The organism is Mycobacterium sp. M26 (assembly GCF_001494595.1).
Classification (GTDB): domain Bacteria; phylum Actinomycetota; class Actinomycetes; order Mycobacteriales; family Mycobacteriaceae; genus Mycobacterium.
This window is the reverse complement of record NZ_LN929907.1, coordinates 1,235,005-1,290,733: the sequence shown is the minus strand read 5'-3', so window position 1 is coordinate 1,290,733 and position 55,729 is coordinate 1,235,005. Positions and strand designations below refer to the sequence as shown.

Annotated in this window: 62 protein-coding genes (2 of these 62 running past the window's edge); 16 read left to right on the top strand and 46 right to left on the bottom strand. The window is 67.9% G+C overall.

Annotated elements, in window-relative coordinates:
- The 3 genes from feoB to BN3385_RS06110 form a co-directional block, all read left to right on the top strand.
- Positions 1–1,293 carry the 3' portion of a ferrous iron transporter B gene (feoB, locus tag BN3385_RS06120; protein ID WP_059015696.1) on the top strand. 660 nt of this gene lie to the left of the window's left edge, so the window shows 1,293 of its 1,953 coding nt (coding positions 661–1,953); its start codon lies beyond the left edge, outside the window; its stop codon occupies positions 1,291–1,293.
- A complete protein-coding gene (locus tag BN3385_RS06115; RefSeq protein ID WP_197415130.1) occupies positions 1,290–1,832 on the top strand; it encodes a NifU family protein in 543 nt (180 codons plus the stop codon). The genes feoB and BN3385_RS06115 overlap by 4 nt, the downstream gene beginning before the upstream one ends.
- Positions 1,833–1,910: 78 nt before the next feature.
- Positions 1,911–2,294: a nitroreductase family deazaflavin-dependent oxidoreductase gene (locus BN3385_RS06110; RefSeq protein ID WP_059016451.1), complete on the top strand. Its 384-nt coding sequence runs from the start codon at positions 1,911–1,913 to the stop codon at positions 2,292–2,294.
- Here the strand turns inward: BN3385_RS06110 and BN3385_RS06105 are convergent.
- From BN3385_RS06105 to BN3385_RS06055, 11 genes are all read right to left on the bottom strand, one after another.
- A complete protein-coding gene (locus BN3385_RS06105) occupies positions 2,278–2,760 on the bottom strand; it encodes a pyridoxamine 5'-phosphate oxidase family protein (RefSeq protein WP_059015694.1) in 483 nt (160 codons plus the stop codon). The genes BN3385_RS06110 and BN3385_RS06105 overlap by 17 nt on opposite strands.
- Positions 2,761–2,783: 23 nt before the next feature.
- A complete protein-coding gene (locus BN3385_RS06100; protein WP_059015693.1) occupies positions 2,784–3,251 on the bottom strand; it encodes a hypothetical protein in 468 nt (155 codons plus the stop codon).
- Positions 3,251–6,163 (bottom strand): MMPL/RND family transporter, encoded by a 2,913-nt coding sequence (locus BN3385_RS06095; RefSeq protein WP_059015692.1) that lies wholly within the window; start codon positions 6,161–6,163, stop codon positions 3,251–3,253. Before BN3385_RS06095 ends, BN3385_RS06100 begins: the two co-directional genes overlap by 1 nt.
- Positions 6,160–6,612, bottom strand: coding sequence for an MmpS family transport accessory protein (locus BN3385_RS06090; protein WP_231748642.1), 453 nt, complete (start codon positions 6,610–6,612; stop codon positions 6,160–6,162). Before BN3385_RS06090 ends, BN3385_RS06095 begins: the two co-directional genes overlap by 4 nt.
- Positions 6,609–7,211: a TetR/AcrR family transcriptional regulator gene (locus BN3385_RS06085; RefSeq protein ID WP_231748641.1), complete on the bottom strand. Its 603-nt coding sequence runs from the start codon at positions 7,209–7,211 to the stop codon at positions 6,609–6,611. Before BN3385_RS06085 ends, BN3385_RS06090 begins: the two co-directional genes overlap by 4 nt.
- A 93-nt stretch (positions 7,212–7,304) precedes the next feature.
- Positions 7,305–8,615, bottom strand: coding sequence for an aspartate aminotransferase family protein (locus BN3385_RS06080; protein WP_156432590.1), 1,311 nt, complete (start codon positions 8,613–8,615; stop codon positions 7,305–7,307).
- Positions 8,612–9,658, bottom strand: a complete 1,047-nt coding sequence (locus tag BN3385_RS06075) for a phosphotransferase (protein ID WP_059015690.1) — start codon at positions 9,656–9,658, stop codon at positions 8,612–8,614. The genes BN3385_RS06080 and BN3385_RS06075 overlap by 4 nt, the downstream gene beginning before the upstream one ends.
- Positions 9,659–9,711: 53 nt before the next feature.
- The gene (locus BN3385_RS06070; protein WP_059015689.1) at positions 9,712–10,299 is read right to left on the bottom strand and encodes a TetR/AcrR family transcriptional regulator; all 588 of its coding nucleotides are present in this window, start codon (positions 10,297–10,299) and stop codon (positions 9,712–9,714) included.
- A complete protein-coding gene (locus BN3385_RS06065; RefSeq protein ID WP_059015688.1) occupies positions 10,292–11,155 on the bottom strand; it encodes an oxygenase MpaB family protein in 864 nt (287 codons plus the stop codon). Before BN3385_RS06065 ends, BN3385_RS06070 begins: the two co-directional genes overlap by 8 nt.
- Before the next feature lie 188 nt (positions 11,156–11,343).
- Positions 11,344–13,455 carry a heavy metal translocating P-type ATPase gene (locus tag BN3385_RS06060; RefSeq protein WP_059016448.1) on the bottom strand — a complete coding sequence of 704 codons (2,112 nt, stop codon included), beginning with the start codon at positions 13,453–13,455 and terminating at the stop codon, positions 11,344–11,346.
- Positions 13,456–13,493: 38 nt separating this feature from the next.
- Positions 13,494–14,174, bottom strand: coding sequence for a GPP34 family phosphoprotein (locus tag BN3385_RS06055; RefSeq protein ID WP_059015687.1), 681 nt, complete (start codon positions 14,172–14,174; stop codon positions 13,494–13,496).
- A 121-nt stretch (positions 14,175–14,295) separates the two neighbouring features.
- Here BN3385_RS06055 and BN3385_RS06050 point away from each other — a divergent pair, with 121 nt between their 5' ends.
- Positions 14,296–15,438: an amidohydrolase family protein gene (locus tag BN3385_RS06050; protein WP_059016447.1), complete on the top strand. Its 1,143-nt coding sequence runs from the start codon at positions 14,296–14,298 to the stop codon at positions 15,436–15,438.
- Here the strand turns inward: BN3385_RS06050 and BN3385_RS06045 are convergent.
- From BN3385_RS06045 to BN3385_RS06005, 9 genes are all read right to left on the bottom strand, one after another.
- A complete protein-coding gene (locus tag BN3385_RS06045) occupies positions 15,435–15,674 on the bottom strand; it encodes a hypothetical protein (protein ID WP_059015686.1) in 240 nt (79 codons plus the stop codon). The two genes, BN3385_RS06050 and BN3385_RS06045, sit on opposite strands and share 4 nt — an antisense overlap.
- Positions 15,671–16,174 carry a transport-regulating membrane protein Mce1N gene (gene mce1N / locus BN3385_RS06040; protein WP_059015685.1) on the bottom strand — a complete coding sequence of 168 codons (504 nt, stop codon included), beginning with the start codon at positions 16,172–16,174 and terminating at the stop codon, positions 15,671–15,673. Before mce1N ends, BN3385_RS06045 begins: the two co-directional genes overlap by 4 nt.
- Positions 16,167–16,616 (bottom strand): hypothetical protein, encoded by a 450-nt coding sequence (locus BN3385_RS06035; protein WP_059015684.1) that lies wholly within the window; start codon positions 16,614–16,616, stop codon positions 16,167–16,169. Before BN3385_RS06035 ends, mce1N begins: the two co-directional genes overlap by 8 nt.
- 18 nt (positions 16,617–16,634) lie before the next feature.
- A complete protein-coding gene (locus BN3385_RS06030) occupies positions 16,635–17,051 on the bottom strand; it encodes a hypothetical protein (RefSeq protein ID WP_059015683.1) in 417 nt (138 codons plus the stop codon).
- The gene (gene hemB, locus BN3385_RS06025) at positions 17,048–18,028 is read right to left on the bottom strand and encodes a porphobilinogen synthase (RefSeq protein ID WP_059015682.1); all 981 of its coding nucleotides are present in this window, start codon (positions 18,026–18,028) and stop codon (positions 17,048–17,050) included. Before hemB ends, BN3385_RS06030 begins: the two co-directional genes overlap by 4 nt.
- Positions 18,029–18,051: 23 nt before the next feature.
- Positions 18,052–19,743 carry a bifunctional uroporphyrinogen-III C-methyltransferase/uroporphyrinogen-III synthase gene (locus BN3385_RS06020; protein WP_059015681.1) on the bottom strand — a complete coding sequence of 564 codons (1,692 nt, stop codon included), beginning with the start codon at positions 19,741–19,743 and terminating at the stop codon, positions 18,052–18,054.
- Positions 19,744–19,770: 27 nt separating this feature from the next.
- On the bottom strand, positions 19,771–20,724 hold the full coding sequence (gene hemC, locus BN3385_RS06015) for a hydroxymethylbilane synthase (protein ID WP_059015680.1): 954 nt from the start codon (positions 20,722–20,724) through the stop codon (positions 19,771–19,773).
- Positions 20,725–20,729: 5 nt separating this feature from the next.
- A complete protein-coding gene (locus BN3385_RS06010) occupies positions 20,730–22,097 on the bottom strand; it encodes a glutamyl-tRNA reductase (protein WP_059015679.1) in 1,368 nt (455 codons plus the stop codon).
- A gap of 106 nt (positions 22,098–22,203) precedes the next feature.
- Positions 22,204–22,464: a glutaredoxin family protein gene (locus BN3385_RS06005; RefSeq protein WP_231748640.1), complete on the bottom strand. Its 261-nt coding sequence runs from the start codon at positions 22,462–22,464 to the stop codon at positions 22,204–22,206.
- A 31-nt stretch (positions 22,465–22,495) separates the two neighbouring features.
- Between BN3385_RS06005 and BN3385_RS06000 the strand changes: the two genes are divergently transcribed.
- Together BN3385_RS06000 and BN3385_RS05995 are read left to right on the top strand one after the other, a co-directional pair.
- Entirely contained in the window at positions 22,496–23,446 is a 951-nt protein-coding gene (locus tag BN3385_RS06000; protein ID WP_156432589.1) for an HAD family hydrolase, read from the top strand.
- A 92-nt stretch (positions 23,447–23,538) separates the two neighbouring features.
- Positions 23,539–24,039 carry an FAS1-like dehydratase domain-containing protein gene (locus tag BN3385_RS05995; RefSeq protein WP_059015677.1) on the top strand — a complete coding sequence of 167 codons (501 nt, stop codon included), beginning with the start codon at positions 23,539–23,541 and terminating at the stop codon, positions 24,037–24,039.
- Positions 24,040–24,045: 6 nt separating this feature from the next.
- Here the strand turns inward: BN3385_RS05995 and BN3385_RS05990 are convergent, their stop codons facing one another.
- The 9 genes from BN3385_RS05990 to BN3385_RS05955 all read right to left on the bottom strand — a co-directional run bounded on the left by BN3385_RS05990 (position 24,046) and on the right by BN3385_RS05955 (position 31,479).
- Positions 24,046–25,107: a lysophospholipid acyltransferase family protein gene (locus BN3385_RS05990; protein WP_059015676.1), complete on the bottom strand. Its 1,062-nt coding sequence runs from the start codon at positions 25,105–25,107 to the stop codon at positions 24,046–24,048.
- A gap of 29 nt (positions 25,108–25,136) precedes the next feature.
- Positions 25,137–26,210: an SDR family oxidoreductase gene (locus BN3385_RS05985; protein WP_059016445.1), complete on the bottom strand. Its 1,074-nt coding sequence runs from the start codon at positions 26,208–26,210 to the stop codon at positions 25,137–25,139.
- A 70-nt stretch (positions 26,211–26,280) separates the two neighbouring features.
- The gene (locus BN3385_RS27480; RefSeq protein ID WP_003402602.1) at positions 26,281–26,382 is read right to left on the bottom strand and encodes a 30S ribosomal protein bS22; all 102 of its coding nucleotides are present in this window, start codon (positions 26,380–26,382) and stop codon (positions 26,281–26,283) included.
- Positions 26,383–26,496: 114 nt separating this feature from the next.
- On the bottom strand, positions 26,497–26,763 hold the full coding sequence (locus tag BN3385_RS27475) for a helix-turn-helix domain-containing protein (protein ID WP_082690301.1): 267 nt from the start codon (positions 26,761–26,763) through the stop codon (positions 26,497–26,499).
- 139 nt (positions 26,764–26,902) lie between these two features.
- Positions 26,903–27,766 (bottom strand): pyrroline-5-carboxylate reductase, encoded by an 864-nt coding sequence (proC, locus tag BN3385_RS05975; protein ID WP_059015675.1) that lies wholly within the window; start codon positions 27,764–27,766, stop codon positions 26,903–26,905.
- Positions 27,767–27,794: 28 nt separating this feature from the next.
- Positions 27,795–28,628: a thioesterase family protein gene (locus tag BN3385_RS05970; protein ID WP_059015674.1), complete on the bottom strand. Its 834-nt coding sequence runs from the start codon at positions 28,626–28,628 to the stop codon at positions 27,795–27,797.
- A gap of 13 nt (positions 28,629–28,641) precedes the next feature.
- On the bottom strand, positions 28,642–29,487 hold the full coding sequence (locus BN3385_RS05965; protein WP_059015673.1) for a sugar phosphate isomerase/epimerase family protein: 846 nt from the start codon (positions 29,485–29,487) through the stop codon (positions 28,642–28,644).
- A 7-nt stretch (positions 29,488–29,494) separates the two neighbouring features.
- Positions 29,495–30,466 carry an Rv0497 family membrane protein gene (locus tag BN3385_RS05960; protein ID WP_059015672.1) on the bottom strand — a complete coding sequence of 324 codons (972 nt, stop codon included), beginning with the start codon at positions 30,464–30,466 and terminating at the stop codon, positions 29,495–29,497.
- A complete protein-coding gene (locus BN3385_RS05955) occupies positions 30,463–31,479 on the bottom strand; it encodes a Ppx/GppA family phosphatase (protein ID WP_059016444.1) in 1,017 nt (338 codons plus the stop codon). Before BN3385_RS05955 ends, BN3385_RS05960 begins: the two co-directional genes overlap by 4 nt.
- A gap of 69 nt (positions 31,480–31,548) precedes the next feature.
- On the opposite strand from BN3385_RS05955, the gene BN3385_RS05950 reads away from it, so the two are divergent.
- Together BN3385_RS05950 and BN3385_RS05945 are read left to right on the top strand one after the other, a co-directional pair.
- Positions 31,549–32,325 carry a DUF3109 family protein gene (locus BN3385_RS05950; protein ID WP_059015671.1) on the top strand — a complete coding sequence of 259 codons (777 nt, stop codon included), beginning with the start codon at positions 31,549–31,551 and terminating at the stop codon, positions 32,323–32,325.
- A 390-nt stretch (positions 32,326–32,715) separates the two neighbouring features.
- Complete coding sequence (locus BN3385_RS05945; protein ID WP_231748639.1) at positions 32,716–34,101, top strand: sugar transferase; 1,386 nt, start codon at positions 32,716–32,718, stop codon at positions 34,099–34,101.
- 22 nt (positions 34,102–34,123) lie between these two features.
- Here BN3385_RS05945 and regX read toward each other — a convergent pair whose 3' ends face one another.
- The 6 genes from regX to BN3385_RS05915 form a co-directional block, all read right to left on the bottom strand.
- A complete protein-coding gene (regX, locus tag BN3385_RS05940) occupies positions 34,124–34,810 on the bottom strand; it encodes a two-component sensory transduction protein RegX (protein WP_059015670.1) in 687 nt (228 codons plus the stop codon).
- Positions 34,807–36,009, bottom strand: a complete 1,203-nt coding sequence (locus BN3385_RS05935) for a sensor histidine kinase (protein WP_059015669.1) — start codon at positions 36,007–36,009, stop codon at positions 34,807–34,809. The genes regX and BN3385_RS05935 overlap by 4 nt, the downstream gene beginning before the upstream one ends.
- 130 nt (positions 36,010–36,139) lie before the next feature.
- Positions 36,140–36,895: a phosphoglyceromutase gene (locus BN3385_RS05930; RefSeq protein ID WP_059015668.1), complete on the bottom strand. Its 756-nt coding sequence runs from the start codon at positions 36,893–36,895 to the stop codon at positions 36,140–36,142.
- Positions 36,896–36,992: 97 nt separating this feature from the next.
- Entirely contained in the window at positions 36,993–37,508 is a 516-nt protein-coding gene (locus BN3385_RS05925) for a type III secretion system chaperone family protein (RefSeq protein ID WP_059015667.1), read from the bottom strand.
- Positions 37,505–38,842, bottom strand: a complete 1,338-nt coding sequence (gene mshA / locus BN3385_RS05920; RefSeq protein ID WP_059015666.1) for a D-inositol-3-phosphate glycosyltransferase — start codon at positions 38,840–38,842, stop codon at positions 37,505–37,507. Before mshA ends, BN3385_RS05925 begins: the two co-directional genes overlap by 4 nt.
- A gap of 22 nt (positions 38,843–38,864) precedes the next feature.
- Positions 38,865–40,154: an ROK family protein gene (locus BN3385_RS05915; protein WP_059015665.1), complete on the bottom strand. Its 1,290-nt coding sequence runs from the start codon at positions 40,152–40,154 to the stop codon at positions 38,865–38,867.
- Between the two features lie 196 nt (positions 40,155–40,350).
- On the opposite strand from BN3385_RS05915, the gene BN3385_RS05910 reads away from it, so the two are divergent.
- Positions 40,351–41,100, top strand: a complete 750-nt coding sequence (locus BN3385_RS05910; RefSeq protein ID WP_059015664.1) for an SDR family NAD(P)-dependent oxidoreductase — start codon at positions 40,351–40,353, stop codon at positions 41,098–41,100.
- On the opposite strand, the gene BN3385_RS05905 is transcribed toward BN3385_RS05910, so the two are convergent.
- Together BN3385_RS05905 and BN3385_RS05900 are read right to left on the bottom strand one after the other, a co-directional pair.
- Positions 41,084–42,403, bottom strand: a complete 1,320-nt coding sequence (locus BN3385_RS05905) for a L,D-transpeptidase (RefSeq protein ID WP_059015663.1) — start codon at positions 42,401–42,403, stop codon at positions 41,084–41,086. The genes BN3385_RS05910 and BN3385_RS05905 overlap by 17 nt on opposite strands.
- A gap of 66 nt (positions 42,404–42,469) precedes the next feature.
- Positions 42,470–43,552, bottom strand: coding sequence for a UDP-N-acetylmuramate dehydrogenase (locus tag BN3385_RS05900; protein WP_059015662.1), 1,083 nt, complete (start codon positions 43,550–43,552; stop codon positions 42,470–42,472).
- A gap of 5 nt (positions 43,553–43,557) precedes the next feature.
- Between BN3385_RS05900 and BN3385_RS05895 the strand changes: the two genes are divergently transcribed.
- The 5 genes from BN3385_RS05895 (at position 43,558) to BN3385_RS05875 (ending at position 47,131) form a co-directional block, all read left to right on the top strand.
- Entirely contained in the window at positions 43,558–44,064 is a 507-nt protein-coding gene (locus BN3385_RS05895; protein ID WP_059015661.1) for a DUF2505 domain-containing protein, read from the top strand.
- A gap of 21 nt (positions 44,065–44,085) precedes the next feature.
- Positions 44,086–44,604: a DUF2505 domain-containing protein gene (locus BN3385_RS05890; RefSeq protein ID WP_082690300.1), complete on the top strand. Its 519-nt coding sequence runs from the start codon at positions 44,086–44,088 to the stop codon at positions 44,602–44,604.
- Between the two features lie 67 nt (positions 44,605–44,671).
- Positions 44,672–45,370 (top strand): class I SAM-dependent methyltransferase, encoded by a 699-nt coding sequence (locus tag BN3385_RS05885; protein WP_231748638.1) that lies wholly within the window; start codon positions 44,672–44,674, stop codon positions 45,368–45,370.
- A gap of 10 nt (positions 45,371–45,380) precedes the next feature.
- A complete protein-coding gene (locus BN3385_RS05880; RefSeq protein ID WP_059015658.1) occupies positions 45,381–46,202 on the top strand; it encodes a carbon-nitrogen hydrolase family protein in 822 nt (273 codons plus the stop codon).
- Positions 46,199–47,131, top strand: a complete 933-nt coding sequence (locus BN3385_RS05875) for an LmeA family phospholipid-binding protein (RefSeq protein WP_231748637.1) — start codon at positions 46,199–46,201, stop codon at positions 47,129–47,131. Before BN3385_RS05880 ends, BN3385_RS05875 begins: the two co-directional genes overlap by 4 nt.
- 92 nt (positions 47,132–47,223) lie before the next feature.
- Here the strand turns inward: BN3385_RS05875 and deoC are convergent, their stop codons facing one another.
- The 6 genes from deoC to BN3385_RS05845 form a co-directional block, all read right to left on the bottom strand.
- Positions 47,224–47,943, bottom strand: a complete 720-nt coding sequence (deoC, locus tag BN3385_RS05870) for a deoxyribose-phosphate aldolase (protein WP_059015657.1) — start codon at positions 47,941–47,943, stop codon at positions 47,224–47,226.
- Positions 47,943–48,371, bottom strand: coding sequence for a DUF2599 domain-containing protein (locus BN3385_RS05865; protein ID WP_231748636.1), 429 nt, complete (start codon positions 48,369–48,371; stop codon positions 47,943–47,945). The genes deoC and BN3385_RS05865 overlap by 1 nt, the downstream gene beginning before the upstream one ends.
- 47 nt (positions 48,372–48,418) lie before the next feature.
- On the bottom strand, positions 48,419–48,697 hold the full coding sequence (locus BN3385_RS05860) for a DUF2516 family protein (RefSeq protein ID WP_197415172.1): 279 nt from the start codon (positions 48,695–48,697) through the stop codon (positions 48,419–48,421).
- Positions 48,698–48,747: 50 nt separating this feature from the next.
- Positions 48,748–49,350: a hypothetical protein gene (locus BN3385_RS29405; protein ID WP_059015655.1), complete on the bottom strand. Its 603-nt coding sequence runs from the start codon at positions 49,348–49,350 to the stop codon at positions 48,748–48,750.
- Between the two features lie 71 nt (positions 49,351–49,421).
- Positions 49,422–49,814 (bottom strand): helix-turn-helix domain-containing protein, encoded by a 393-nt coding sequence (locus tag BN3385_RS05850; protein ID WP_059015654.1) that lies wholly within the window; start codon positions 49,812–49,814, stop codon positions 49,422–49,424.
- A gap of 89 nt (positions 49,815–49,903) precedes the next feature.
- Entirely contained in the window at positions 49,904–51,238 is a 1,335-nt protein-coding gene (locus BN3385_RS05845; RefSeq protein ID WP_082690299.1) for a DUF445 domain-containing protein, read from the bottom strand.
- A gap of 98 nt (positions 51,239–51,336) precedes the next feature.
- Here BN3385_RS05845 and BN3385_RS05840 point away from each other — a divergent pair, with 98 nt between their 5' ends.
- Both BN3385_RS05840 and BN3385_RS05835 read left to right on the top strand, forming a co-directional pair.
- Positions 51,337–52,047, top strand: a complete 711-nt coding sequence (locus BN3385_RS05840) for a TetR/AcrR family transcriptional regulator (protein ID WP_059015652.1) — start codon at positions 51,337–51,339, stop codon at positions 52,045–52,047.
- Between the two features lie 15 nt (positions 52,048–52,062).
- The gene (locus BN3385_RS05835; RefSeq protein WP_059015651.1) at positions 52,063–52,920 is read left to right on the top strand and encodes a polyphosphate kinase 2 family protein; all 858 of its coding nucleotides are present in this window, start codon (positions 52,063–52,065) and stop codon (positions 52,918–52,920) included.
- A 9-nt stretch (positions 52,921–52,929) separates the two neighbouring features.
- Here BN3385_RS05835 and BN3385_RS05830 read toward each other — a convergent pair whose 3' ends face one another.
- The 3 genes from BN3385_RS05830 to aceA form a co-directional block, all read right to left on the bottom strand.
- Complete coding sequence (locus BN3385_RS05830) at positions 52,930–53,805, bottom strand: cyclopropane mycolic acid synthase family methyltransferase (RefSeq protein ID WP_059016440.1); 876 nt, start codon at positions 53,803–53,805, stop codon at positions 52,930–52,932.
- 143 nt (positions 53,806–53,948) lie between these two features.
- Positions 53,949–54,845 (bottom strand): 3-hydroxybutyryl-CoA dehydrogenase, encoded by an 897-nt coding sequence (locus tag BN3385_RS05825; protein ID WP_059015650.1) that lies wholly within the window; start codon positions 54,843–54,845, stop codon positions 53,949–53,951.
- A gap of 139 nt (positions 54,846–54,984) precedes the next feature.
- A protein-coding gene (gene aceA, locus BN3385_RS05820) for an isocitrate lyase (RefSeq protein ID WP_059015649.1) crosses the window boundary here: on the bottom strand, positions 54,985–55,729 show its 3' portion. 542 nt of this gene lie beyond the right edge of the window; 745 of the gene's 1,287 nt are visible here — the last part of the coding sequence; the start codon falls outside the window, past its right edge — the gene reads right to left on this strand; the stop codon is at positions 54,985–54,987.

The following is a 55,729-nucleotide window of genomic DNA, read 5'->3' as shown; positions in this document are numbered from 1 at the left end:
CACCGGACGCGGCGCATCGACGCGGTGCTGCTGCACCCGGTGGCCGGCACAGTGATCTTCCTGCTGACGATGTTCGTGTTCTTCCAGACCATCTTCACCGTCGCCGCACCGCTGCAGGACTACGTCGGGCAGTTCTTCGGCTGGCTCGGCGACCTGGTGGCCGCCCACGTCCACGTGTCATGGCTGTCGGCGTTCCTGTCGCAGGCCATCATCGGCGGCGTCGGCAGCGTGCTGGTGTTCGTGCCGCAGATCGTGCTGCTGTTCGTCCTCATCGCGCTGCTGGAAGGCACCGGCTACCTGGCCCGCGCAGCTTTCCTGATGGACCGGGTGATGGCGCGCGCCGGTCTGGAGGGCCGCGCGTTCGTCGCTCTGCTGTCCTCGGTGGCGTGCGCCATCCCGGGGATCATGGCGACCCGCTCGCTACCGTCGGCCAAGGACCGGTTGGCGACGATGATGGGCGCGCCGCTGATGACCTGCTCGGCCCGGTTGCCGGTGTACATCCTGCTGATCAGCATGCTGCTGAGCGCCGACGCCCGGATCGGACCGTTCAGCGCCCGCGGTGTGGTGATGTTCGCGCTGTATCTGCTGGGCGCCCTGTCGGCGATGACGGTGGCCGCGGTATTCAAGCGGTTCACCTCGCGCAGCGGCGCGGCGCTGCCCTTCTACATGGAGATGCCGCCGTATCAGGTGCCGCGACTGAAGACAGTGGCCGCCGAGGTATGGACCGCGGCATCGGCGTTCCTGCGCAAGGTGTCCTCGATCATCCTGGCCACCACGGTCCTGCTGTGGGTGCTGCTGAACCTGCCGCTGCGGCATGACGCCGAGATCGCCGCGGCGGGCGTCGACACCGCGGACTCGGCGGCGGTGTCGGCCTACGTGCTCGACCACTCCTACGGCGCCGCCGTGGGCCGGGCGCTGGAGCCGGTGTTCGCGCCGCTGGGCTTCGACTGGCGGATCAACATCGGGGTGCTGTCCTCGCTGGCGGCGCGGGAGACCTTCGTCGCCACCCTCGGCCAGGTGGCCGCCGCCCAGGATCCCGAGAACCCGGCGGAGTCGCTGCGGCAGATGCGGGTGCAGAGCGGGCCGTCGGAAGGCCGGCTGCTGTTCGACGCGCCGACCATCGCCGCGCTGCTGGTGTTCTTCATGTTCGCGCTGCAGTGCATGTCGACGGTGGGTGTGCTGCGCCGCGAGACCGGCTCGTGGAAGTGGCCGGCGATCGCGTGGGCCTACATGTTCGTGCTGGCGTGGGTGCTGGCGTTCGCGGCGCGGACTGTGGTGGCCGCGCTGTGGTGATCGCGCTGCACGCCGAGCGGGTGACCGGTGAACCGCAGGCGGTGCGTTGGGTGGTCGACACCGACGGGGTGGCTATCGGCCGGGTGCTGTCGGCGCCGGGCGACCTGGGGCAGCTCTTCTCGGAGGGCACGCTGAGCGCGGGCCTGGTGGAGCCCACCGCGGTGTGGCTGTGGCTGCGCGACGGGCTGTCCTGGCGGTCGCAGGGCGCAGCGGTGTCGGCGGCGCTTCGCGAGGCGCTGGTTGAGCCGGATGCGTGGGTGGTCGAGCCCGCGCCCGGCGAGGTTCTCGAGCGGGTGGTCGCCGACCTGCTGGACGGGTCGGTGGGTGACTTCGTGCGCTCGCACGGCGGCTCGGTATCGGCTGAGCGCGACGGCGACGTGGTGAGCATTCACCTCGGCGGGGCGTGTGAGAACTGCCCGGCCGCCGACCACACCCTGCGGGCCCGGCTGATCGGCGAGTTGCAGCGCCGCTGTCCCGAGGTGGTCGAGCTGGATTCCCGCGGTGGCCGGCTGACGCTGAGCCTGGCCCCGACGCATTGAGACCGCAACCAGATCGACTTCGCGGCCGAACTGGTGATCTGAGTGCGGTCTCAACGCGGGTGAGAGTTTGATGGGGTGATGCAACTACCGCAATGGTTGGCTCGGTTCAACCGATATGTGACCAATCCGGTGCAGCGGCTATGGGCAGGGTTCGTCCCGACCATGGGCATTCTCGAACATGTCGGCCGTAAGTCCGGCCGGCAGTTCCGGACACCGCTAACCGTGTTCACCACCGACGAGGGGGTCGCGATCCTGCTGACGTATGGCCCGGACCGCGACTGGCTGAAGAACATCACCACAGCCGGGGGCGGCCGGCTGAAGCGCTATGGCCGCACGTTCGCCGTCGCCGACCCTCGGGTGACGACGAAAGCCGAAGCAGCCCAGCATGTTTCCGGGCTGTGGCGGCCGATCTTCGCTGCCCTGCCGTTCGAGAACGCGGTGCTGCTCAGGCGCGCCAGCTGAGCAGTTCGCCCGACCCTGCGGTCATCACGGTGCCGGGCATGACCCGCAGCAGCCACGGCCGCAGGCGCAAGACCGCGAACTCCTGGGAGGTCGGACCGCCGGACCACTGCGGGATGATCGCCGGGTCGTAGCCCACCGGTGCAGGTGCGTTCGTGAACTTCTCCCAGATCTCCGTGCAGGTGTCGTCATCGAACGCCCACTGCACGTCGCACTCCGCCGTGCAGGTGTCCTGGCTGGGTGCCCAGTAGCTGATCGACGCGTACGGATTGGCTTGGACGTGAGACCTTTTCAGCGGCGTGGGAATGGTGGCGATCCAACCCTGCAGCTGCTCGCCGTCCCACTCCCAGATCGGGTGCAGCACCCGGCTTCGCGGGCGACCAGTGGAATCCACCGTGGCCACCGAGGCCCACACGATGCGGTGGGCCATATCGACAAAAGCCGGCGCGGTGGTGTCGAGAGAGGTCATTCCCGCACCCTACGTCGTCACACTCAGCCCGGGGCGCTGCTTGTCGCCGGTTCCTGCGCACTGGCGGTCGGGCCGGCGGGCAGCCGCCGCTTGAGGGCCGCGACCCGCAGCAGCTGCATGGTGAGGTTGGTTCCGGCAAGCATCGGGATCACCCCGATGAACGTCCGGATCGACGGCTCGCGGCCGTGCAACTGCTCGAGGCTGCCGAACACGTAGATGCAGCCGACCGCGATGATCGCGGCCGGAATGCAGAACGCCAGCGGTGAGCGGCGATCGGCGATGATCTGCTCGGCATAGGCCAGCTCGTCGGCCGTCATCGGCTCTTTCTTCCGGACCTTGCGCAACACCGCGGTGGCGCTGCCCACCTCTTCACTCAATGGGGTGGCCGGTCGCTCAACAAGGCGCTGCACCAACACGAAAGCTCCTGCGGCGAAGACGAAGATGGCGACGTAGGAGATCAGCGTCAGCAGGCCCCACAGGCTGGTCGTCATCAGGCCTCCTTGGCTTTCCCGGCGCCGATGTGCTCGTCGTCGTCATCCCAGAGCAGCAGTTGGCGAACCGATGACCGCGTACCGTAGGGCCGCAGCATCTGGCTGGCCGGCCGGGGGCGCACGCGTTGCGGCCACCAGAACCAGCGGCCGAGCAGTGCCGCGATGGACGGCGTCATGAACGACCGGACGATGAGGGTGTCGAACAGCAGGCCCAGCGCGATGGTGGTGCCGACCTGACCGATGGCGCGCAGATCGCTGAACACGAACGCGGCCATCGTGGCGGCGAAAACGAGTCCGGCCGACGTGACCACGGATCCCGACCCCACCATCGCCCGGATGACACCGGTGTTCAACCCCGCGTGGATCTCCTCCCGGAACCGGGAGATGAGCAGCAGGTTGTAGTCCGAACCGACCGCCAGCAGCAGAATCACCGACAGCGCCAACACAATCCAATACAGCGGGATGCCCAGGATGTCCTGCCACAGCAGCACCGATAGGCCGAACGACGCACCCAGCGACAGCGCCACGGTACCGACGATGACGATGGCGGCCACCAGGCTGCGAGTCACGAACACCATGATGAGCAGGATGAGGCTCAGCGCCGAGATGGCGGCGATCATCAGGTCGTACTTGGCACCCTCGCTGATGTCCTTGTAGGTCGAGGCGGTGCCGCCCAGGTAGATGTCGGAGTTGCCCAGCGGGGTGCCTTTGACGGCTTCCTTTGCGGCCAACCGGATCGCGTCGATGTGGGCGATCCCCTCCGGCGTGGCCGGATCACCGTCGTGGGTGATGATCATCCGGGCGGCCTTGCCGTCCGGCGAGAGAAACAGCCGAAGTCCGCGCTGGAACTCAGGATTGGAGAACACCTCAGGCGGGAGGTAGAACGAGTCGTCGGATTTCGCGGCGTCGAACGCCTGCCCCATCGCGGTGGCGTTCGCCAGGTTCGCCGAGCTGTTGGCGGCGATCCCGGAGTTGGTGGCGTAGTTGGTCATCGCGAGGTCGCGGTTGGCTTCCTGGCTGGCGATCTGGGTGGGAATCAGCGCCAGCAACTTCGGCTGCAGCGCGGTCAGCTTGTCCAGGCTGGCGGTCACATCGCCGAGCTGGTCGGTCAGCGCGTCGAGCCCGTCGAGGGCATCGAAGACCGACCGCAGCGCCGCACACGCCGGAATATCGAAACAGTGCGGCTCCCAATAGAAGTAGTTGCGCAGCGGCCGGAAGAAGTCGTCGAAGTTGGCGATCTTGTTGCGCAGGTCCTCGGCGATCTCGACGGTCTGGTGGAAGGCCTTGGCTTGCTCGTCGGTGGCGGCGTTGGCCTGCTGCTGCAGCGCGAGTTGCTGTTTGAGCGTGTCGATGGACGTGTCGATCTCGGCGACCTGCTTGAGGATGTCGTCGGCGCGGGCCTGCTGGAACGGCAGGTTCTCGATCTGCCCGACGCTCTGCGCGCTGAGCTGGAAGCCCAGCGAGGTGTGGTCCAGCGGAGTGCCCAGCGGCCGGGTGATCGACTGCACCTCGGCGATACCCGGGGTGTGGAAGACGGCCCTGGCCACCCGCTCCAGCAGGATCATGTCGGCCGGGTTGCGCATGTCGTGGTCGGTTTCGATCATCAACAGCTCCGGATTGAGCCGGGCCTGGGAGAAATGCCGTTCGGCAGCGGCGTATCCGGACACGGCCGGAGCACTGCCCGGCAGATAGCGCCGCTGGTCGTAGCTGGTCTTGTAGCCGGGTAGCGCGAGCAGACCGATCAGGGCTACCCCGATACTGACCACCAGGATGGGTCCCGGCCAGCGGACCACCGCGGTGCCGATGCGTCGCCAGGTCCGGGTGCGCATCACCCGCCTGGGCTCGAGCAGTCCGAACAGGGACGCCACCGACAGCACGGCGGGCGCCAGCGTCAGCGCGGCCACCAGCGCGACGGACACCCCGATCGCGGCCGGCGGACCCATACTCCTGAAGTACGGAAGGCGGGTGAAAGTCAGGCACAGCACCGCGCCGACCACCGTCAGGCCTGACCCCAGGATCACGTGGGCGGTCCCGCGATACATGGTGTAGAAGGCGGTTTCGCGATCCTCGCCGTGCTGGCGGGCCTCGTGGTAGCGCCCGACGAGGAAGATGGCGTAATCGGTGCCGGCCGCGATCACCAACAGCGTCAACAGGTTCGTGGCGAACGTCGACAGCCCGATCACCCCGGAACTGGCCAGCAGGCTCACGATCCCGCGTGCCGCCGACAGTTCGACGAGCACCGTCAGCAGGGTCACCACGGCGGCGGAGATGGACCGGTAGATGAACAGCAGCATCGCCATGATCACGACGATGGTGATGACGGTGACCTTGCCGATCCCGGCACTGCCCACTGAGAGCTGGTCGGCGAACAACGGTGCCGCACCGGTGAGGTAGGTCTTGACGCCCGGCGGCCGTGGGGTGTGGTCGATGACGGCTCGGACTGCCTCCACCGATTCCAGTGAGAGCGAATCACCCTGATTACCAGCCAGATTCACCTGCACATAGGCGGCCTTGCCGTCATTGCTCTGCGCCGCCCCCGCGGTCAGCGGGTCACCCCAGAAGTCCTGGATGTGTTGGACGTGCCGGGTGTCGGCGGTCAGCTTACGGACCAGGGCGTCGTAGTAGGCGTGAGCGTCCGCTCCGAGGGGCTGATCACCTTCGAGCACGATCATCGCCACGCTGTCCGAGTCGTACTCGTCGAAGACCTTGCCCATGCGCTTCATCGCCTGCAGGGACGGCGAGTCCGGGGAGATCAACGAGACGTTGTGGGCCTTGCCGACGTCTTCGAGCAGCGGGACAAAGACATTCGTGGTGGCCGCGATCAGCAGCCAGAGCAATACGATGGGCACCGAGAACCGACGAATGAGTCGGGCGATCCTCAGTGCCGTGTCGTCACCTCGCTGGTCGGTCATCCGGACTTCTCCAGGCAGTAGGTATAGGCATTCAGGGTGTTGACGGTCCGCTCGTCCTTGACCTGGCCGTCGATCGTGATGCGGCATCCAAGTGAGCTGCTATTGCCTTGGGCCACAACGTTGGTGAACACCGCAGGCTGAGTGGTGGTCACGTCGTAGGACCAGGGCAGCGCGGCGTCGACGACATGCTGGGGCTGTGCGTTGATGTCGAGGTAGCTGATCGAGGCCACCGCGCCCGGGTCGCCGAAGACCTCGATCACCAGATGTTTGGGCGTGGAGGCGGTGTTGTCGTTGGGCAGCGCGCCACCGGCCGAGACGACGTGGTGGGACCCGAAGATCCCGTGTAGCCGGTAGACACAGAAGCCGGCCACCGCAATCACGACCACCGCGACCAGAATCGTCCACCGGCGCGCGAGCAGGCCGCCCAGGGACTTGCCGCCCGCCGTCACGACGCGAGCTCCCCGCGCAGGTACCGCTGAAACGTCGCCCCGAGATCGGCGACGACCCGCTCCCGTGAGCGGGCGGCCAGCGGCTTCAAGGCGACCACATACCGCGCCATGGTGAACCCGACGACCTGGGACATCACCAGTGCGGCGCGATACTCGGCGTCGGCGACACCGAGGCGTTCTGCAATGGGGTGCAAGACGTTCTGGGTCAGAAACTCGCGCACCAGCTCCGCTGCTGCGGGTTCGGACGTGGCGGCGCGCATCATGCTGAGCATTCGCCGTCGGCGGGTTTCATCGTCGAGCACGCCGACCAGCGCTTCGGCGAGGCGGTGACCGACCTGGGATTGGTCGCCGGTGACGACCGACTCGATGAGCGTGGGCGGGTGGAGTGGCAGTTCGACGACGGCCAGGAACAGTTCCCATTTCTTGCCGAAGAAGTGGGTGACCAGGGCGGGGTCCACGCCGGCTTGCCGGGCCACCGAGCGGATCGAGGTGCGGTCATAGCCGAATTCGGCGAACTGCTTACGGGCGACGTCCTCGATCGCGGCACGGGTGGTGGTTTCTCCGGGTCGTCGCCCGGAGTGCATCCGCCCAGCCGCCACCGCAGTCTCCCGAAAAATCCATGAATTCCACACATAAGGAATTCGACGCGTGTGGAACTTTAACCCCGGTCCACCTCGCGAGCAAGAGCCCGTCTACTGCCCCGCGCTAGTCACAGCGGCGGTGAACTCAGCGAGGAACCGGTCGGCGTCCGCGTCGCCGAAGGCCAGCGGCGGCCGGACCTTCAGAACGTTGCCCCGCGGACCCGACGCCGAGATGAGAACTCGTCGGCGGCGCAGGTCGTTGACGATGACGCTCGCCCGCGCCGGGTCGGGCGCCCCGTCGGCCGGATCGACGACGTCGATGCCCACGAACAGGCCGCACCCCCGCACCTCCCCCACGACGCCGGCATCCGCGGCCACCCGCAGCACCTCGGCTTTCAGGCGTTCCCCGACACGTGCGGCCCGCTCGATGAGACCCTCGGCACGGATCGTGTCGATCACCGCCTGAGCGGCGGCGATACAGACGGTGTTGCCACCGAAGGTGTTGAAATACCGGATGTTTCGCCCGAACTCGACCAGCAACTCGGGCCGGAAGATCGCGGCCGCGATCGGCATCCCGTTACCCATCGGCTTGCCGATCGTGGCGATGTCCGGTTCGATCCCGTGGCGCTGGAAACCCCACCACGCCTGTCCGGTCCGGCCGAACCCCGGTTGCACCTCGTCAGCGATGTAGAGCCCGCCCGCGCGGTGCACCTCCTCGATCGCCGGCGCCAGAAAGCCTGCCGGATCGCTGATCACGCCGTCCGAGGAGAAGATACTGTCGGCGATGAAGGCGGCCAGGCCGATCCCGTGCCGGTTGAGATCGGCTGTTGCCGAACGTATTTGGTCCTTCAAATCCAATGGGTCGACGACACGCACGTGGATATCCAATGGCGAATGTGCCCCCAGCGAAGGTGAGATCGCCGCCACCGTCTCGGTGACGCCGTGATAGGCGTTGGCGGTCACGATGATGCCGCGGTTGCCGGTGACGTACTTGGCGACCCGCAGAGCCAGATCGTTGGCCTCTGAACCCGAACAGGTGAAGACGATGTTCGACAGCGCGGCCGGGAAGGTGGACAGCAGGTCCTCGGCGTACGCGGTGACGCTCGGCTGCAGATAGCGGGTGTTGGTGTTGACCGTCTGCAGTTGGCTGGCCACGGCCGCCGCGACGGCCGGGTGCGAGTGGCCGATGCAGGGGACGTTGTTGTAGGCGTCGAGATACTCGTTGCCGTCCGAGTCGTACAGGTAGGTGCCGCTGCCGCGGACCACCTCGACCGGGTCGTCGTAGAACAGGCGGTACACCGGGCCGAGGACCTGGTTGCGGCGTTCGACCGCATGCCGGGTCTTGTCGGACAGCTCCGAGATCCGGGCCGGATCGAACCCGTTGACCATGGTCGGCGCAGCGGGGCGTGGCCGGATGCTCATGGGCGGATCCCTTTCGCGGTGTCGGTGCCGACGGCGGCGCGGATCTGCGCCAGTGCCGAGTCCAGTGGGACCCCGCTGAGCTGCTGCAGTGCCCGCCAGGTGTGTTGGGAGCGCGCCTGCCCATAGGCCCGGGCGGGCCCGTCCCGCCGGGCCGTCCAGGTGGCGGCGTTGACCGCCAACCGGATGCGGGCGAGCGGAAAGAGCACCGACATCTCGGCGTCGGTCAGTGGCAGTATCCGGGTGAATCCGGCGACGACCTCCGCCAGCGCGGCGACGGGATCATCCTTGCGCAGCATCGCGTACGCGCCGGCGATGGCCGGTTCACACACCCGGGCGGTGTAGAGCGCGTCGGCGAAGTCGATGACGCCGGCGATCCGCTCCCCCGCCGGATCGGCAAGCACGTTGAAGTCGTTGAGATCCTGGTGCACAACACCTTTGGGGAGATCATCCGCCACCGGGGCGACGACGTCGGTAAACAGTGCCCGCGCCTGCTCGACGATCTCACGGTGCAGAGCGTCCTGGATGCTGGGAAGCGCGATAGTCAGCGCGTGCGGGGCCGCCAGCAGATCCCAGGTGTGAGTGGACGGCACCGCACCGATGGTGTGTGCCCCGTCCAGACCCGTCACGATCCTCGCGGCGGTAGCTCCCCAGTCGGCAAGAAGGTCGGGCGAGTGCGACGGCAGTTCAGCGAGCAAGGTGCCGTCGATCCAGGAGTACAGGCCAAGGTGGCGACCATCAGCCAGCGGGGCCACATCGTCACCGGTACGGGTGCGGCAGACGGCGGCGACGGGGACGCTGCCGGCGAGCCGGTCCAGCAGTCGATGCTGCCAGCGGACGCCATCGAGGTCCTCAGCGCGGTAGACCTTGACCACATACCGGCTGCCACTCGCGGTCGCCGCGGCGAAGGTCTGATCGAACTCCCCGCCGAGGGCGTGGACATCGGCGGCGTGCACGGCGAAGTCGGTCTCGATCGTCGCCGCGATGGCGCGGAGCAGGGCAGGTCGCTCCTGCGTCCAGTCCCCCTGCTCCGTCGTCGATGCCACGGTTACCCATCGTCGGTCCGGCCGGCGTGGAAGTCCACCCCGAGCGGCGGTGACTAGACGGGCACCTTCCGCAGTGCCTCAGGCAGGCTGGGCAGGAAATGCTTGGTGGCGAAGGCCCGGATGTCGTCGGCGGTGTCCACCGGCTCGGCGCTGGGCAGCAGCTGGATCATCAGCGCGTAGCGCCAGATGCAGTCGGCCAGATCGTGGACGGCCTGCGGCCCGATCCGCTCGGCGAAACCCGCGGGGAAGATCACCTGCAGGGCCTGCTCGATCCGCATGACCGCCGCCGCGTAGTGCGTGCGGGCCAAGTCCAACGTCAGCGCGGGCTCGTCGAGCACCATCCGGTGCAGCACCCGGTGCTCCCGGCTGCGCAGAATCGCCTGGGTAAATGCCTCGACATAGTAATTGCTCTGCGGCCGAGCATTTTTCAGCTCCGCGGCGATATCGGCGAACAGCCGGATGTTCTCCCGATCCATCACCGCCGCCACCAGGTCGTCCTTGTTGGCGAACCGGCGGTAGATCGTGGTGCGGCTCACCCCGGCGCGGCGGGCGACGTCGTCGAGAGCGACACGGCGAATGCCATGCCGATCGAACTCGACGAGCGCGGCGTCGAGGATCGCTTCGGTGGACGGGTCAGGCATGCCCCGCCTGTGCGAAACCTTTTCTGGCGTAACCGTTGTAGCGCACCGTCATCGGCAGATGGTCCCACAGCCAGTTCACCGGCCGGGAGCGCCACAGCGCCGCGAACCGCTGATAGTTGCGCTCCTTGCGATCACTCCACGGCAGGCCGAGAACCTCCCGGGTCCGCGGCGGCATCCCGCCGGTGGTGAGGAACGCCGCAATCGGGTTGAAGACCGGGGCCACCAGCCGCCACACCAGCGGGTGGACGGCCTTGGGCTTGGGGAAGCCCTTGGTGACGTAGCCGACGCCGTACTTGGCGGTGGGATGCGCGACGAGCACCTCGTTGATCATGTGATCCCAGTACCGCTCGAACTCGGCGTAATCGGCGGGCATCGGGCGGTCGCTGACCCCGTAGCGGCGGTACCAGGTCTTGGACTCCAGGTACATCTGCTCCTTCTCGGCGCGAGTCAGGCGCTTGACGAAGGTGTCGGCGAAGTAGAGCGCCTGGTCGAAGAAGGTGGCATGAGCCCAGTAATACGTCTCGGGATCCAGGGCGTGGTAGCGGCCACCATCCGGCATATCGCCCTTGATGTTGACGTGGAAGTCGCGGACGCGCTGGCCGGCGTTGTCGTCATCGCTGCCGTAGACGGTCATGTAGATCGGCGGCAGGGATCGCTTGATTCGCGCGGCGGTATCGGCGAACCACACCGAGTGGTCGAACACCCCCTGGCCGAGTTCGGCCAGCATGTTCTGCAGCACGGCGGGCCGCGGCCCGATCAGGGGCATCCGGTTGTCCCCGAAGTAGCGCCACACCAACGATTGCGGGCCCAGCGGCAGCGCGTCGGTGGCGGACGTCGGTTCAGCGAGCTCCGTCATGTGCAACAGTGTTACAGATTTCGCACTTTGTACCAACAGGTCGTGACGCGGGTCACGGCGCCTGCCGCCGCGATCCGGCGGCACTATCCGTGCCCACCTCCGAGCGACTCGCCACGTCGATGTCGGCAGAAAGTCGCTCAGAGGCGGGCACTCATGCCATGCCTGCGCTCGCGGTGACAGAAGTGGCGTCAGTGAAAGCGCTTGAGCCGCAGGCTGTTCGTCACGACCAGCACGGACGAGAACGCCATCGCCGCGCCGGCAATCATCGGGTTCAGCAGCCCCAGCGCCGCCAGCGGGATGGCTGCGACGTTGTAGCCGAACGCCCAGAACAGGTTCTGCTTGATGATCCGCAGCGTGCGCGCCGAGAGCCGCAAGGCCGTGGGTACCGTGCGCAGGTCACCGCGGACCAGCGTGATGTCACCGGCCTCGATGGCCGCATCGGTTCCAGTACCCATCGCCATGCCGACATCGGCGGTGGCCAGCGCCACCGAGTCGTTGACGCCGTCGCCCACCATGGCCACCCGGCGCCCCTGGTGCTGGAGTCGCTTGATGGCGTCAGCCTTCTCCGACGGCAGCACGCCGGCGATCACGTCACCCTCGGCGATGCCCACCTCGGCAGCCACTCGCGCTGCCACCGCCGCGTTGTCACCGGTGAGCAGCACGGGGGTGATCCCCATCGCCTTCAACTCGGCGATCGCCTCGGCACTCGTCGACTTGACCGCGTCGACCAACCGGATCACACCCTGCTGCCTGCCATCCCAACTGACTGCGACACTGGTGCGCCCGTCATCGTCCGAGGCGCGCGCCACCCGCACCGACACCCCGTCGACCACACCGCGCACTCCGGTGCCCGGTTCGTTGACGAAGTCACTGACCGCAGCGACGACCAGCCCCCGGTCCCGGGCGGCCGCCACGATGGCAGCGGCGACCGGATGCTCGGAGGCCGATTCGACGGCGGCCGCGCGGGCCAGCGCGGTGTCGGGGTCGTCGGCCTCGACAGCGTCAACGGCCATGGTTCCGGTAGTGACGGTGCCGGTCTTGTCCAGCACGACGGTGTCGATGCCGGTGACGGTTTCGAGCACCTGCGGTTCCTTGATCAGCACACCGAGCTGAGCGCCGCGGCCGGTACCGACCAGGATCGCGGTCGGCGTGGCCAGGCCCAGCGCGCACGGGCAGGCGATGATCAGCACCGCCACCGCAGCGGTGAAAGCCGCAGCCACCGGCTGGCCCGCGATCAACCACGCCGCCAGCGTCAGCGCAGCGATGCCCAGGACCACCGGCACGAAGACCGCCGACACCCGGTCGGCCAGTCGCTGGATCGACGCCTTGCCGCCCTGGGCGTCGGCCACCATCCGGGCCATCCGGGCCAGCTGCGTCTCAGCACCAACGCGCTTGGCCTGCAACAGGATTCGCCCGTAGGTGTTGACGGCCCCGCCGAGCACCTCGTCGCCGGCGCCGACGTCCACCGGTACCGACTCGCCGGTCATCGCCGAGGTGTCCAGCGCCGAGGCGCCATCGATGACGACGCCGTCGGTGGCCACCCGCTCGCCGGGGCGCACCACGATCACGTCACCGACCTGCAACTGCTCGGCCGGGATCCGCACCTCCGCGTCGTCGCGCAGGACGACCGCCTCCTTGGCCCCCAGCGACAACAGCGCGCGCAACGCCGCGCCTGCCGATCGCTTGGCCTTCGCCTCGGCATAGCGGCCAGCCAGCAGGAACACGGTGACGGCCGCGGCGACTTCGAAGTACACATGGCCTTGACCGTGGCCGTGGGCTGCTGCCCCGGTGATCACCGTGAAGGCCGACCAGAGGTAGGCGGCCAGGGTGCCGATCGACACCAGCGTGTCCATGGTCGATGAGCCGTGCCGGGCACTGTTGATCGCCGCCTTGTGGAACGGGTAGCCGCCCCAGAAGACGATCGGGGTGGCCAATGCCAGCATCACCCATTGCCAGCCGGGGAACTGCCACGGCATCACCATCGAGATCGCGACCACCGGCACTGCCAGCACCGCCGAACCGATCAGCCTCGGCCGCAGCTGGTCGGCCGGGATGTCGTGGTTCATATGGTCGTGGCCCGGGTGGCCGGAGTGGTCGACCACCGCGGCGTGATAGCCGGTGGATTCCACGGCGTGGAGGAGATCGTGTTCGCTGACCTGCGGCCCGTGCTCGACATGTGCCTGCTCGACGGCGAAGTTCACCGTCGCGTGCACGCCGTCCAGGTCGTTGAGGCTGCGTTCGATCTTGGCCGCGCAGGAGGCGCAGCTCATGCCGCTCAACTGAAGGTCGGTCGTCGTCATACGATCGACCATACCCCTGGGGGGTATCTTGTCAAGGGCTACCAGAGGATGGCGAAACCGCCGTCGTCGCCGCCGCAGGTATCGGTGTCCTCGACGGGCCGCGGTTGGGCGAAGTACGCATCGAGTACCCGGTTCAGCGCCTGAATCGGAGGTCCGGCGTCATCGAGCACAGCCGGAAACCGGGGGTGACGGAGAGCCACCCGACTCACTGCCTTCACACACGACAGGTCCGCCACGGCCGCGATCAACCCCAGCGTCAGCATCCGCCGGTTGACGACCTCGCCCTCCAGCGCCTGCTGCAGAGCACCGCCCGCTTGCTCGACGAGTGCCACGACCATGTCCTCATCGCGGGGCTCCAGACACGTGCCGGTGTGATGGGCGCGTGGCCGCAGCCACCCACCGGCCTGAAGCTGTTCGCGGACGACGCGGATGGTGCGGTCATGGGACCGGGCGATCGCCTCGTCCCAGCTGACCCGGGTGCTGAACCCGAACTGGGCGACCTCGCGGTTGAGCACCGGGTCCCCGGGCCCCTCCGCTCTGCCCGGGTACGGCCGGCCACCGCGGTCCACCAGATATCCACTGAGGTGGAGGTCGGCCACCATCGCAGCACGCAGAGCCAGGGCGAGGACCGCGGGCGGGCACCCGCCGAAGCGGTGCCGATCCCGATCGAACGCCAGCAGATACAACCGACCGTGCACGCTCGCCGGTGGTTTCGTCATGGCTTCACCGTGCTCGGCGGCTGCACCGGATGCACGAGTAGCCCACTACTCAATTTCGGGGATGCTTCCCACCGCCGAGCCGCTGAGCGACAATGAAGCGATCCGAGCGGAGGTGGTCACGATGACCCTGACCCACGATCGCGCGGTCCCGACCGCCGAGCACACCGCGGTCCGCTGTGTGGATTCCGACGTCCATCCGGTGCCGCGCCGCGGCGTGATCGTCGACTACATCCCCGAGCCGTGGCGAACCAAGTACTTCCTGTCGCATCCGATCGGCGAGAAGATCTACTACGACGCGCCGGACTACGCGCACGCCTACGCGATGCGCGTCGACACCTTTCCCGACGACGGCGAGTTCGCCGGCAGCGACCCGGACCTCATGTTCCGGCAGCTGATCATGGAAGCCGGCGCCGATATCGCCATCCTGGAGCCGCTGGCCTTCGGCGCCCGGCTGCCCGAAGCCGCCCAAGCCTCAGCGATCGCCACCAACCTGTGGATCGACGAGCACTGGTTGAGCAGCACCACCAACTGGCATCAGCGCTGGCGCGGGTCGATCTCGGTGGCCATCGAAGACCCCGAGGGTGCCGCCCGCGAGATCGAGAAGTGGGCCGGCCACCCCTACATGGCGCAGATTCTGATCAAGGCCGAACCCCGCCCGTCGTGGGGTGATCCCCGGTACGACCCGATCTGGCAGGCCGCCACCAAGCACGACATCACCGTGAGCTGTCATCTGGCCCGCGGCTCCTTCGAAACCCTGCCGATCCCGCCGGTCGGCTTCCCGAGCTACAACCACGACTTCATGGTCAGCTACTCGCTGCTGGCGGCCAACCAGGTGATGAGCCTGATCTTCGACGGTGTCTTCGACCGCTACCCCACCTTGCGAATTGTGTTGGTAGAGCACGCCTTCAACTGGATCCTGCCGCTGATGTGGCGGATGGACGCCATCTACGAAGCCCGCAAATCCTGGCTGGACATCAAGCGCAAGCCCAGCGAGTACGTCAAGGACCACATCAAGTTCACCACCCAGCCGCTGGACTACCCCGAGGACAAGACCGAACTGCTGCGCGCCTTCGAATGGATGGAATGCGAGAAGATCCTGCTGTTCTCCTCGGATTACCCGCACTGGACGTTCGACGACCCGCGCTGGCTGGTCAAGCACCTGCCCGAACACGCCAGGGAAGCCGTCATGTTCCGCAACGGCATCGAGGTCTACAAGCTGCCCGAGACCGTGCCTGTGCTGGAGGGCCAGACGCGGGTGTTCTAGGTGCGCTGCCGTCTGGCCCGCACCACACCGGCGACACCCACCACCAGCAGGACCCCGGCGGCGGTCGCCAGCACCATCGTCAGGACCATCATCGGCGGGTCGTACACCACCGAGGTGGTCGCCGGCTGCCCGTCGGCGATCGGCGCGACGTCGACGATGCTGCGCACCTGCAACCAGCTCCAGACCGCGCCCGCCGCGGCAGCAACGGCAAGCACCAGCTGAACGGCATGCCTCATGAGGAACTCGCCGTCCGGTCTTCGACCAGCTTGGTCAGCTGCGCCCGCAGTTCGCGGTGGTTGCGCGCCCACGCCTGGGCGGTGCGCTCGCCGCTGAGCCGCAGCCCGATACCGGTGCGCCCGCGCGGCACCCCGCTCAGCTCCCCCAGCGCCCTGGCGGACTGCCACTTCTCCAGCGGTTCACGGGATTTCGGGCCGTGGGTGGCCTCGGGGTACACCCCGACGATGGTGCGCAGCGGGACCACCTCGGTGCCCTGCCGCAGCGACTCCGCGGTAAGCTCGACGCTGGTATGGATGCGCGCGGCCTTCACCTGCAGATACAGAAAGCCGCTGACCAGGACCAGGAACACCGACGGCACGAACCACTGCAAGCCGCCACCACCCTTGAGCTGGATGAGCAGCATCGTCAGGCCGGAGACCGGCCCGGCCAGCAGCCAGTACCAGCTGGCGCCGCGCTCGTAGAACAGCGGCTCGGAGCCGACGAGCGCGTCCTCAGACATCGGACCTCGCGGTGTCACCGGGATCGAACCAGCTCGCCACCACGGGCCGGGTCAACAGCAGGGTGCCGATGATGATCGGCGGCAGGCTCAGCAGCGCCACCAGGCCGATGTTGACGAAGACCTGAAGGATGCCGACCAGGACGATCAGCGTCAGCCCCAGGCCGATGGTCGCCCGGCGGAAGCGAACGTCCCCGCCGCGGGTCTTGCCGGCCAGAAACGCCAGGCCCAGGCCGGCGGCCACGCAGACCGCGCCCGCGCCGCGGCGGAACGCCAGCAACTGGCGCACCTGCTCGTCGGTCACCTTCGCGGGTACGACCTGACGCAACGCGTCGAAGCCGAAGGTCAGCGCGAGTAGCCCGCCGGCCATCAGCAGCACGGCTCCGGCGATGAGGAGCCAGATCGAGATGGTGAGGGCGCGGGGCCGGGATTCGGATGCGGTCATCGTCGGGCAGCCTATCGCCTACCTGACGAAGAACCCGTGGGCGTCCGGCCGGTGCAGCAGATAGATCCCGCCGACGATGAGCACCGAGCCGACGATTCCGGTCACCGCGAAGGTCACCGCCGCGACCGGCTCGCGGGGCACCGAGAACAGGCTCACGGTGGTGTAGATGACGGTGGCCACCCCGCCGCCGGTGAGCAGGGTGCGGGTCCAGCGGTAGCCCGAGCGCATCAGCAACAGGAAGGTCAGCACCACCGCACCCATCGTCAGTGCGAACAGCAGGGTGAGTGCGATGACCACGCTGGAGATGTGTTTGACGGCCAGCGCATCGACGATGTAGCCGATCAGCATCAGCACCAGGGCGACCAGCCACAGCCAGAACCCGGTGTCGACGTCGGCGGGGCGCGCCGGTGCCCCGGCGGGCGGTTGAGGTGTCACGCGAGCCAGCCCGCGGCCTCGGTGGCCCAGTAGGTCAGCACGATGTCCGCGCCCGCGCGCCGGATACTGATCAACGATTCCAGCGCCGCGGCGCGGCGGTCGATCCAGCCGTTGGCGGCCGCGGCGCTGATCATCGCGTACTCGCCGGACACCTGGTAGGCGGCCACCGGGACCGGGGACATCTCGGCGGCGGCACGGACCACATCGAGGTAGGCCATCGCGGGTTTGACCATCACGATGTCGGCACCCTCGTCGAGGTCGAGTTCGATCTCACGCAACGCTTCCCGCGCGTTCCCGCTGTCCTGCTGGTAGGTCCGGCGATCGCCCTGCAGGCTCGAGGCGACGGCCTCCCGGAACGGCCCGTAGAAGGCCGAGGCGAACTTGGCGGCGTAGGCCAGTATCACCACGTCGGTGAAACCGGCGGCGTCGAGTCCGTCGCGGATGGCGGCCACCTGACCGTCCATCATGCCGCTGGGGCCCACTACATGCGCACCCGACTCCGCTTGGGCCAGAGCCAGTTTCACGTACTGCGCGTTGGTGGCGTCGTTATCCACCCGGCCCCGGGCGTCGAGCACACCGCAGTGGCCGTGATCGGTGAACTCGTCCAGGCAGGTGTCGGCCATCAGCACGGTGTCGTCACCGAGGTCCTTGGCCAGGTCACGCAGGGCGACGTTGAGGATTCCGTCCGGGTCCAGCCCGCACGAACCCAGGGCGTCCTTGTCCTGATCGCGCGGCACCCCGAACAGCATCAGCCCGCCGACACCGGCCTCGACCGCCTCAGCGGCCGCCGTGCGCAGCGAATCACGGGTGTGCTGAACGACTCCCGGCATGGACGCAATGGGTCGCGGCTCGCCGATCCCGTCGGCGACGAACATCGGCAACACGAGATGGCGTGGCTCCAGCGAGGTCTGGGCCACCAGTCGGCGCAGAGCCGGCGTCGAACGCAACCGGCGCGGGCGGTGCCTGGGAAAAGTCATGAACCGGCTTTCGGTTGCTCGGCTTAGCGGCGGCGACTCTTCTTGCGCGGCGGCGGCAGAGCACCCTCGGCGCGCAGCCGGGCAGCGTGCTCGGCCAGGGCGTCGACCAGCGGGCCCACCGCGGCGGTCTCGGGCTGGACGTCGACCCGCAGCCCGAATTCGGCTGCGGTCTCGGCTGTCTTGGGCCCGATGCACGCGACGATGGTGCGGGCGTGCGGCTTACCGGCGATGCCCACCAGGTTGCGCACCGTCGAGCTGGAGGTGAAGCAGACCGCGTCGAACCCGCCGGTCTTGATCATCTCGCGGGTCTCGGCCGGCGGCGGTGCTGCCCGCACGGTGCGGTAGGCGGTGACGTCCTCGATCTCCCAGCCGCGTTCCCGCAGACCTTCGGCCAGCGTCTCGGTGGCGATGTCGGCGCGCGGCAGCAGGACCCGGTTCACCGGGTCGAAAATGCTGTCGTACTCCGGGAATTCGTCGAGCAGCCCGAGCGAGGACTGCTCGCCGGAGGGCACCAGCTCGGGGCTCACGCCGAAGGCGCGCACCCGATCGGCGGTGGACTCGCCGACACAGGCGATCTTCACCCCGGAGAAGGCACGGGCATCCAGACCGAACTCACCGAACTTCTCCCACACCGCACGCACGGCGTTGGTGGAGGTGAACACCACCCACTGGTAGCGGCCGTCGACCAAACCCTTGACGGCCCTTTCCATCTGGGCGGGGCTACGCGGCGGCTCGACGGCGATGGTCGGCACCTCGATCGGCAGGGCGCCGTGACCGATCAGCCGATCGCTCATCTCGCCGGCCTGATCCTTGGTGCGCGGCACCAGCACGGTCCAGCCGTACAGGGCGCGGCTCTCCCACCAGTTCAGCTTCGCGCGGTGTGCGACGGTCTTGCCGATCGTGACCACCAGGGTGCCGGTCAGCGGGCCGGCCGGGTCATTGCCGCCGGCCAGCGTCGCACGGTCGGTCAGGCCTGCCAGCGTGGTCTCCACCGAGCGCTGCCCGCAGGTGGTGCCGTTGCAGGTCACCACGCACGGGGTCGCATCGGCCAGGCCGTACTCGATCAGGGTGCGGGCGGCCTCGGGCAGGTGGGAGGCGGTGGCGGTCAGGATCAGCGGGCCGGGGGCGGCGGCCAGAGCCGCCCAGTCCACCTCGCCGCGGACATCGGCGACGGTGTGCGCCGAACCCAGCGGCAGACCGGCGTAGGTGGGCACCGCGCTGGTGGCGGGCAGCCCGGGCACGATCTCGAACTCGGCGTGCGCCTTGGCCACCGCGTTGACCTCGGTGATGACGGCGTCGATCGACAGTGGGTCACCGGCGACCAGGCGCACCACGTCGAACCCGGCCTTGGCCTCGGCGACCAGAATCTTGGCCACTTCAGCGGGGTCGCCGAGCGCGGGGCGGATGTCGGGGCCGACGGAGACGACCGGCGGGGCGATCTCGTTGGCAATGGGGCCGTCGGAATCCTGGCCGGGGATCTGCTCGCGCACCGCGCCCTTCTCGGGCGCGGGGGCGGGGCCGACGGCCGGCGGCAGTTCCGTCCCGACCACGTTGAGCACCGCCTGCGGCACATCCGGGTCGGTGAAGACCAGCGCCGCATTGGCGAGCACAGCGCGGGCGCGTGTCGTCAGCAGGTTGGGGTCACCAGGACCCGAACCGACGAACGTGATGTGTCCCGGCTTCGCCTTGCGTCGCCCGCTACCGTGGCCAGTCATCGCTTCACTCCCGCTCTACTCCGCCAGTCATTGCGGAGCACTGTTCGACATGACTTCGCGCGCACCGAGCTCGAACAACTCCGCGGCCACCGAGAGCCCCAGCTCTTCGGACCGGCCCGGCGTTCCGATTCCGGACGCACGGATCACGTCGGATCCGTCTGTCGCCGCCACGCAGGCGCGCAGCGACAACTCCTCGAAGATCCGGCCGTCGTCATCAATGGACTCGACCACCTCGGCGATCGCGCCCACCGGTGCCGAACAACCGGCCTCCAGCTTGGCCAGCAGGACTCGCTCGGCGGTGACCGCGGCGCGGGTGTCGGGGTCATCCAACTCCGCCAGTAGCGCCGCAAGCCCGGTGTCGCCTGCGCGGCACTCGACCGCGAGCGCACCTTGAGCCGGCGCTGGCAACATCTGCACCGGCTCCAGCGTCTCGGTGACATCGCCGAGTCGTCCGAGACGGGCCAGGCCCGCCCGGGCAACCACGATGGCGTCGAGATCACCGCTGCTTACCCTGTTCAACCTGGTATCTAGGTTGCCTCTTAGGGGGCGGATTTCCAAACCGAGACCCAGTGCTCTAAGCTGCGCGGCCCGCCGCACGGACGATGTGCCGATCACCGAACCGGCTGGCAACTCCCCCAGCACCATGCCGTCGCGGGCCACCAGCGCGTCACGCGGGTCCTCGCGTCGGGGAATCGCGGCGATGACGAAACGGTCATCGTGGGCTGTCGGCAAATCCTTGTACGAGTGCACCGCCATATCGACCCGGCCGTCGGCGATCGCCTCGCGCAGCGCGGCGGTGAACACCCCCACACCGATCTCGGCGACCGGCTTCTGTGAGCGGTCACCCTCGGTGCTGATGATGACCAGTTCGGCGCGGTGTCCACGCCCGATGAGTTCATCCCTGATGGTCCCGGCCTGGGTGGTCGCCAGCAGGCTGCCCCGGGTGCCGATCCTGATGACCGCGTTGTCGCTGCCGGCCAAGCGCCCTACTCGGTGAGTTCTGGGCGACCGGAGTCGAATTCCGGTGTGATCAAGGGCAGTTCACCCGCGGCGACCGCGTCGACGGCCTGCGGGTCGAGCTCGAAGAGTTCGCGCAGCGCCTCGGCATAGCTGTCGCCGCCCGGCGCGCTGGCCAGCTGTTTGACCCGCACCGTGGGGGCGTGCAGCAGCTTGTCGACCACCCGGCGCACGGTGCGGGCGACCTCGTCGCGCAGGCTGTCGTCCAGGCCGGGCAGCCGGTTGTCCAGCCGCAGCAGTTCGGCTTCCACGACGTCGGCGGCGCGCTGGCGCAGGGCGGTGACGGTCGGGGTGACCTCGGCCATCCGCTGACCGGCCAGGTAGGCAGCAACTTCGGTAGCGACGATCTGGCGGGCCGCTTCGGCGTCGGTGGCCGCGGCCCGCGCCGACGGTTCGCGCTGCACCCGGTCCATATCGATGACGGAGACACCCGGCAGTCCGGCAACGGCCGAGTCGACGTCGCGGGGCATGCCCAGGTCGCACAGCACCAGCGGCGCGGCGGCCTCGTCACGCTGCGCGGTGGCCAGCGCGTGGTGCACATCGGCCAAAGAGACCACCGGACGGACGGCTCCGGTGCAGCTGACCACCACGTCGGCGGCGGCCAGCGCGGCAGGCAGCTGCTCGAGGGTCAGGGCCTCGGCGCCGACACCCTGCTCGCGGATGTTCTCGGCCAGCCGCTGGGCGCGCGGCAGCGAGCGGTTGACGACGTGGATGTGGGTGACCCCGGCGCGCACCAGGTGTGCGACCGACAGTCCGCCCATCGAGCCGGCGCCGACGACGGCCGCGGTGCGGCCGGCCAAACCGTCCAGCCGCGAGCCGGCGATGTCGAGTGCGACCGACACCACACTGGCGCCGGCGGCGTCGATCGCGGTTTCGGTGTGCACCCGCTTGCCCACCGACAGCGCCCGCTGGGCCAGATCGTGCAGGACGCGGCCGACGGTGCGGTTGGCTTCGGCGGTGGCGTAGGCGCGGCGGACCTGGCCGAGCACCTGCTGCTCGCCGATGACCGCGCTGTCCAGACCGCTGGCGACGGCGAAGAGGTGCTCGACGGCGGCCTCGCTGTAGCGGACGTAGGCGTACTTGGTGAGGTCGCCCATCGACATTCCGGAGTGCTCGGCGAGCACCTGACCGATAGCCGACAAGCCGCCGTGGAAGGCGTCCACCACCGCGTAGACCTCGACCCGGTTGCAGGTCGACAGCACCATGGCCTCGGTCACCAGCGGCGACTGCAACACCTGGTCGATGATCTTGACCTGGTCAGACTCATCGGTGGAGAGCTGCTCGAGAACGGAGACCGGAGCGCTTCGATGGGACACCCCGAACAGCAGGACGCTCACGGCACGATCACCTTGCCCGCTCCCTTGCTGTGACGGAAATGTCCGTTAGTGAAACTTACTTCCACGGTAATCGGTGCGCAGGCAGCTGACCAAATTCTCCGGCTGTTCACCCGAGGGCCAAATCGGAGCGCAGCCGCGGCTCGTCGATCTCCCAGTAACTGTGCTCCCGGCCGTCGAGCAGGACCACCGGCAACCGGTCGCCGAACTCGGCGCGCAGCGCGCTGTCACCGGCGGCCGCCGCGGCGTCCACGTCCACGCTGGAGAGCTCGAAATCGAGTTCGTCGGCCAGTTCGGCCAACCGGGCGTAGACCTTTTCGCAGATGCTGCACCCGGCGCGGGTCAGCAGTTCGACATGTCGGCGGCTCACCCGATCGAGTGTCGCAGTTAGGGTTGGTGACATGGGTTCCGGGGACCAAGACCAGGAGCTTGCGGGTCAGGAAGCCGGCCGGGCCAGCGCGCAGCGCGCGGTCGACGAGCTGGTGGCCGAGCAGGCCAGCGCGGTGGCTCGCGATGCGAGCATCGCCGCACATCGCGAGCCGGCGCCCGAAGCCGCTCTCGAGCCGGGCCCGCCGCCGGCCGATTTGACCGCGGCGGCGTTCTTCGACGTGGACAACACGCTGGTCCAGGGCTCGTCGCTGGTGCACTTCGGTCGCGGCCTGGCCTCCCGCAAGTACTTCACCTATGCCGACATGGCCAAGTTCGTCTACGCCCAGGCCAAGTTCCAGCTGACCGGCCGGGAGAACAGCGACGACGTGGCCGAGGGCCGACGCAAGGCGCTGGCCTTCATCGAGGGCCGCTCGGTGGCCGAGCTAGTCGACGTCGGCGAGGAGATCTACGACGAGATCATCGCCGACAAGATCTGGCCGGGAACCCGCGCGCTGGCCCAGATGCACCTGGACGCCGGCCAGCAGGTGTGGTTGGTCACAGCCACGCCCTACGAGCTGGCCGCGACCATCGCCCGCCGGCTGGGGTTCACCGGGGCATTGGGCACGGTCGCGGAGTCCCAGGACGGGGTGTTCACCGGCCGACTGGTCGGCGACATCCTGCACGGGCTGGGTAAGGCTCACGCCGTGCGCCAGCTGGCGATCCGCGAGGGGCTCAACCTCAAACGCTGTACCGCCTACTCGGACAGCTACAACGACGTGCCCATGCTGTCGCTGGTCGGCACGGCCGTCGCGATCAACCCGGATGCCGATCTGCGTGAGTTGGCCCGCGAACGGGGCTGGGAGATCCGCGATTTCCGCACCGCCCGCAAGGCCGCCAGGATCGGGGTGCCCTCGGCGCTGGCGCTCGGCGCGATCGGCGGTGCGCTGGCCGCCGCGGTGTCCCGGCGATCCGAGCACCACTAGGCGGCGAGTGTGGGCACTATGCACGCCAGATCGTGATCTCGCGTACGTAGGCCCCACAGTCGGCCGAAAAATCGCTGATAGGCTCAAAAGCCATGTCCATCGCCAGTGAGATCATCGGCACCCACTTCCGGTACCCGGACTACTACCTGGTCGGTCGGGAGAAGATCCGCGAGTTCGCCAAGGCGATCCAGTCCGACGACCCGGTGCACTTCAGCGAAGAGGCCGCCAAGGCCGCCGGCTACCACGACGTGCTGGCGCCACTGACGTTCATCGCTATCGCCGGCCGTCAGGTGCAGCTGGAGATCTTCCGCAATTTCGACGTCGGCATCAATATTGCCCGGGTGATTCACCGCGACCAGAAGATCAAATTTCACCGTCCGATCGTGGCCGGCGACAAATTGTTCTTCGACTCGTGGCTGGATTCGGTGACCGAATCGCACGGAACCGTCATCAGCGAACTGCGCAGTGAGGTCACCGACGAAGAAGGCAAGCCGGTGATGACCACGATCGTCACCATGATCGGCGAAGCCGAGGGCGATGAGGAGACCAACGCCCAGATCGCCGCGATCGCCGCGGCCGCGCTGCGCGGCTAGCCCGACTCAGCCGAAGAACATGTTCCGGCGGCCCGCCAGCAGCTGATACAGCGTCTGCTGGATGGTCTCGCGCACCTGATCGGTGATCTCGAAGGTGACCATCGGGTCGTCGGCGGCGGACTCGTCGTAGTCGGCCGTCTCGATGGGTGTGCCAAAGGCGATGTGCCACTTGGACGGAAGCGGGATCAGCCCGGCCGGACCGGCCAGCGGGAACAGCGGGGTGACCGGGAAGTACGGCAACCCCAGCACCCGCGCGAGCAATTTGACGTCGGCCAGCATCGGGTAGATCTCCTCCGAGCCGACGATCGAGCACGGAATGATCGGCGCCCCCGTGCGCAGCGCCGCCGAGACGAATCCGCCACGGCCGAACCGCTGCAGCTTGTAGCGATCCCGGAAATGCTTGCCCAGCCCCTTGTAGCCCTCGGGGAACACCGCCGTCAGCTCACCGCCGGCCAGCAGCCGGTTGGCGTCGATACTGCAGGCCATGGTGTGACCAGCCTTGCGGGCGATCGGGCCGAGCATCGGCATGTCGAAGACCATGTCGGCGGCCAGCAGACGCAGATCGCGATGCCCCGGATGGTGGTCGTGCACCGCCACCGACAACATCAGGCCGTCGAACGGCAAGGTGCCGGCATGGTTGGCCACCACCAGTCCGGCGCCGTCGGCCGGCAGGTTCTCGATACCGCTGACCTCGACGCGGAACCAATTCTGGAAAAAGAACCGCAGCAAAGGCAGGACGAGTGCGTTGTTGAATTGCGGGTCGAAGCCGAATTCGTCCACGGTGTAATCGCCGGACAGTCTCTTGCGGACAAAGTCGGCGACCGCGGAAATGCGTTGGGCGAGTTCGTTGGGCTCGCCCTCGGCGCGACCCAATCCCGCCGCACCGCGACGCGCGTCGATCTCACGGACGACGGCGGCGATGTCGTCGGCCGACGCCCTGGTCCCGGGGTCGGACAGCAGGGAGGGATGCCTGCGCGCCGCTTCGGCCCGCAGCGAGGCCCGGCGGGCTGCCGCTGCTCTCGAATTCGAATGCAGCGGAATCACTTTCGCTTTGGATTCACCCGCCACTGCCGTTACCTCTCCCCACCATCACGCTCTCAGCCACCCCAACGCTGCGCGACGGCGACGGCGCGGCTCTCCACCGAGCGTACCCATTTCGGGTCGACGATCGGTGTCAAACCTCGGCCACGCACGTAGTCGTCGAATGCCTCCATCGTCGTCCACTTGGGGGCAAAACCCAACTCGGCGCGCATGCGGGTGGTGTCCATGACGCGGCCGTAACTCAGCCATTCCATCTGGTCGCGATTGATGTCAACACTGCCGGTTGCCTTGCGCAACGATTCCAGTGCCCACACCCCCACACTCGGCACCGGAAGCGCAATCCGTCCGGAGCGCCGAATCGCCTGCGACATCATGATGATGCCGTCGGCCCCGATGTTGAACGTGCCGGGCCTGCCGGCGATCGTCGCCCGCTCCAGGGCACCGAGGGCGTCCTGCTCGTGCAGCAGTTGCAGGCGGGCGTCGTGGCCGAGAACCGTCGGCACCAGCGGGCCGGCCAGGTAGCGCGACAGCGCGGTGTCCATCGCGGGCCCAATCATGTTCGCCAGCCGCAGGATCGTCACCGCGATATCGGGCCGACGCCGCCCCAGGCCGCGGGCGTAGCCCTCGATGTCGATGCTGTCGCGGGCGAAACCCTCACCGGGCGGACGGCGGCTGCTGCTGTCCTCGGTGTAGACCACCGGGTCGTGCGGGTGCGAGCCGTAGACCTCCGAGGTGGACTTCAGGATCACCCGCCGCACCGACGGCGCCTTCTGGCAGGCGGCGAACAGCTGCATCGCGCCCATCACGTTGATTTCCTTCAACGTGGCCCGGCCACCTGAGCGCGGCGCGTACGAGGCCGCGGCGGCATGCACCACGGTGTCGACGTCGCCGTTGCGAATGACCTTGGCGATGAAGGGGTTCCGGATGTCGGCGCGCACGAACTCGGCGCGGCCCATCCGGCGCAGCATGTCCTTGCTGGGGGCGATGGCGTCGACGGCGATGACCTTGTTGATCATCGGGTTCTGCACCAGGCGAGCGGTCAGGTACCCGCCCAGAAAGCGGCAGGCGCCGGTGACCAGCACCACCTTCGGGTAGTGCAGCCCCTCCGTGTCGGTACCGCCGGTATCCATCAGCACAGCCTATCGGGCTGAGCCCGGTCAGGCAGGCCTGCGCGGCCCGGGCCTGTGCCCCGGCGAAGGACTACTTACCGAGTTTTCTGCGCTGAACCCGGGTACGACGCAGCAGCTTGCGGTGCTTCTTCTTCGACATGCGCTTGCGCCGCTTCTTGATGACTGAACCCATGAATTCCGCTACCTAAGTCCTCGCAGTGCCCGCGAGTGTGCGGGCTTGTCTCTCGTCCCGGTCACCTTACCTAAGCAGGTGGCGGGAACGGAAAACGGCCTCGTCGGTGTGGGATCAGCCGGCGTCGAAGTACGAGGTCTCCAGCAGATCGTGGACGGCCTTGGCATGCACTCGGAACGACCGGCCGACCCGGACAGCGGGCAGCTCACCGTTGTGCACCAGCCGGTAGACCGTCATCTTGCTGACCCGCATGAGCGAAGCCACTTCGGCGACGGTGAGAAATTGAGCTCGGGCGACTGGCGAACCGTCAGCGCCACCGGCATCTCGCGCCGATTTTCCGCCAGCCGCGTCCCGCGCCGATGGCCCGTTCATAGACGTCATCGCAACCCAATCCGTCAGGCACGGGCAGTTCCAGCGGCTTCCCCACCGCTGGCACCCACCCGTGCATACACGAGGAGAATAGCGTGGCGGATGGGGTTACTGCGACGGGTGTGGGTCAATCCATCAGAAATTTCTTGAACTACTCTGATGTAATTCCTAGCTGCTCAGAGCGTGTTTTTGCGCTGTCGATAGCGGCCTGCACCGCCGCCCGGACCCCACCGCGTTCAAGTTCGCGCAGGCCAGCGGCAGTGGTGCCACCCGGCGACGTCACGACGGCACGCAGCCGGGCCGGGGTGGTGTCCAGTCCCGGGTCGCCACCGGCAGTTCGCTCGTCCTCGATGCGCTCCAGCAGCATGGCGGCCGATCCGGCCATCGTCTGCACCGCCAGATCGGTCGCAACGGCCCGATGCAGCCCGTTGGCAACAGCCGCATCGACCAGTGCTTCGACGAAGAGGAAGAAGTATGCGGGGCCCGATCCGGACACCGCGGTGACCGCGTCCATCTGGCTTTCGCCGACGGTTAGCACGCCGCCCACACACTCGAAGAGCGCCGAGACCTCGGCGAGGTGTTCGGCGGTGGCGAAGCGGCCCTTGGCCAGCGCGCTGACGCCGGCGCCGACGAGCGCGGGGGCATTGGGCATGACCCGGACCACCGGGCTGCCGGCGGGGAGCCGCGACTCGTAGAAGCCGATCGTGACGCCGGCCACCACCGAGACGAAGACCTGCTCGACGCTGTTGCTCTCGGCTTGTGCGGCCGCGTCGGCGATCTCGCCGATCACCGATTCGGCGTCGGCCGGTTTGACCGCGACGATGACGAAGGCGGCGGTTTCCACCGCCTCGGCGAGCGAAGCCAGCCGGACGGAGTACTTCTCGGACAGGTAGCGGGCCCGCTCCGGCATCCGCTCCGCGACGGCGAGGTCTTTGACCTGCCGCCCAGACCGAAGCAGCCCCGCAAGGAGCGCCTCACCCATACTGCCGCCGCCGATGATCGCGATTCTGGCCATGGGCAGACCCTAATGCCTTGTCGTGCCCTTACTGTGCTGGCACCAACGCCAGCTGGCGCGTCTGCACGATGAGCCGTCCGGTGCTGTCCACCACGGTGTGGTCTTCGTCGAACCAGTCCTGGCCGATCTGGGTGGCCGTACAGACCACCCGCAGCCACCCATCGGCGGGCAGCCCGCGCAAATAGGCCGTCAGCTGCACGGTGGGCGCCCAGCCGCGCCGGTCCACCGCATAGGAGACCGGCAGCGAGATATCCCCGCACATCAGCGCGAACAGCACGTCGACGGGGCCGTCCTTGGGCCGCACCCAGATCTTGAAGACGGGCGCGCCCGTCTCGCTGAGAATCTCGGTCAGGTCCGGCCGGATGTCACAGCCACGGGCGAGGTGGTTGATGTCGGCGGCGGGATGGCCCGGCCCGATCGGCTCGACGCCGGGCGGCGGTTCGGGACTCATCACCGGTGTCACCGGGTTGGCCGACAGCAGCGGCTCGGCGAGATGCTCGGGCTCGCCGAGCGTGACGACGGTCCGTACACACGTGCGATCCCCTTGTGCCAGTTCGACATCCACCAGACCGATCCGACGGCCCCGCTTGCGCACGGTGGTGATCAGATGCACCACACCGGGATCGGGTGCGGACAGGAAATCCGCCGAGACCGCGACAGGCTCGAAGCCGGAACCCATCCCCGAGTCGCTTCGCTCCAGCCCGCCGGAATCGCCATACGCCTCACGGGCCGCTTTGGCACACAGTGCCAGCATGACGCCACCGTGGATCTTCGGACCAATTGTCCAGTGCTCATTGAGGTTTCCCTCAAAGCCGTCGTCGACTGGGCGCAACGCCATCACGTCAGCGAACCGGGGAATCATCGATGCTCTTCTCTCAGCGCAGCAGGTGGGTCCGGGCGAACTGTAACGACTCGCTCAGCAGCGCCTCACGCTCGGCCATGGTGCGGGCTCCCGACGTGGTGACTTCCAGCACCACATGCCCGGCGAAGTCACTGCCGGCCAGCATCTGACACACCTCCGCGGTGGGCTGGGTGCCATGCCCCGGGACCAGGTGTTCGTCGGTGGATGCGCCGCTGCCGTCACACAGATGCAGGTGCACCAGGCCCGAGCCCATCCGGCGGGCCATGTCGAGGGCGTCGGTGCCGGCGGTTGCGGTGTGCGACAGGTCCAGTGTGTAGTGCGCGTGGTTGCCGTCCAGCGGGTCGTAGGACGGCGCGAACGCGGAGATCCCGACGCCGGGGTGCCCGCCGCGCTTGCGCATCCGCTCGATGGAGGGCTGACCGGAGCCGAAGAACCGGTCGGCACGGAACGGGAACATGTTCTCCACGGCCACCATGACATCGCTGCGGGTCTCGAGTTCGGCCACCTGATCGCTGAACCCGTCGGCGTAGCGGCGCTGCCAGCGGAACGGCGGGTGCACCACCACCGTCTGGGCGCCCAGCCGCTCGGCGGCCTGCACGCTGCGGGTGAGTTTGGGAATCGGGTTGGCGCCCCAGACCCGTTGCGAGATCAGCAGACACGGCGCGTGGACCGACAGCACAGGCATGTTGTAGCGCCGCGAGAGTTTGGCGATCGCCCCGATGTCCTGGCTGACCGTCTCGGCCCAGACCATCAACTCGACGCCGTCGTAGCCCAGCTCCGCGGCCAACTCGAAAGCGGCCTCGGTCCTCAGCGGGTAGACCGAGGCCGTCGAGAGACCGACCTTGATGGCGGGGCGCACTGACGAATCAGGTCGACTGCAGCAGTGCCAGCGGCCCGAGGGTGACCAGCGCTCCGACCGCGACCGCGATCAGCGTGCTGGCGATGTCCTCGGTCTTGCGCACGATCCGCACGGCCACCACCAGACCGAGGATCACCAGAACCGACAGCACCAGCGCGACGATGTTGTTCCAGCGCCACAGCTGATCGAAGGCGATGAACAGGCCGGCACCGAAGGCCACCGCCAGGAACGATTGGCCCACCACGAGCAGCGCCCGGCCCAGCGCGGCCAGCTTGCCCTCGCGCGGCTGGGCACTGTCCTCATGCTCCTCACGCACCCCGTCGTCGGTGGCCAGCGCGACGGCACTGCCGTCGCCGTCCTCGTCCTGGGCCACGCCACGGCGGGCCAGGTCGTCGGCCACCGTCTGCCCGCCGAACAAGGTTCCCCCGGAGGAACGCAGGTAGGACTGCAGTTCGGCGGCGCCGTCCTCCTGCTCTTCGGGGGTGAGTTCGACGACGGCCGCCTCGTCGACCGGGTCGAACGCCATCTGCTCGGCATCGGAATCGGCAGCCGGCTCGGCCGGCGGGGCGGCGGGCCTGCGCAGCGGACGCGGATCGTGGCTGCGTTCGGGACCACGTTCGCGACGCGGGGTCGGCGCCTCGGAGCGCTGCGGGGGTGCCTCGAAGGGGCGCGGTGCGGGTTCGGTGACGGGCTCGGCGACCGGTACCGCCGCGCCGTTGGTGGCGGTGCTCTTCGGTTCGGGAGCCTCTACGACCGGTTCCTGGGCAGTGTCCTGCGCGTCGTCCTCGTCGCGGACAGCGGGGAACTCACCGGTGCGGATGATGGGGATCTCGCCGGTGAGTTCGGCGACGGTCACCGCATCACTGTTGCCGCGGCGCCGACGGCGACGGCCGCCGACCGGCGGCGAGCCGATCGTGCCGTTCTTGGCCAGCAGCTCGGCCACCGAGATGGGCCGGCTCGGCGTTTCATCTGCAGTCATCGTGTGCCTCTCGATCGGGCGGGACTCGGCCGATCAAAGTTCTTGCTTCCAGCATCCCCCACGGATGTCTCCACCAGGGCAGTTCCATCGGCTTCGCTGTCGAGCCGGCGCAGGATGATGCCCTCGCGCAGCGCCCACGGGCAGATGTCGACGTACTCCAATGACAGTGCTCGCATACTTGCCTCCGCCACCAGAGCACCCGCCACGATCTGCGGCGCCCGCTCGGCGCTGACTCCTTCCAACTCGGCCCGATCAGCCGTGGTCATCCTAGAGATGAAAGATATGAGTTGCCTCAGACCGTTGGCGGTGAGCGTGCGCTTGACCCGCGGGCCGGCTCCCGAGGGGGCGGCACCGGTGAGCCGGGCCAGCGAGCGGAAGGTTTTGGAGGTGGCCACCGCCAGGTCGGGCTCGCCAGCGGCCAGCACCGCCGCGGCGGATTCGGCGAGCTCGTTGTCCAGCCAGTCGCGCAGCATCGCCACCCGCCGGCGTCCGGGCGGATCATCCGGGATCCATTCCCGGGTCAGCCGGCCGGCCCCCAGCGGCAGCGACATCGCGACCTCGGGGGCCTCGTCGACGCCGTTGGACAGTTCCAGCGAGCCGCCACCGATGTCGAGGTTGATGATCCGGCCCGCACTCCAGCCGTACCAGCGCCGCACCGCCAGGAAGGTCAGCCGCGACTCGTTGGGACCGGACAGCACCTGGAGGTTGACCCCCGTTTCGGCGAGCACCCGGGCCAGGACGTCCTCGGAGTTCTTGGCGTCGCGGACCGCCGAGGTGGCGAAGGCCATCAGGTCCGCACAGCCCGAGCTGGCAGCGATCTTGGCGAACTCGTCGACGGTGTCGACCAGCTTGTCCGCCCCGCGGCGGGTGAGCTTGCCGGAGTCGTCGATCGCCTCGGCCAGCCGCAGGGCCGCCTTGGTCGAACTCATCGGGGTGGGATGCCCGCCCCGATGGGCATCGACCACCAACAGATGAACCGTATTGCTGCCCACGTCGAGCACGCCGAGTCGCACGTAGAACAACCTATCTGTAGCGGGCCGCCCAAGATTCGAGGCGCAGACTTTTCGTCTACCGTTACCACTGTGACGCATGGGCACCCTGGCGAGGTTGAACTGGACTTCCCCCGCGAGTGGGTGGAGTTCTACGACCCGGACAATCCCGAGCACCTCATCGCCGCGGATCTGACCTGGCTGCTGTCCAACTGGACCTGCGTGTTCGGCACCCCGGCGTGCAAGGGCACCGTCGAGGGCCGGCCCGACGACGGCTGCTGCTCGCACGGGGCGTTCCTGTCCGACGACGATGACCGCGCCAAGCTGGACGACGCCGTCAAGCAGCTCACCGACGAGGACTGGCAGTTCCGCGACAAGGGATTGGGCCGTAAGGGCTACCTCGAGATGGACGAGTACGACGACAAGCCCAACCTGCGCACCCGCAAGTACAAGGGCGCCTGCATCTTCCTCAACCGGCCGGGTTTCGGCGCCGGTATCGGCTGCTCGCTGCACACCAAGGCGCTCAAACTGGGTGTCGAGCCGCTGACGATGAAGCCCGAGGTGTGCTGGCAGCTGCCGATCCGCCGTGTCCAGGAGTGGGTCACCCGCCCGGACGGCACCGAGATCCTCAAGAGCACCATCACCGAGTACGACCGTCGTGGCTGGGGCGAAGGTGGCGCCGACCTGCACTGGTACTGCACGGGAGACCCTGCCGCCCATGTCGGCACCAAGCCGGTATGGCAGTCCTACGCCCCCGAACTGACCGAGTTGCTGGGCGAAAAGGCCTACGCCGAACTCGCTGCGATGTGCAAACGTCGCGGTGGTTTCCCGCTGATCGCGGTGCACCCCGCGACCCGCGCCGCGCAGTAGCCCCACCTGCACGATCACCCAGATCCGCATTCCGGATCATTTTCGCTGTGAATTTGCTGTCTTTGCTTTAGCGAAAATTTTCTTTGTGATGTACATCACAATCCGGCTGGTTGCCGGTTCCCCAGCGCACCCCTAGTCTTCTTAGCTAGCGCATCAACTGGGGGGAAGATGCCGATGGCCCTCTAAGAGACTTGGTTGTTAGCTTTGACCTCCGAAATCGTCAGTTCGCCCAATAACAAGCGGGTTTTGCTGCCAGCCAAGGTTCGCCGTAGCTACAAAACTGAGCACGATTTTGGCGACGATTCTCTCCCGCTTACATCGGGCATTATTCGCTCAGATCGCGAAATCTGGCACAGTTCGTACGCGCGCAAGCTGTTGCTCAGCGATTGCTTGATCATTTGCCTTGCCGTCGCTGCCGGGCAACTTCGGTTCGCCGGACAGCCGCCGGACCTGGGGTTCCCGTGGCCCGGCTCGCCCGAGGTGGGCTACACCGCGGTGTCGGCCGTGATTGCTCTGCTCTGGATGGTCTTCCTCAGCCTGGTCGGCAGCCGGTCAGCCCGTGTGGTGGGCCACGGCAGCGAGGAGTACGCGATCATCGCGCTGGCGACCTTCCAGCTCTTCGGGCTGATCGCCATCATCTCCATGCTTCTGCACGTCGAGGTGTCCCGCGGTTACCTGGCCATCGCATTGCCGCTGGGTGTGATCGGGCTGATGTTCAGCAGGCGCTACTGGCGCCGCAAGACCTCACGTCGGCGCCTGCGCGGCGAGGACCTGACCTCGGTCCTGGTCGTTGGCACCTCCCGGGCGGCCGCCGAGATCGCCACCACGTTCGCCAAGGACCCCGAGGCCGGTTACCAGGTCGTCGGCATCTGCACCCCGAGCGGGCCGATCGATGGCGCCGATGTCGTGGTCGTCGGTAGCACCGCCATCCCGGTCGTCGGCATGGATGAGGCCGTTGTCGACGCCGTCCGCCGGACCGGAGTGGGCACGGTCGCACTGGCCGCCACCGAGCATCTGCGGCCCACCGAGATTCGCCGGCTGATCTGGGAGCTGGACTCCCTGGGCGTGGACCTCATCGTGGCGCCCGGCCTGGTCGATGTCGCCGAGCAGCGGCTGCGCAGCCGGCCGGTGGCGGGGATGGCGATGCTCGAGGTCACCAAGCCCCAGTACAACCGCGCCAACTCGCAAGCCAAGCGGGCCTTCGACGTCGTGTTCACCGCGGTGGTGTTGCTGCTGATGTCGCCGGTCTTCCTGGCCGCCGCGGTGGCTGTCAAGCTGTCCAGCCCGGGTCCGGTGTTCTACGTCTCCGAGCGCATCGGCCTCAACGGCACCACGTTCCGGATGTTCAAGTTCCGCAGCATGTACGACGGTTCGGATGCCCGCGCGGCGGCGATGATCGCCGCCACCGAGAGCAGCCCGCTGTTCTGGAAGGTCAAGGACGACCCGCGGGTCACCCCGGTGGGCAAGTTCCTGCGCAAGTTCAGCATCGACGAGCTGCCGCAGTTCCTCAACGTGCTGCGCGGCGAGATGAGCGTGGTGGGCCCGCGGCCGCAGGTACGCCGCGAGGTCGATTCCTACGATGACCTGGTGCGCCGCCGGCTGGCCGTCAAGCCCGGCCTGACCGGCCTGTGGCAGGTCAGCGGCCGCTCCAACCTCGAGATCGAGGACGCGGTGCGGCTGGACCTGACCTACGTGGAGAACTGGTCGCTGTGGCAGGACCTGGTGATCATCGCCAAGACCCTGCGCGCCGTGCTCTACAGCGACGGCGCCTACTGAAGCCGGCCGAGCCGGCCCGGGCTCAGCCTTCCAGCTTGTAGCCCAGGCCGCGCACCGTGACCAGGTGCACCGGGTTGGCCGGGTCAGCCTCGATCTTGGAGCGCAGTCGCTTGACGTGCACATCGAGAGTCTTGGTGTCCCCGACGTAGTCCGCACCCCAGACCCGGTCGATCAGCTGACCACGGGTCAGCACCCGGCCGCTATTCCGCATCAGGTACTCGAGGAGATCGAACTCCTTGAGCGGCAACGTAATCGGCTCTGCGTTGACCGTGACGACGTGACGTTCGACGTCCATCCGCACCGGGCCGGCCTCCAGGATGGCGTCACCGAGGTTGGCGTCGTCGGCCTCCGCACCGCGCCGCAGCACGGCCCGGATCCGGGCGATCAGCTCACGTGCGGAGTACGGCTTGGTGACGTAGTCGTCGGCCCCGAGTTCCAGACCGACCACCTTGTCGATCTCGCTGTCGCGGGCCGTCACCATGATGACCGGCACGCTGGAGCGGGCCCGTAGCTGCTTGCAGACGTCGGTGCCGGTCATCCCCGGCAGCATCAGGTCCAGCAGGACGATGTCGGCACCGGAGCGGTCGAACTCGGCCAGGGCCGAGGGGCCGTCACCGACGACGGTCGCCTCGAAACCCTCCTTACGCAGCAGGAAGGCCAGCGGGTCGGCGAGCGACTCTTCGTCCTCGACGATCAGCACATTGGTCATGGGATTTCCTTCTCTTCGTCGCGAGCTTCGCGATGGGTGGACTCGTCGTCGTTGTCGGAATAGGCAGGGATGGACAGGGTGAAGGTCGAGCCGGTGCCGGGCTGGCTCCACAGCCGGATGGTGCCGTTGTGGTTGGCCGCCACGTGCTTGACGATGGCCAGCCCCAGGCCGGTGCCCCCGGTGGCGCGGGACCGGGCCTTGTCGACCCGGAAGAACCGTTCGAAGACACGTTCCTGGTCGGCCCGGGCGATGCCGATCCCGCGGTCGGTGACGGCGATCTCGACGTTGTCGCCGCGGCGGCGCCGCGAGATCGACACCTTCGATCCATCGGGCGAGTAGGCGATCGCGTTGGAGATCAGGTTGGCCAGCGCCGTGGCCAACAGTGCCGGATCACCGAGCACCTGCAGACCGCTGGGCGCATCGGTGGTGACCTTGATATCGGCGTTGTCGGCGGCCACCTTGTGACGCGAAATCGCTTCGCTGACAACACTATCGACGTCGACGACCTCGAGCTCGGGCAGCGGTTCGGCACCTTGCAGACGGGACAGCTCGATCAGCTCGCCGACCATGTTGGCCAGCCGCTGGGATTCGGTGAGGATCTTCTCGCCGAACCGGTGCACGGTCTCGGGGTCATCGGTGGATTCCAGCAGGGCCTCGGCGAGCACGCCCATGGCGGCCACCGGGGTCTTGAGTTCGTGGCTGACGTTGGCGACGAAGTCGCGCCTGCTGGCCTCCATGCGGGCCTGCTCGGACTGGTCGTCGAGGTAGACGACCGCGAATCGCGGATCCTGGTCGCTGAGCAGCCGGACGTGTCCGCGGACCTGCAGCCCGGAGCGGCCGGCGGCCGCCCGCCGCGGGGGTGACAGGTCGACCTCGACGTCCTCGCCGGTCGCGAGAGTGTGCTGAGCCGCCTTCCAGGCCCGCTCGTCGAGGAGCCGGTCACGCACCAGGCCCAACTCCACCGCCCGGTCGTTGATGAAGACCACGTCGCGCAACTTGTCCACGACGACCATGCCGATCGGAGCCAGCGAGACCACGTGCTGCAGCATCTGCGAGACCGTGATGCCCGCCTCGGTGATCGCGCGGCGCTGCCTGCGCTCGAGGATGCGTGGGGTGAGTCCGGCCCCGATGCCGAGACCAAGAGCGAGCGCACCTAGCGCCGCGACGGTGACCAGTAGTGCCACCGAAACAACACTCACGCGAAAATCGTACGCATTCGGTGAACGTCATCCCAGCAGCGTGCGGCCAATTCGGGATACGTCACACGTCCTGGGCGATGTGTTCCGCCGCCGTTCACCCGGTGTTCGCCAAACGACGTCGGTGCGGGAGTTACTTGGCGCCCTGGCTGGCGACCGCTGCCGCACCGGCCGCGGCGGCTTCGGGATCCAGGTAGGTACCCCCGGCGACCAGCGGCTTGAGGTCGGCGTCCAGGTCGTAGCGCAGCGGAATGCCGGTCGGGATGTTCAGGCCCACCACATCGTCGTTGGACATGCCGTCGAGGTATTTCACCAGCGCCCGCAGCGAGTTGCCGTGCGCCACGATCAGCACGGTCTTGCCGGCCTTCAGGTCGGGGACGATGGTCTCCTCGAAGTAGGGCACGAACCGGGCGACGACGTCGGCCAGGCATTCGGTCAGCGGGCCGCCGTCGATATCGGCGTAGCGCGGGTCGGCGTCCTGGCTGTACTTGCTGCCCTTCTCGATGGGCGGCGGCGGGGTGTCGTAGCTGCGGCGCCACAACATGAACTGCTCGTCGCCGTACTTCTCCTTGGTCTCGGCCTTGTCCAGGCCCTGCAGCGCGCCGTAGTGGCGTTCGTTGAGCCGCCAGCTGCGCTGCACCGGGATCCACAGCCGATCCGCGGCGTCCAGTGCCAGGTGGGCGGTGGTGATGGCACGGCGCAGCAGCGAGGTGTACAGCACATCCGGAAGGACGCCCTGCTCGGCCAGCAGCTTGCCGCCGCGCACCGCCTCGGTGCGGCCTTTGTCGGTCAGGTCGACATCCACCCAGCCGGTGAACAGGTTGAGCGCATTCCACTCGCTCTCGCCGTGGCGGAGCAGGATCAGGGTCGCCGCAGAATCCGTAGCCATGTCGGGAAGTCTCTCACGCATTCCCGTCCGCCGAGTGGCCACCTACGTCACGAATCAGGCCGATCTGCGTGGCACAAGTGGCCACTCGGCGCGACGATCAGTCGTCCTCGTCCTCGTCGATGAGGTGCTCGAAGGCCTGCAGATTCTTCAGCGACTCGCCGCGGGCCACCCGCCACGCCCATTCCTTCTGGATGGAGGACTTGAAGCCCAGTTCCAGCAGGGTGTTGAAGTCGGTGTCGACGGCCTCGAGGACCTGGCCGAGCACCCGGTCGAGTTCATCAGGGCTGACCGCTTCCAGCGCGATCCGCCCGATCAGGTAGATATCGCCGATGTTGTCCAGCGTGTAGGCCACCCCGTAGAGCCGGCGGTTGCGCTTGAGCAGGAACCGGTAGACGGCCTGGTGGTTCTCGTCGGGCTGGCGGCAGACGAACGCCTCCACCCGCACCGAATGCTCGCCGATGCTCAGCAGGGTGTTGGTCTTGAGCTTGCGCTCCCCCGGCAGCTCGACGATCAGACCGGGCAGCCCGCCGTGCGCGCCCTCGAACCGGGTGTAGGCCAGGTCGTTGTCGATCAGGGTCTTCTCGATGAGCTGCTGGACGTCGGCCTGGCTCACGCGCGCACTCCTCGTCGCATCGTCCAGCGCCGTCCGTTGCGCCGGGCCAGCAGGTCGCGCGCCGCGCTGTGCCGGTGTGTGCTGGCATAGTCGGTGATCGCCCGGCCGTAGCTGGCCAGCAATCCGTCAACAGTGTTGTCCCAGGAGAACTTTCGGGCATGCTCGACGGCGGCCCGGCTCAGCTGGGCGGGGTCGCGCCGCAGCAGTGCATCGATGGCGTCGGCCCACTGGTCGGGTTGGTGGCCCGGCACCAGGCTGCCGCTGACGCCGTCGTCGACCGCGACCGGCAACCCGCCGACCGAGGCCGCGACCACCGGGGTACCGCACGACTGGGCCTCCACCGCGACCAGTCCGAAGGACTCCGAATAGCTCGGCACCGCTACAAGATCCGCGGCCCGGTACACATTGACCAGGTTCTCCCGGGACTGCGGAGGCAGGAAGGTCACCCGGTCACTGATACCCAGTTCACCGGCCAGGGCCACCAGCGCATCGGGTGCAGCCAGACCGCTACCGGACGGCCCACCCGCGATCAGTACTCGCACATCGGGTAGCAGAGCGGCGGCTCGCAACAACACATCCGGGGCTTTCAGCGGCTGGATCCGGCCGACGAAAGCCACCACCTTCTCGCCGGCTGCCACGCCCAGCGCAGCGCGGGCGGCCAGCTTGTCCCCCGGGCGGAACGTCTCCAGATCCACCCCGGGATGAACCACGTCGATGCGGGCCGGATCGGCGTGGTGCAGCGAAACTAGTTGGTGTGCTTCATCTTCGGTGTTGACGATGAGTCGGTCCGCCTCATCGACCACCTGCTGTTCGCCGACCGCGCGCAGCGGTGGCTCCGGGGAATCTCCCTCGGCCAGTGCGGCGTTCTTGACCGCGGCCAGGGTGTGGCTGGTGTGCACCAGCGGCACCGCCCAGCGGTCGCGCGCCAGCCAGCCGACCTGCCCCGACAACCAGTAGTGCGAGTGCACGATGTCGTAGTAGCCCGGCTCGTGGGTGGCTTCGGCGCGCAACACCCCGGCGGTGAACGCACACAGCTGGGTCGGCAGGTCGTACTTGTCCAGACCTTCGAAAGGGCCCGCGACGACGTTGCGCACCAGCACCCCGGGGGCCACCCGCACCACGGCCGGATCGGCCGACGAGGTGGCCCTGGTGAAGATCTCCACCTCGACCCCGCGCCGCGCCATATGCAGGGCGGTTTGCAAGACGTAGACGTTCATGCCGCCGGCATCGCCGGTGCCCGGCTGGGCCAGCGGAGAGGTGTGGACCGAGACCACCGCGACGCGGCGGGGCAGCACATCGGACGAGCCGTCGCTCAGATCCCGGGCGTGCCGCACGCCTCCATCTTTACACCCGTCGTCAGGCGGAGACCTCGGGGCGGCGGTTCTGGGACCGCCGCAGCGCCCCGATCGGGTCGGCGTACAGACCGCCGAGCGAGACGATGCCCGCCCCGGCCTCCTGCACCCGGTTACCGAACGCGCTGACCCGGATGTCGCGGGCCGCCAGCACCGAACGCGCCGCGAACTCCGCTTCCACGTGTTGCATGCCCTCGGGGTACTCGGTGAAGGCCTGTCCACCGACGATCACCTCGTCGGGGTTGAGCATGTCGCGCAGCAGCGCCACCACACCGCCGAGCACCCGGCCCCGCTCAGCCAGCAGATCGCGGGCGTCGGCCGCACCGGGTCCGTCGCCGCGCGCGCTGCGCAGCAGGGTCGCCATCGACGCGCTCGGCCCCGAGGCTGGGATGAGGCCGCGCTTGCGGGCCGCGGCCAACACCGCTTCGTCGCTCACGGTGGACTCCAGCTGACCGGTGCCGCCGAGGATGTCGGACTGCACCGGCAGCGCGGCGATCGTGCCGGGGCCGCTGGCCGGGCTGTGCACCCGGCCACCGATCACGAGGGCGAAACCGACTGTCTCACGGGCATATACGTACAGGCTGCTGGCCGTCGGAGAGGGTGCGCGGCGCATCCCGAGCAGCAGTTCGGCACCGGCGATCGCGTCGACGTGGGAGGCCACCGACACCGGCAGTCCCAGCGTCTCGGCCAGCACGGGGCCGACGGGTGCCTGGGTCCAGCCCAGCCGCGGGTGGTCGACGTGTCCGGTGAAGCTGTCGACCACGCCGCCGATGGCGACGCCGACCCAGAGCGGACGACGGCGGTGCCACCGGCTGAGGTAGCGACGGGCGCTGCCGGCCAGCGAGGCCAGCGCCTGGGCCTGCCCACCGCGCGGGGTGGGGGTCTCGACCGCATCGAGCGTGCGACCGAACAGATCGGTGGCCACGATGCTGGTGGTCCGGGCGCCGATGTGGATGCCGAGGGTCAGGAACGGCTCGTGGTTGACCTCGACGGGAACCCGGGGCCGGCCGATCGCGCCGGACACCGCGAGGTCGGCGCGCTCACGCAGGATCCCGGCGTCGAGGAGTGCGGTGACCTGGCGGTTCACCGTGGCGATCGACAGCTTGGTGACCTGGGCGATGACGTCGCGGGCGATGGCGCCGCGCTGGCGGACGGCGGCGAACACCGCGGCGGTGGCTGCCTCGGGGATCCGCAGCGACGGGGCCACGATGTGGTGGCGGGTGCGCAGCGGGTGCGGCCGGGCAGCAGGAGCGGTACGGGCCGGGCTATGGGAGGAGAGAGTGGTGGTGCGCATTGGGGGTGTCCTTCTCGAGTCGGGGGGCGGGTCCTGGGTGCCACGCCTGGCGACTACGAGTGGGACGAAAGGAATGTCCGGTCGGGTCAGACGCAGCGAATCGCGCGACAACAACACGCGGTGTGCGCGACCAGACAGCTGGTCAGACCGATACGGATCACGGGAAGAACTTAGCACAGTTACTAGAGTTGGACCGATGACGACTCCAGATGCCCATTCTCGCGTAGCCGTGGTCACCGGCGCCAGCGCCGGAATCGGCGAAGCGACCGCGAGAACCCTTGCCGCACAAGGCTTTCACGTGATCGCGGTAGCCAGGCGCGCGGACCGCATCCAGCGGCTCGCCGAGGAGATCGGCGGGACGGCCGTGGTGGCCGACGTCACAGACGGCGCTGCGGTCGACGCCCTGGCCGCGGGCCTGCACCGGGTCGACGTGCTGGTCAACAACGCCGGCGGCGCCAAGGGCCTGGAACCGATCGCCGAAGCCGACCTGGAGAACTGGCGCTGGATGTGGGAGACCAACGTCATCGGCACGTTGCGCGTCACCCGCGCCCTGCTGCCCAAACTCATCGCCTCCGGTAACGGGCTGATCGTCACGGTGACATCGATTGCCGCGCTGGAGGTCTACGACAACGGCGGCGGCTACACCTCGGCCAAGCACGCCCAGGGCGCTCTGCACCGGACGCTGCGCGGTGAGCTGCTGGGCAAGCCGGTCCGGCTCACCGAGGTGGCACCCGGCGCGGTGCAGACGGAGTTCTCGCTGGTGCGCTTCGGCGGTGACGAGGACCGCGCGCAGGCCGTCTACAACGGCATCACGCCGCTGGTCGCCCAGGATGTGGCCGATGCGATCGGCTTCGTCGCATCCCGCCCGTCGCACGTCAACATCGACCAGATCGTCATCCGGCCGCGCGATCAGGCCAGCGCGATGCGGTTCAACCGCCAGGTGTAACCGAACTGGTGGTCGGGCTCGGCGACGGTGTGGTGGTGGTGGTCGGGGTGCCGGACAGGGTCGGCGCATCGGTCGGCGTCGCGGGTGCAGTGCTGGGCATGCTCGACACCGGCTGGGTGTCACTGAGCGCCGACATCGACTTCCACTCGTTCCAGTCCACTGCCCAGTCCCAGATATCGCCGTCGGCATAGGACAGCTGGATCGAGGTGCCGGTGACCTCCACCGGATCGCCGTAGACGGCGGTGTAGAAGTACTGCTCGGCATCGCCGGTGGACAGGTTGATGCAGCCGTTGGTGACGTTGGTGTTGCCCTGCGCGCCGGCGCTGTTGGGGTTGGCGTGAATGAACTCGCCGTTGTTGGAGATCCGCACCGCCCAGCGCTCGTGGACGTTGCTATAGCCGGCCGCCGGGTTGGACATGTAGAAGTCGGCGTACTTCTCGGTGACCACGTGGATACCGCTGCGGGTGACGTTGCGCGGCAGGTCACCCTCGCCGTAGCTGCACGGGAAGTCCATGATGACGCCGGCATCGGTGATCACCTGGATGCGGTGTGAAGTCGCCTCGGCCTTGACCACCTGGCGACGGCCGATGTCGAAGTCCAGCGTCGAATCGGTCGCGCCGTAGGCGTCGTCGCCGAATTTCACGCCGTACAGCCGCGCATCGACGTGGACCTTGGTGCCGGGCTGGTAGTACTCCCGGGTGCGCCAGTGCAGCCGCGAGCCCTGCGCCTCGTCGGGCAGCCACGCCCAGCTTCCCTCGGTCGGCGGGTCGGTGGTGACCGTCATGGCGCGCTCCACGTCGGGTTTGTGCGCATCGTCGATCGCAGCGTCGAACTGCATGATGATCGGCGCGGCAACCCCCACGGTCTGGCCGTCGGACAGCTGGAACTGGCCGTTGACCTGCGTGGTGGGGTTCAGCGTGGCGAACGAGGCCGCCACCGGGACGGCCTTGCCGTCGCGGCCGACCACCGAGCCGGCCCAGGTGTAGACGCCGCCGTAGCCCAGCGGTTCGGTGGCGGTGAAGGCGGTGCGGTCGCGGTTGAGCGTGCCGGCCACCGGTTTCCCATCGGCGTTGGTCAGCGTGACGCGCTGCAGCCAGCCGTCTTTGACCTGCAGGCTGACCGGGCTCGTCGGGGCGACATCTTTGGCGGCGTCGGCCGGGCTGAACGTCAGCGACGGCTTGGGCGGCGGCGCCGAGGACGCCGACTGTTTGCCCGGGCCACCGAAACAGGCAGCCAGCGTGCCGGGGGCCACCACGCCGAGCCCGAGGACCGTCAGCGCACGCCGACGGTTGACCGGCGGCATTCTGTCGGCAGGGCTCACGTCAATCCAAGATACGGAAGGCCCCGGCAGGTAGCGAAACGGGTTTCGCTACAAAACGCAGCCGACCAGCACAGGTTCAGGTATCAGGGTGATCCCGAACACGTCGCGCACGCCGTCGCGGACGGTCCGGGCCAGCGCCAGCACGTCGCCGGTGGTCGCGCTGCCGCGGTTGGTCAACGCCAGGGCGTGCTTGGTGGACAGCCGGCAGCGGGCCTCGGGGCCGGGGTAGCCCTTGCCGAAACCGGCCCGCTCCACCAGCCAGCCCGCAGCCAGTTTCACGCCGTCCGGGGCCGGATAGTGCGGTACCGGGCCGTCGTGGCGGGCCTGCAGCTCGTCGAACTGGGCCAGCGGGACGACAGGGTTGGTGAAGAACGAACCCACACTCCAGGTGTCGTGGTCGCCTGCATCGAGCACCATGCCCTTGCGAGCTCGCAGCTGCAGCACCGTGCGGCGGACCTCAGCGGGCTGGGCCCGCTCCCCTGCCGCCACCCCGAGGGCCGTGCAGAGCTCGCCGTAGCGCAGCGGCGCAGAAACCCCGGCCTCGTCCAGGGCGAACTCCACCTCCAGCACCACCGCGTCCGCGGAGTTCTTCAGCACACTGTGCCGGTAGCCGAAGCCCAGTTCGGCGGCCTCGGCCCACCGCACCTGGCCGCTTCGGCGGTCCAGCAGTCGCACCCGGGTCAGGCTGTCGGCCACCTCGACGCCGTAGGCGCCGACGTTCTGGACCGGGGTGGCACCGGCGGACCCCGGAATTCCGGACAGACATTCCAGACCACCCAGGCCGTGCTCGATCGAGGTGGCGACGACGTCGTCCCACACCGCACCGGCCTGCGCTCGTAGTACCGGACCGTCGATGGTGACCGCGCGGTTGGCCAGCAGGACGACGGTGAGGTCCGCGAGGTCGTCGGCGATCACCACATTGGAGCCGCCGGCCAGCACCACGACTGGCCCTTCGCCAGCGTCGAGAGCGCCCAGCGTGGACACGATCTGATCGGAGGTGCTGCAGGTGATCAGACGGCGCGCGACCGGCCCCACCCGCAGCGTGGTCAGCGAGGACAACGGCACCTGCTCGGCAACCGCCGCGCCGCCGTAATCCTGCTCGGAACCCACGGCCCGTAACGGTAGCCTCACCAGCTATGCCGCGTTCATTCGACATGGCCACCGACTACGACGGCAGCGTCGAGCAGGTGCACGCGGCGTTCCGCGACGAACAGTACTGGCTGGCCCGCCTGGCCGACTCCGGCGCCGACGACGCCAGCCTGGACTCGATCCGGCTCGGCGACGACGGCAGCGTCGACGTCGTCACCACCCAGATCCTGCGGGCCGACCGGCTGCCCGGGATCGTCACCCAGTTCCATCGCGGCGATCTGCACATCCAGCGCACCGAGTCCTGGACCGGCCTGGTCCAGGACAGAGCACAGGCATCCGTCGACGGGGTGATCCCCGGTGCCCCCGTCACCTTGACCGGCTCCGCCCAGCTGACTCCGTCGGATATCCGGGCGCACTTGGCTTTTCGGGCCACCGTCGAGGTCCGCATCCCGTTGGTCGGCGGCAAGGTGGAGAACTTCATCGGCAACCAGCTGGTGGACCTGCTGATCGCCGAGCAGCGGTTCACCACGCTGTGGATCGCGGAGAACGGCTGATCACGCGAGTACCGTGACCTCATGTCCCGCCGTATGGACTACGTGGTCGCACTCGACAAGCCCGCACCCGACCTCTACGTGAGTTTCACCAGCCGCGAGTACTGGGAAGACCTGGTCGCCGAGCACGCCCGGCTCTACGAATCGACGCTGACGCGCTTCTCGTCCGGTTCCGGCGGCACCGACATCGTGTTCACCCACACCCTGTCCAGCAAGGACCTGCCGTCGGTCGCCGCCGCCGTGGTGCCGCTGAACCTGACGGTCACCCGCGAACAGCATTTCGATCCGTTTGATGCCGCGTCCAACTCTGCGCGCGGGCACTACAAGGCGCTGGTGCCCTCGGCGCCGATGGATTTCGGTGGTACCTACGTGCTGTGCGAGACCGCGGACGGCAGCGAGTTGCGGCTCAACAGTGTCTGCACGGTCAAGGTGCCGTTGATCGGCGGCAAGATCGAGGAGTGGGTGCTGGGCGGCCTGCACGGATTGTTCGACAACGAGCGCGATTTCACCCGCGACTGGATCGCCAGCCATTACCAGAACTGATCGCCCGGTCGGTGTCCCGACCCGCGGCACCACCAACGCCAACCGGTTGCGCCGCGCCGACCGCTGGATGCTGAACTCGCCCCGGGTGCGCTCGGCGCTGGAGTCGGCGGCTGACCCTCTGGTGGTCGATCTGGGTTACGGACGGCTGCCGGTGACCACCCTGGAGATGGCGGCGCGGCTGCGCGCACTGCGTCCTGACGTCCGGGTGGTCGGACTGGAGATCGATCCGCAGCGGGTGGTCCCGCCCGTCGACGGGGTGGAGTTCGGCGTCGGCGGGTTCGAGCTGGCCGGGTTGCACCCGGTCCTGGTGCGCGCGTTCAACGTGCTGCGGCAGTACCCCGAGGAAGCGGTGAACCAGGCCTGGGAGGTGATGCGCGCACGCCTTGCCCCTGGCGGGCTGATCCTCGACGGCACCTGCGACGAGTTGGGCCGGCGCTGCTGCTGGGTGCTGCTGGACGCGACGGGCCCGGTGAGCCTGACCCTGGCCTGCGACCCCCGCCACATCGAACGACCATCCGACATGGCGGAGCGACTACCGAAAGTCCTTATCCACCATAATGTTTCGGGACAACCCATCCACGCTCTGCTGAGTGCGGCAGACCGTGCCTGGGCCACCGCGGCCGGACATTCGGTGTTCGGGCCGCGGGAACGGTGGCGGGCGATGATCACCGAACTGCGCGCCGCGGGGATCGCGCTGGAACCGCAGCGGCGCAGCGTGCGGGATGCGGTGCTCACCGTGCCGTGGGAATCGGTCGCACCCCTCTAGGCTTGGCCTCATGCGGATCGCCCTCGCCCAGATCCTGTCGGGCACCGACCCCACCGCCAACCTGGCCCTGGTGGACCAGTACGCCCGGCGGGCCGCCGATGCCGGTGCTCAACTAGTGGTGTTCCCCGAAGGCACCATGAGCCGCTTCGGGGTGCCGCTCGCGCCGATCGCCGAGCCACTCGACGGGCCGTGGGCGGACGCGGTGCGCGGGATCGCCGAGCGCGCCGCGATCACCGCCGTCGTCGGCATGTTCACTCCCGCCGACGACGGCCGGGTCACCAACACGCTGCTAGCCACCGGGCGCGGTGTCGACGCCCACTACGACAAGATCCATCTCTACGACGCGTTCGGTTTCGCCGAGTCCAGCGCCGTCGCCCCGGGCCGCGAACCGGTGGTCATCACCGTCGACGGCGTCGGTATCGGCCTGACGCTGTGCTACGACGTGCGTTTCCCGAACCTGTACATCGAACTGGCCGACCGGGGCGCGCAGGTGATCACGGTGAGTGCGTCGTGGGGTGCCGGGCCGGGCAAGCTCGAGCAGTGGACCCTGCTGTCCCGGGCCCGGGCGCTGGATTCGGCGTCTTTCGTCCTCGCCACCGATCAGGGCTACCCGGGTGACGAGATGGCCACCGCGTCCAAAGCGCCGACCGGGGTGGGCGGCAGCCTGGTGGCCTCCCCGTTCGGCGAGGTGCTGGCAGCGGCGGGTTCCGACCCCGAGCTCGTGGTGGCCGATATCGACGTCAGCAGCGTGCCCACGGTCCGCGAGACGCTCGGTGTCCTGCGCAACCGCTCAGAGTTCGCTCAGATTGATAAGGCAGAATCGCGCGGGTGACGTATCCGCCACAGGGCCCGAACCAGCCGGTCGGGCCGGGCGACCCGACCGCCCCGGCGTGGCCGGCCGCGAGTCCCGAACAGCCCACCCAGCACATTCCGCGGCCTCCCGGGCCGGTGGATCCTGCTACCCAGTACATCCCGCAGCAGGCTCCGCCGAGCGCCCCGCCGCCGGTCGAACCCCCTGACGAGCCCAAATCGGGCTTCCTCCGCGATCCGCTGTCGATCGTGCTGGTGCTCGTCACCGTCATCGCGCTGGCGGTGGCCGCCCTGATCGGGACCGAGCTCTATGTCCGCCATCGCGCCGACACCGTGGTGGCCAATGCCGTGGAGTGCGTGGTCAAGGACTCCGCAACCGTGTCGTTCGGCATGCGTCCGTTCCTGCTGCAGCATCTGACCGGTAGCTACAGCAATATCCGGGTGGAGACGGCAGGCAACCAGATCCGCGAAGCCAAGGGCATGAAGCTCGATCTCCTGCTCGACGACATCAAGATCAACAAAACCGCGGAGTCGGCGGGCACCCTCGGCGCGCTGGACGCCACCATCACCTGGTCCAACGACGGCATTCGGCAGACCGTTCAGGACATCATCCCGTTCCTGGGCGGGCTGGTGACCTCCGTGGAGACCACGCCGTCGGACGGGACGATCGAGCTCAAGGGCGGCCTCGGCACCGTGACCGCCAAGCCGGAGGTGTCCAACGGCGGCCTGAGCCTCCAGGTGGTCAACCTGACCGGGCTGGGCTTCAGCCTGCCCCGCGAAACCATCCAGCCGGCCCTGGACGCGTTCACCACCGCACTGACCAAGAACCTGCCGATGGGAATTCACGCCGACAGCGTCTCGGTCACCGATACCGGCGTCACCGCCAAGTTCGTGACCCGCGACGCGACGATCCCCAACGGCCAGCAGGATCCCTGCTTCGCCGGCGTCTAGTCGCTTCGAGTCTGCGCTGAGGGCGGGCTTTCGGCCCGAATGATGACCCTGTACGCAGAATGGTTGCCGTGACCGCAGACTCGGCGGCGTTGCTACTCCAGCCCGTCGAGCACGACCCGCGTCCCGGACAGCCCCAGCCTGGTAGCACCTGCGGCCAGCATCGCCAGGGCATCGGGCGCGGTGCGGATACCGCCGCTGGCCTTGACTCCGAGCCGGCCGCCGACGGTCGCCGCCATCAGTTCCACGGCCGCCACCGACGCGCCGCCGGTGGGGTGAAAGCCGGTGGAGGTCTTGACGAAGTCGGCGCCCGATTCCTCGGCGGCCCGGCACACCGCGGCCAGCGTGCGGTCGCCGGCCAGGCTCAGCAGCGCCGACGACTCGACGATGACCTTGAGCACCGCCGCGGGGATCGCGGCGCGCACCGTGGCGATATCGGCGGCCACCGCCGCCAGATCGCCCGCGACCGCCGCGCCCACATCGATCACCATGTCGACCTCGTCGGCACCCGCGTCGACGGCCAAGGCCGCCTCCTGGGCCTTGACGACCGGCAGATGCTTACCGGACGGGAAGCCCGCAACAGTGGCGATCAGCAGCCGCTCGGGGTGCTCGGAGGTGGCCTTGTGCGCGGCCGAGACCATCGACGGCGAGACACAGACGGCCAGCACACCGAGTTCAGCGGCCTCGTCGACCAGTGCGGCGACGTCCGCCTCGGTGGCTTCGGGCTTGAGCAGGGTGTGGTCGACGAGCGCCGCCACGCGGGCCCTGCGCCAGATATCCCCGAGTCGCTCCGCTCCTGCCCGCCGCTCGGCCATCAGAACGGCTCCTCGGAGCCACCGGGGTTACACCCGGTGGCGGTCATCGTGTTGTCGTCGACGACGGGCCGCCACGGCTCCAGGTTCCAGCTGGTCTTGCCGGGCTCGGCGATCTCGGCGAACCGGAAGTGGCAGACGAACTGGTCGCGCATGCCGGGGATGTCGGCATCCGGGGCCAACGCCAGCACTTCACCCCAGGCCTCGTCGATCTCCCACGGCGGCTTGAACAGCTGGCCACCGGCCTCCCGGCCGGATGGAGTCGGGTAGACCCGCAGACTCGACAGGTCGCCCCAGTGCTGCCACGTCACATGGTCGATGAAGGGCGGTTCGGGGGTGGTGTCGGCGGGCGCGGGGTGCTGCCACGTCGCAGGGTCGGTGAAGGGCGGTTCGGGGGGGGTGTCGGCGGGCGCGGGGGCGGCCAGGGCCACAGCCGCCGGCGCGACGGCGAGGGCGGCGATCAGGCGGGGGCGCGCGATCAGCGGGACTTCCCCTGAACATCGAGCAACTTCGGCCGGACGTCGACCAGATAGATACCTGCGGCGACGGCCGCGATGGCGACCCCGGTGACACCCAGGACGAACGACAGCAGGATCGCCGCACCCAGAATCACCAGCCAGACCGGCTTGGTGAGCTTGTCGGCCGCTGTGTAGGCGTCGGTCCGCTGCATGGCCGCGTGGACGAAGGCGTAGATCGCGACAACGGTCACCGCCCAAAAGACGACCTGAAGCACAAGACCCGCCACACCCTGGAGCATCACAGCTACAGGGTAGGCGGGTCTTGTCCCGATCGTCGAACTACTTCTGGTTACTTCTGGGTGACCTTCTTGGCCGGAGCCTTCTTGGCCGGAGCCTTCTTGGCAGCGGCCTTGGCCGGAGCCTTCTTGGCGGCGGCCTTCTTGGCCGGAGCCTTCTTGGCCGGAGCCTTGGCCGGCAGGTCGACGCCGACCAGCTTGGCGGCGCGCTCACCGACGGCGCGAGTCTGCGAGGACACGTTGCCCAGAGCCTCCTGGGTCAGCTCGACGGCCTGGTCGACGTAGCCCTCGACCTGCGCGGCGGCATCCTTGAACTCGGGCTGGTTGCGCAGCCGCTCGAGGGCGGCCTCGCCGCGCTCGACCAGGCTGTTGTAGGTCGCGGTGGCGTCCTCGACGAAGCCTTCGGCAGCCTTACGCAGCTCCTCGGAGCTCAGCTTGCCGCGGATCTCCTCGGCGCGCTGCGGCAGGTCTTCCTGCAGCTTGGTCAGGGCGGCACGACGGCCTTCGACACGCTCGGCAGCCTCGGTGCGGGCGTCCTCGGCGCGGTCACGCAGGTTGACCAGGATCTCGTTGACGGTGGCCAGGGCCAGGTCGGCGGCACCGACCGCAGCGAGCAGCGGGGCCTTCAGGTCCTCGATGGTGGGGTTCTCGGCCATGTGAATGGCTCCTTTCATACTCATGAAATCAGTTGTGGTTGACAGGTTTTCAGCGGATGTCGGGAGTGCGGCTAGTCAGACGTCAGCTCCTCACGGGCAGCTTCGTTCTGCTGACAGAACGACGTGTAGATGTCGAGCAGAACCTGCTTCTGGCGTTCGGTGATCGCGGTGTCCCCGATGATCGCGTCGTGCACCTGACTCCCCTCACTGGGCTCCAGGATTCCGGCGCGGACATAGAGAACCTCCGCCGACAACCGCAACGCCTTCGCGATTTGGCTCAGCACCTCCGCAGAAGGTTTGCGTAGCCCCCGTTCGATCTGACTGAGGTACGGGTTGCTGACGCCGGCCTTCTCGGCCAACTGCCGCACCGAAACCTGAGCGGCTTCACGCTGCGCCCTGATGAAGCCACCGATGTCGTGCGCGGCATTGGAGACCACGGCCTGGATGTCTGCATCCTGTGCCATGACTACCTCCTCGCGCAGTGGTTATCCGGTGCGTACGAAAACCACACTACGCGGGGGTGCTAACTTTTGCAAGCACTAGTTAGCGCAGGTCAGAATATGATTTGCGCCACTGTGTAGATGACAAGACCGGCCAGAGCACCCACTACGGTGCCGTTGATCCGGATGAACTGCAGGTCTCGGCCGACGTGCAATTCGATCCGCCGGCTGGCCTCTTCGGCATCCCATCGCTCGATTGTGTCGGTGATGATCGTGGTGATCTCTGCGCCGTACTGACCGACCAGATGCTGAGCCCCCCGAACGATCCAGTTGTCCACCTTGTCGCGTAGCTCGGCGTCGTCGCGCAGCGATTCGCCGATGCGCACCACCGAGTCGGCGATGCGCTTGCGCAACGTCGACGATGGATCATCCACACCGTCAAGCACCAAGCGCTTCAACGTCTTCCATGCGGTTTCGGCGGCACGGGTCACCTCGTCACGCGCCATCAGCTGTTCCTTGACGGCTTCGGCACGCGCGATCGTGGACTCGTCGTTCTGCAGGTCGTCGGCGAATTCGAAGAGGAACCGGTTAGCCGAAAGGCGCAGTTCATGATTCGGGTTGCGGCGCACCTTGTCGGTGAAGTCCATCAGTTCGCGGTGGATGCGATCGCCCACCAACTGGTCGACGAAACGCGGCGACCAACTTGGCGAATCCCGGGTGACCACCCGCTCGATGGTCTCCCCCGCGTTCAGTGCCCACTCAAAAGCCCTGTCGCACAACAGCTGTATGAGCGCCTCCTGCCGGTTCTCGGCGAGTAGCTGGCTCAGCACCCGACCGACCGGAGGGCCCCACTGCGGTTCGGCCAGGCGCTTGACGATGGTGCGGTCGATCACCTGCTGGATGTCGTCGTCGTTGAGCAGTTCCACCACCACCCGCAACACGGTGGCCGCCTCCCCGGCCACCCGGTCGGCGTGCGCCGGTTCGGACAGCCACTTGCCCATCCGTCCGGCGATCTCGGCGTCGCGCAGTTTGGTCTCCACGACAGCGGGAGACAGGAAGTTCTCCCGGACGAAGGTGCCCAGGCCCTCACCGAGTTGGTCCTTCTTGCGCTTGATGATCGCGGTGTGCGGGATCTTGAGGCCCAGCGGATGGCGGAACAGCGCGGTGACGGCGAACCAGTCGGCCAGTGCGCCCACCATGCCGGCCTCGGCGGCGGCGCCCACATAGCCGATCCAGGCCGGCCCACCCTGGGCCTGGCCCCACCGGCAGGCCAAAAACAGCACGGTCGCACCGAGCAGGAAGCTCAGCGCCACCGCCTTCATCCGGCGCAGTGAGCGCGCCCGTTCGGCGTCGGCCTCGGGGTCGGCGCCGGCGAATGACTCGGCCAGCGATGCCCCGGCGCGGACTACAGCCGTCGGCAAAGCCGGACGGTCAGGTTCGGTAACCACTCCACCATCATCCGCTATGTGCGGAGCCAGTTAATGTGACCTTGCCATCACGACAGACCGTAGAATTGTTTTCGATTAGGGGAATGGACTCCGCGATAGTGGCACAGCAGACGAGCGACGGGGTCGCCAAGACCGATGGTCGCAAGCGACGCTGGCACCAACACAAGGTGGAACGCCGCACCGAACTGGTGGACGGCGCGCTCGAGGCGATCCGCAGCCGGGGCCGCGACGTCAGTATGGACGAGATAGCTGCGGAAATCGGCGTCTCCAAGACCGTTCTGTACCGCTACTTCGTCGACAAGAACGACCTCACGACCGCTGTGATGATGCGCTTTGCGCAGACCACGCTGATCCCCAATATGGCCGGTGCGCTGTCGTCGAACCTCGACGGATTCGACCTGACACGCGAGATCATCCGGGTCTACGTCGAGACCGTGGCCAACGAACCGGAGCCCTACCGATTCGTCATGGCAAACAGTTCGGCCAGCAAAAACAAGGTGATCGCCGACTCGGAACAGATCATCGCCCGGATGCTGGCGGTGGTGCTGCGCCGCCGGATGCAGCGCGCCGGGATGGACACCCGCGGTGTGGAGCCGTGGGCCTATCTGATCGTCGGCGGGGTGCAGCTGGCCACCCACTCGTGGATGTCGAATCCCCGGATGACCAGCAACGAACTGATCGACTACCTGACCATGCTGTGCTGGAACGCCCTGTGCGGAATCGTCGAAGTCGGCGGCTCGCTGGAGGCGTTCAACGCAGATCCGCACCCCTCGCCGGTGCTGCCACCGACATTGCGGCGGGCCCGCTAGCTAGGCTCTTCTCCCATGGCCGACCTGCCCTCGCAGTGGACTCACGAACCGCGCAAAATTCTCCAGTTCCGTCCCGGCCAGCAGGTCGCCGACATCGAGCCGAACTCCAGCCCCGGCTACACCGGTGACAAGAACGGCTCGGCGGAGGTGCAGGCCGAGCGCAACGAGCGCTTCGCGGGTCTGCAGGAGATGCTTTACGCCAACGGCAAGGCCGGTGACAGCCGTTCGCTGCTGCTGGTGCTGCAGGGCATGGACACCGCGGGCAAAGGCAGCATCGTCAAGCACGTCGTCGGCGCTGGCAATCCGATGGGCATCCAGTACACGAGTTTCGGTGTGCCCACCGAAGAGGAGCGCGCCCACCACTACCTGTGGCGGATCCGCAAAGCGCTGCCCGCCGCCGGGCATATCGGGGTGTTCGATCGCTCGCACTATGAGGACGTGCTGGTGGTCCGCGTTCACGAACTGGTGCCGCGGGAGGTCTGGGAACCGCGCTACGACGAGATCAACGCCTTCGAGAAAGAACTCGTCGACTCGGGCACCACGGTGGTCAAGTGCGCCATGTTCGTCTCGCTCGACGAACAGAAGCGCCGGCTCTCCGAGCGGCTGGAACGTCCCGACCGGTACTGGAAGTACAACCCCGGCGACCTTGACGAACGCAAGCTGTGGCCGGCCTACCAGGAGGCCTATCAGGCAGTCCTGGACCGCACCTCGACCGAGCACGCGCCGTGGTACGTCATTCCGTGCGACAAGAAGTGGTACAGCCGCCTGGCGATCACCGAGCTGCTCATCGAAGCGCTCAAGGGAATGCAGCTGACCTGGCCGCCGGCCGATTTCGACGTTGAGGCCGAGAAGAAGAAGCTGGCCCAGGCCTGAGCGGGTGGGTCAGCCCTTGACGAGGGTGAACTGGCCGATGTTGGTGATGCCGCGACGGAAGAAATCCGCGCAGCCGGTCAGGTACTTCATGTAGCGGTCGTAGACCTCTTGGGAGGTGATCGCGATCGCTTCGTCCTGCGCGGCCAGCAGATTGGCCGCCCACATGTCCAGGGTGCGCGCGTAGTGCTCGCGCAACAGGTGGATGCGCTCGAGGGTGAAGCCAGAGTTGGCCGCGAGCTCCTCGATATCCTCGACAGCGGGCAACCGGCCACCCGGGAAGATCTCGGCTTCGATGAACTGCATGAACTTCAGGTCGCTGATGGTGACCTTGATGCCGTTCTCGCGGAAGAACTTCTGGGTGTGCGCCAGGATCGTATGCAGCAACATCCGGCCGTCAGCGGGCAGCAGGTTGTAGGCCTTCTCGAAGAACACCGGGTAGCGCTCGACCTTGAACGCTTCGAAGGCGCCGATGCTGACGATGCGGTCGACCGGCTCGTCGAACTCTTCCCAGCCCTGCAGGCGCACCTCGATCGAACGGGTGGTGTCCAGCTTGGCCAGACGTTTGCGGGCGAACTCCGACTGGTTCTTGCTCAGCGTGATGCCGATGACGTTGACGTCATACTTCTTGACCGCGAGTTCCAGCGCCCCGCCCCAGCCGCACCCGACGTCGAGCAGGGTCATGCCCGGCTCCAGGTTGAGCTTGCCCAGGGCCAGGTCGAACTTGGCCGTCTGCGACTCGTCGAGGGTCATGTCCTCGCGCTCGTAATAGCCGCAGGTGTAGCCCATGGTCGAGCCCAGGAAGAGGGCAAAGAAGTCATCGGACACGTCGTAGATCGACTGTGACTCCTCGTAGTAAGGAGTCAGGTCGGCATCCACGTTCGCCATCAACACAGCCCTTCAGGTTTCTGCTCGCACGGTCGGGCCGCGGTCAACAAGGTCTCGCGAAAAGCGGTCCCCGACCCGGACCCATAGGCCCACCGGCGTGCAGCCTAGTCAATTAATCTGTGGATTGCACACGCCGCAGGTCGTCAGTAGGTGTAAAAGCCGCGGCCCGACTTCTTGCCCAGCAGCCCCGCCTCAACCATCCGCAGCAGCAGTGGCGGTGGCGCGTAGTGGGCGTCCTTGAGCTCCTCGTACATCGAGTCCGGCGCGTAGTGGGCGTCCTTGAGCTCCTCGTACATCGAGTCCGCGATGAGCTTCATGGTGTCCAGGCCGATGAGGTCGGACAGCCGCAGCGGGCCCATCGGGTGCGACAGTCCGGCCACGATCGCGGTGTCGACGTCCTCGACCGTCGCCACGCCCGCCTCGACCATTCGGATCGCCGACAGCAGGTAGGGCACCAGCAGGGCGTTGACCACGAAGCCGGAGCGGTCCGCGCAGCGCACCACCTTCTTGCCGAGTACCTCGCCGGCGAACTGCTCGACGCGGTTGATCGCCTCCTCGGAGGTGACCAATGTGTTGATCAGTTCGACGAGCGGCAGCACCGGCACCGGGTTGAAGAAGTGCAGTCCGATCACGCGGCTCGGATTCTTCGTTGCCGCAGCAATTTTCATGATCGGAATGCTGGAAGTGTTGGATGCCAGCACCGCGTCGGGGTCGGTGATGATGCGGTCGAGTTCGGCGAAGATCTTGGCCTTGACGGTCTCGTCCTCGACAACGGCCTCGATGACGAGCTGACGATCGGCCATCTCGTTGAGATCGGTGGTGAAGGTCAACCGTGCCAGGGTGGCGTCGCGGTCGGCCTCGGACAGCTTGCCCTTGCTGGTCGCGCGCTCCAGGGAGCTGGTGAGCCGGCTCCGTCCGGCGTTCAGCAGCTCATCGGTCGGTTCGAAGACGACGACGTGCGCGCCGGCCTTGGCGGCCACCTCGACGATTCCGGAGCCCATCTGGCCCGCACCGATCACGCCTACTCGTTGAATGCTCACTTGATCTCCTCACGCATCAGGCCCCGCCCAATATAAGGACGGGGCCTGAACTGCGGGTCGTCGGACCTCCCGCGAGCAGACGCAAAGTCGCGTAAACCGGGCTGCAACCGTGCGATTTTGCGCCTGCTCGCGCTGAGATCTAGTGGAACTGGCCCTCTTCGGTCGAACCCGCAAGCGCGGTGGTCGACGAGGTGGGGTCCACGGTGGTGGCGATCCGGTCGAAGTAACCGGCGCCGACCTCGCGCTGGTGCTTGGTCGCGGTGTAGCCACGGTCCTCGGCGGCGAACTCGCGCTCCTGCAGCTCGACGTAGGCGGTCATCTGGTTGCGGGCGTAGCCGTAGGCCAGATCGAACATCGAGTAGTTCAGGGCGTGGAAGCCGGCCAGGGTGATGAACTGGAACTTGAAGCCCATCGCGCCCAGCTCCTTCTGGAACTTCGCGATCGTCGCGTCGTCCAGGTGCTTGCGCCAGTTGAACGACGGCGAGCAGTTGTAGGCCAGCATCTGGTCGGGGAACTCGCTCTTAACGCCCTCGGCGAACTTGGCAGCCAGCTCCAGGTCCGGCGTGCCGGTCTCCATCCAGATCAGATCGGAGTACGGCGCGTAGGCCTTGGCGCGGGCGATGCACGGCTCCAGGCCGTTCTTCACCCGGAAGAAGCCTTCCTTGGTCCGCTCACCGGTGATGAACGGCTGATCGCGCTCGTCGACATCGGAGGTGATCAGGGTCGCGGCCTCGGCGTCGGTGCGGGCGATGACCACGGTGGGAACGTCAGCCACGTCAGCGGCCAGTCGGGCCGAGGTCAGGGTGCGGATGTGCTGCTGGGTCGGGATCAGCACCTTGCCACCGAGGTGGCCGCACTTCTTCTCCGAGGCCAGCTGGTCCTCC

Coding starts and splice junctions, on each gene's coding strand:
- BN3385_RS06110 (WP_059016451.1), top strand. CDS start 1,911: ATGCAACTACCGCAATGGTTGGCTCGGTTCAACCGATATGTGACCAAT.
- BN3385_RS06105 (WP_059015694.1), bottom strand. CDS start 2,760: ATGACCTCTCTCGACACCACCGCGCCGGCTTTTGTCGATATGGCCCAC.
- BN3385_RS06100 (WP_059015693.1), bottom strand. CDS start 3,251: ATGACGACCAGCCTGTGGGGCCTGCTGACGCTGATCTCCTACGTCGCC.
- BN3385_RS06095 (WP_059015692.1), bottom strand. CDS start 6,163: ATGACCGACCAGCGAGGTGACGACACGGCACTGAGGATCGCCCGACTC.
- BN3385_RS06080 (WP_156432590.1), bottom strand. CDS start 8,615: ATGAGCATCCGGCCACGCCCCGCTGCGCCGACCATGGTCAACGGGTTC.
- BN3385_RS06070 (WP_059015689.1), bottom strand. CDS start 10,299: ATGCCTGACCCGTCCACCGAAGCGATCCTCGACGCCGCGCTCGTCGAG.
- BN3385_RS06065 (WP_059015688.1), bottom strand. CDS start 11,155: ATGACGGAGCTCGCTGAACCGACGTCCGCCACCGACGCGCTGCCGCTG.
- BN3385_RS06060 (WP_059016448.1), bottom strand. CDS start 13,455: ATGACGACGACCGACCTTCAGTTGAGCGGCATGAGCTGCGCCTCCTGC.
- BN3385_RS06055 (WP_059015687.1), bottom strand. CDS start 14,174: ATGACGAAACCACCGGCGAGCGTGCACGGTCGGTTGTATCTGCTGGCG.
- BN3385_RS06050 (WP_059016447.1), top strand. CDS start 14,296: ATGACCCTGACCCACGATCGCGCGGTCCCGACCGCCGAGCACACCGCG.
- BN3385_RS06045 (WP_059015686.1), bottom strand. CDS start 15,674: ATGAGGCATGCCGTTCAGCTGGTGCTTGCCGTTGCTGCCGCGGCGGGC.
- mce1N (WP_059015685.1), bottom strand. CDS start 16,174: ATGTCTGAGGACGCGCTCGTCGGCTCCGAGCCGCTGTTCTACGAGCGC.
- BN3385_RS06035 (WP_059015684.1), bottom strand. CDS start 16,616: ATGACCGCATCCGAATCCCGGCCCCGCGCCCTCACCATCTCGATCTGG.
- hemB (WP_059015682.1), bottom strand. CDS start 18,028: ATGACTTTTCCCAGGCACCGCCCGCGCCGGTTGCGTTCGACGCCGGCT.
- BN3385_RS06020 (WP_059015681.1), bottom strand. CDS start 19,743: ATGACTGGCCACGGTAGCGGGCGACGCAAGGCGAAGCCGGGACACATC.
- BN3385_RS06000 (WP_156432589.1), top strand. CDS start 22,496: ATGGGTTCCGGGGACCAAGACCAGGAGCTTGCGGGTCAGGAAGCCGGC.
- BN3385_RS05995 (WP_059015677.1), top strand. CDS start 23,539: ATGTCCATCGCCAGTGAGATCATCGGCACCCACTTCCGGTACCCGGAC.
- BN3385_RS05985 (WP_059016445.1), bottom strand. CDS start 26,210: ATGGATACCGGCGGTACCGACACGGAGGGGCTGCACTACCCGAAGGTG.
- BN3385_RS27480 (WP_003402602.1), bottom strand. CDS start 26,382: ATGGGTTCAGTCATCAAGAAGCGGCGCAAGCGCATGTCGAAGAAGAAG.
- BN3385_RS27475 (WP_082690301.1), bottom strand. CDS start 26,763: ATGACGTCTATGAACGGGCCATCGGCGCGGGACGCGGCTGGCGGAAAA.
- proC (WP_059015675.1), bottom strand. CDS start 27,766: ATGGCCAGAATCGCGATCATCGGCGGCGGCAGTATGGGTGAGGCGCTC.
- BN3385_RS05970 (WP_059015674.1), bottom strand. CDS start 28,628: ATGATTCCCCGGTTCGCTGACGTGATGGCGTTGCGCCCAGTCGACGAC.
- BN3385_RS05960 (WP_059015672.1), bottom strand. CDS start 30,466: ATGACTGCAGATGAAACGCCGAGCCGGCCCATCTCGGTGGCCGAGCTG.
- regX (WP_059015670.1), bottom strand. CDS start 34,810: ATGACCAATGTGCTGATCGTCGAGGACGAAGAGTCGCTCGCCGACCCG.
- BN3385_RS05930 (WP_059015668.1), bottom strand. CDS start 36,895: ATGGCTACGGATTCTGCGGCGACCCTGATCCTGCTCCGCCACGGCGAG.
- BN3385_RS05915 (WP_059015665.1), bottom strand. CDS start 40,154: ATGCGCACCACCACTCTCTCCTCCCATAGCCCGGCCCGTACCGCTCCT.
- BN3385_RS05910 (WP_059015664.1), top strand. CDS start 40,351: ATGACGACTCCAGATGCCCATTCTCGCGTAGCCGTGGTCACCGGCGCC.
- BN3385_RS05905 (WP_059015663.1), bottom strand. CDS start 42,403: ATGCCGCCGGTCAACCGTCGGCGTGCGCTGACGGTCCTCGGGCTCGGC.
- BN3385_RS05895 (WP_059015661.1), top strand. CDS start 43,558: ATGCCGCGTTCATTCGACATGGCCACCGACTACGACGGCAGCGTCGAG.
- BN3385_RS05890 (WP_082690300.1), top strand. CDS start 44,086: ATGTCCCGCCGTATGGACTACGTGGTCGCACTCGACAAGCCCGCACCC.
- BN3385_RS05885 (WP_231748638.1), top strand. CDS start 44,672: ATGCTGAACTCGCCCCGGGTGCGCTCGGCGCTGGAGTCGGCGGCTGAC.
- BN3385_RS05880 (WP_059015658.1), top strand. CDS start 45,381: ATGCGGATCGCCCTCGCCCAGATCCTGTCGGGCACCGACCCCACCGCC.
- deoC (WP_059015657.1), bottom strand. CDS start 47,943: ATGGCCGAGCGGCGGGCAGGAGCGGAGCGACTCGGGGATATCTGGCGC.
- BN3385_RS05860 (WP_197415172.1), bottom strand. CDS start 48,697: ATGCTCCAGGGTGTGGCGGGTCTTGTGCTTCAGGTCGTCTTTTGGGCG.
- BN3385_RS29405 (WP_059015655.1), bottom strand. CDS start 49,350: ATGGCCGAGAACCCCACCATCGAGGACCTGAAGGCCCCGCTGCTCGCT.
- BN3385_RS05850 (WP_059015654.1), bottom strand. CDS start 49,814: ATGGCACAGGATGCAGACATCCAGGCCGTGGTCTCCAATGCCGCGCAC.
- BN3385_RS05835 (WP_059015651.1), top strand. CDS start 52,063: ATGGCCGACCTGCCCTCGCAGTGGACTCACGAACCGCGCAAAATTCTC.
- BN3385_RS05830 (WP_059016440.1), bottom strand. CDS start 53,805: ATGGCGAACGTGGATGCCGACCTGACTCCTTACTACGAGGAGTCACAG.